This is a genomic window from Micromonospora sp. NPDC007208 (genome assembly GCF_042869175.1).
Lineage (GTDB): Bacteria > Actinomycetota > Actinomycetes > Mycobacteriales > Micromonosporaceae > Micromonospora > Micromonospora foliorum.
Window position 1 is genome coordinate 113,231 of record NZ_JBIAFG010000015.1, and the last position, 57,344, is coordinate 170,574.

Genomic DNA, 57,344 nt, shown 5'->3' on the forward strand with positions numbered 1-57,344 from the left:
CCGGATCAGCGGAGTGGACGACTCCCCGACGTCCAAGACGGTGGTGCCGCTGGTCGGGGCACGGGAATTGGTACACGCCGCCGGGCTCCTGACGAGCCGGCGAAAGAGCATCTGGGCGTGGACCCGGGTCCTGGGCGACGCGATGGACCTGGCCTCCCTCGGGGTGGCCATCGCCCACCGGAGCGGGCGCCGCCGGCGTCGCCTCGTCGGTGTCACCGGCGCCATCGTCGGAATCACGGTCGTGGACCTGCTGACCGCCGTCCAGGCGACCCGCGCGAAAAGGACCGGGGCGGTACGAGGCGTACGCGAAGGAGGACCCATGGAGCTGACAGCCACGACAACCATCCGCAAACCCCCGCCCAAGGTCTACGCGTTCTGGCGCGACCTGGACAACCTCCCGACCTTCATGGCGCACCTTGAGGAGATCCGCACCACCGGCGACCGTACAAGCCACTGGTCCGCCAGCGCTCCGTTCGGCAAGAACGTCGAGTGGGACGCGGAAATTGTCGACGAAACACCCGGCGAGAAGATCGCCTGGCGGTCGACCGGGAACGCCGACGTGCCGAACGCCGGTGCGGTCCGGTTCGTGCCGGCCCCGGACGGTGTGAGCACCGAGGTGCACGTCGTCATGTCCTACGACATCCCGGGCGGCGCGATCGGCAAGGCGGTCGCCAGGTATTTCGGCGAGGAGCCGCACCAGCAGCTCGACGACGACCTCCGCCGGTTCAAGCAGGTGCTGGAGACCGGTCAGGTGGTCCGATCCGACGGCGCCCCGTGGGGCAAGCGGGCCCGCAAGGAGTTCCCGCAGCGTCCGGCGCAACCGCTGTCGGATGCCGAGCTCGCGAAGGGGGCGGACGCGTGAGGGCGAACACCTGGGCCGGCCGCAACAAGGTCAAGGTCCGCGACGTGCCGGACCCGAAGATCCTGAACGACCGCGACGCCATCGTACGAATCACTTCCACCGCGATCTGCGGCTCGGACCTGCACCTGCTCGATGGGTACGTGCCCACCATGCAGGACGGTGACGTCATGGGCCACGAGTTCATGGGCGAGGTGATCGAGGTCGGCCGGGGCGTCGAGCCGGGTCGGCTGCGCGTCGGGGACCGGGTCGTCGTGCCGTTCCCCATCTCCTGCGGCGCGTGCGGCGCCTGCGCCGCCGAGCTGTACTCCTGCTGCGAGAATTCCAATCCCAACGCCGGGATCACGGAGAAGTTTTTCGGTCATCCGGTCCCCGGAATGTTCGGCTATTCGCATTTGACCGGCGGCTTCGCTGGCGGTCAGGCACAGTACGCGCGAGTGCCGTTCGCCGACGTCGGCCCGCTGAAGATCGAGTCCGACCTGACCGATGAGCAGGTGCTGTTCCTCTCCGACATCCTGCCCACCGGTTACATGGGTGCCGAAATGTGCGACATCCAGCCCACCGACGTGGTGGCGGTGTGGGGTGCCGGCCCGGTCGGTCAGTTCGCGATGGACAGCGCCCGCGTACTCGGCGCCGCGAAGGTCATCGCCATCGACAAGGAGCCGTACCGGCTGCAGATGGCCGAACGGGCGGGCCACACGCCGGTGAACTTCGAGGAGGTGGACGTGCGGTCCCGGCTGCTGGAGCTGACCGGTGGGCGGGGACCGGACAAGTGCATCGACGCGGTCGGCATGGAGGCCAGCCACGGCAGCGCGCACGTGCACGCCTACGACCGGGTCAAGCAGGCAGTCCGCTCGGAGACCGAGCGCCCGCACGCGCTGCGGCAGGCGATCCTGTCGTGCCGCAGCGGTGGCATCGTGTCGGTGATCGGCGTGTACGGCGGCTTCCTCGACAAGTTCCCGGCCGGGGCATGGATGAACCGGGCGCTGACCCTGCGCACCGGCCAGTGCCACGTGCAGCGCTACATGAAGCCGCTGCTGCAGCGCATCGAACGCGGGGAGATCGATTCGACCCGGGTCATCACCCACACCCTGCCGCTCGACCAGGCAGAACACGGCTTCGAGATCTTCAAGAACAAGGAAGACAAATGCGAGAAGATTGTCCTCAAACCCTGACGACCACCCACGCATCCGGCCACCGTGGCACGCCCGGTGGCCGGATGCGTTGTCTGTCCGCAGGCGCGGGTCTGCGGGCGGCCCTGCATGGGCAACCGAGCTGCCCAGCTGTTTGCCGCAGACGACCCTGGGTAGGCGCAGCCGGTGAGCGAGCCAGGCGCAGAGCTGGGCACCCGGTCGGACACCAGCCGCGCCGTGGCGTTCAGCGACGCCATCTTCGCGATCATCATCACGTTGCTGGTCCTGGACCTCCGGGTGCCGGACGTTCCTCCCGGCCGCCTCCTGTCCGGCCTACTCGACCAGTGGCCCTCGTACGTCGCGTATCTCGCGTCCTACTCGTATGTGGCAGTCGTCTGGCTCAACCACAAGGCGGCGTTCAACCGCATCCAGCAGGTCGATCGCGGCCTGCACTGGATGAACCTGTTCGTGCTGTTCAGCACGGCGCTGCTACCGTTTCCGACCATCGTCGTGTCGCATGCGCTGCAGGAACACAACGACAAGGACCAGCGTGTGGCCATCGCCTTCTACGCGCTGCTCGGCGCGTTGCTGTGCGCGACGTGGCTGGCGTTCTACCACTACCTCGCCCGCAACCCTGACCTGCTGAAGGACCAGGCCAAGGACGGCTTCTTTCCCGTCGAGCGGGTCCGGGCCTTCGCCGGGGTCGTCCTGTACGTCCTCGCCGGGCTGGTCGGCTATCTGGTGGCCCCCTTGGTCGGCCTGGTCATTTTCCTTCTCCTGCCCGTCTTCTACGCGGTCACCAGCGCCGGCCTGTACCAGTTGCGGGTGGCCCGCCGTATCACCCACCGCCCTCCCCCACCACGGTGAGGGCGGGCGAACCGCCGTTTCACCCCGGCGGCGGCGGGTACCCGCCGCAATCCGGTTCGAGAGGGGATCCGAGGTGAACTACAGCGAGTTCATTCAGTCTGTGGCGGCGCGACCCAAGGTTCCGTCGGGGCAGGCGGAACCGATCACCCGCGCCACACTCGAGACTGTGGCAAAACGGATCACCGGTGGCCAGGCAAGGGACCTCGCCTCCCAGCTCCCCGAGGAGCTGCGAGGCCTGGTGTCCAGGCCCACCGAAGATCCGGAGCGGTTCGGGTTCACCGAATTCCTCGATCGGGTGCAGTCCGGGGCAGGCGTGGATCGCCAGGTGGCCGCCGACGGAGCACGGGCCGTGCTGGACACCCTGCGTGAGGCTGCCAGCGCGAAGGAGTACGGGGACTTTGTCGACCAGTTGCCGCAGGAGTTCTGGCAGTTGACCGGGCCAGGGTCGGGACAGCTCCAGCCCCGCCGGATCGGCACCTAGGCCACACCCTCGCTGCGGTGGCGTTCAGACTTATCAGCAGGAGCCGAGGATCGGAGGCCACATACCGATGGCGGGCTCCATCCGGTCCGGACGTTAGGCGAGGCCCGAGGAGGGCGGGATGACCGAACCGGAGAGTCGGGACACGGGCGCACGGGAGTCGCCCGCGCAATCGCACGGCCTTCCTCAGCCGGCCGGCGGGCACAGCAGCAAGACGATGTCCGACCCCGACGTCGTCCTCCAGATTCCGCAGGTCAAGGTCGAACAGGTCTACGTCGAGGTCGACAATCTGGACGCCTCTGTTTCCCTGCGAGCCCGGCTGGGCAGCCTGCTCCAGCTCGACGTGGGCGTTCAGGCGCATCTCGGGACGGTGAAGATCGACATCAAGGGCGTCGAGGCCGAGGCGATGCTCGAGGTCCGGCTCGATGAACTCCGGGGCATTCTCGACAGTGCCCTCCGCACAATCGAGCGCAACCCACAGATCATCGAGTCGGTGGTGAAGACGGTGGACACGGCAGTGAACCAGGTCGGGCAGACAGCGCAGGAGGCGCTGGGGCCCCATGGGCCGCTGTCCCAGACGCTGCAGCAGGCCACCGGGCAACTCGGTCAACAACTTGGACAGGCCGCCCAGCAGCTCGGACAGAGCACCCAGCAACTGGCTCAGAGCACTGGGACGGCGGCAGGTGGTGGTGTGGATGGTCTTGGCAGCGTGCTGGGCAGGTCTCCGGCCCGAGCGGCGTGGCGACGGATGAAGAAGACCGTCCACGGCAGTCGGCCTCTGCGGCAGGTCACGACGCGGCTGGCAGGACCGCAGGGGCAACCGCCGCAGAGCTGATCGACGTCTGTCGTGGTGGTGGCATAGCAGCTCGCCAGGTCCCGCCACTGCATGCCTACGTCTGACCCGGCCCGGCGCTGGCCAGGAACCGCCGGTAGACCGCCTCGTAGCTGTACGCCATCCGGGTGGTCGAGAAGTTCTCCGCCACGTGCGCCACGCAGTCCGCCGGGTCGAGCTGCCGCACGGCGTGCAGCGCGTCCGGCAGCTCCTCGGACCGCTCGCAGACCAGCCCGGTCACCCCGGAGCGGACCAACTCCGGCACCGCGCCTCGGGCGAGCGCGACCACAGGCGTACCGGTCGCCATCGCCTCCACCATCACCATGCCGAACGGCTCCTCCCACCGAATGGGCATGATCAGGCACCGGGCATCCACCAGCATCCGCAGGGTGGCCTCCCGGTCGGCGTTGAAAACCACTGTGACGTCCTCGCCGAGCATCGGCTCGATCACCTCGTCGTAGTACTGGCGTTCGGCCGGCTCGTTGCACTTGCCCGCGAGCAGCAGCGGCAACCCGGCCGCCCGGCACGCGCGGATCGCCACGTCCGGGCCCTTGTCAGGACTGAACCGGGCCAGCCACAGCACCGGTCCGGTGCCGGGTTCGGCCTTGTGCGGGATGCTCCGGGGGTCCAATGCATTGTGCACCGTGCCGGTCCACGGCAGCCCCGGGTTCAGCCGACGCTGCCCGTGCGAGATGGCGACCAGGCCGACTCCCGGGTCGGTGTCGCTGAGCACGTCGCCGTGCTCGCCCACCGGATTGCCGTGCACGGTGGCCACCGTCGGCACGGCGCGGCGCCCGGCCACCAGCGGGCCGACCACGGTGTGGTCGTGGATCAGATCGAAGTCCGCCGCCCCGACCAGGTGTTTCACTCGGGCCAGATGTGCGAGCTCAGGCAGAGACTCGCCGAGCCGCGCGAATTGCACATCAGGCGTGGTGGAGACGAAACTACGGGCCGCGGTGCCGTGCTGGTCGCCCGCGCCGAACAGGGTCACCGCGTGACCGTGCAGCACGAGGGCGTCCACCAATCCGGCGACGACCTGCTCCACCCCGCCGTAGCCCGGGGGCGGCACGGGCAGCCAGGGTGGCACTACCATCGCGATGCGCAGTGGACGATCACGGGTGAGGGCACCTGCTTGGTTAACGACCATGAGTCCTCCGATCGGGGTCACCGGTACGCCTGGTCGACCGCTGGCTTCCCGCCAGACGGCACCACTAACCGGCCACTCAGTGTCACGGTAGCTGACTAATCAGTCACTCAGTGTCGATTCCTGTGCGTTAACCAGTCACTCACCGCTGCACAGTCGCGAGCGCCATGGTGCTGGCCGACCACACAGGATGGTCGCCCGCCCGTCGGAACTCCGCAGGCGCCGGGTCGCGGCCCGACGACGTCGTCGGTGACCGAGCGGGCACACCGGACGAGGTGCCGACCGGCGCTCGAATCCAACGTCACCACGACCACCAGTCGAACATCAACGTGCGATAGGAGGGAGTTGCCGGATAAGCGGGTTTCGTTGTGGTTCGACTCGTTTACGATCGTTGAGCGTCTTACGGAGCCAGGTCTCGGAGTGAGTCATGCCAAAGTCAGCGAGTACTGAGCCTGGTCAAGGTCGTCCGGTGGCGATCCTCGCTCCGGCGGAGTTCGGCGGCTACCCTGGGCCGCTGCGTCGCGCAGTGCCCGGCAACACCCTGCTCAGGCTGCTCGCCACGACCGACGCCAAGCAGATCGGCCTGCTCTACCTGATCTCGTCGTTCTTCTTCTTCATCGCCGCGGGCATCGAGGCGCTGCTCATGCGCGGCGAGTTGGCCCGCCCGGGGATGCAGTTCCTCTCTCAGGAGCAGTACAACCAGCTGTTCACCTCGCACGGCACGATCATGATGTTCCTGTTCGCCACGCCGCTCGCCTTCGCGTTCGGGAACTACCTCGTACCCCTGCAGATCGGCGCACCTGACGTCGCCTTCCCCAGGTTGAACGCGTTGGCCTACTGGCTGTACCTGTTCGGCGGCCTGATGGTGCTCGGTTCCTTCATCAGTCCGGCAGGTGCTGCAGACTTCGGATGGACGGCCTATCCGCCGCTGAGCCAGGTGGAGCACACACCGGGGGTGGGCGGCAACCTCTGGGCCATCGGGCTGGTGCTCTCGGGCGTCGGCACGATCCTCGGATCAGTCAACCTGATCACCACCACCCTGACCCTGCGCGCCCCGGGGATGACGATGTGGCGGATGCCGCTGTTCACCTGGGCCATGTTCATCACCGCGTTGATGGCGATCGTGGTGTTCCCGCTGCTGTCGGCGACGCTTCTCGCCCTGCTGTCCGACCGCGTGCTCGACAGCCACGTCTATGACGCCGCCAACGGTGGTCCGGTGCTCTACCAGCACCTGTTCTGGTACTTCGGCCATCCCGAGGTCTACATCGTGGCGCTGCCGTTCTTCGGCATCATCAGCGAGGTGCTGCCGGTCTTCTCGCGGAAACCGCTGTTCGGCTACAAGGGCATGGTCCTGGCACTGTGGGTGATCTTCTTCTACTCCCTGAACGTGTGGGCGCACCACATGTTCGCCACCGGCCAGGTCCTCCTGCCCTTCTTCTCAGCGACCACCTTCATCATCGCCGTGCCCACGGGGGTGAAGTTCTTCAACTGGATCGGCACCATGTGGAAGGGGCAACTGACCTTCGAGACCCCGATGCTGTTCGCCATCGGGTTCCTCGTCACGTTCCTCTTCGGCGGCCTCACCGGCGTGCTGCTGGCCAGCCCGCCGGTCGACTTCCACGTCCACGACAGCTACTTCGTCGTAGGGCACTTCCACTACGTCCTCTTCGGCACCATCGTCTTCGCCGCGTTCTCCGGCGTGTACTTCTGGTTCCCGAAGATGACCGGCCGACTGCTCGACGAACGAATTGGCAAGGTCCACTTCTGGACGATGTTCGTCGGTTTCCACACCACCTTCCTGGTCCACCACTGGCTGGGTAACCGCGGAATGCCCCGCCGCTACGCCGACTACCTACCGCAGGACGGCTTCACCACCCTGCACACCATCTCCACCATCGGGTCGTTCCTGCTCGGCGCGTCCACCCTGTTCTTCATCTACAACATCTGGAAATCCTGGCGCTTCGGCGCCGCGGTCACCGTCGACGACCCCTGGGGGTACGGAAACTCCCTGGAATGGGCGACGACCTGCCCGCCGCCGCTGCGGAACTTCGACCGCATGCCCCGGATCCGCTCCGAACGCCCCGCCTTTGACGCCAAGTACGGCGTTCTGGTCGCCGACCTCGGCCGTGACCTACCGCAACGCGCCGCCAAGCCCCCGCAGAGCGTCGGCGAGGAACTGCACCGCGAGAAGCACCTGCCGGAGGCGCCCGGTGGTGACGGTGCCCACCGCGGTCGGGCCGTGGCCAGCGACCAACAGACTCCACAGACCGGTGCCCGTCCCATCGAGGTACCCGAGCCGGAGCAGACCCGCCGCCCGAGCTTCGAGCGGACCACGGAAGCCGACGAGAACCCGCTGGACTCTCAACGCGGAGAGGAGGCCCCGCCGCCGTGGCGCCATCCGGGCGACGAGGGCGAGGCGGGGGCCCGCAACTGATCATCCGCGACCCACCGCCCATGGTCGTCCTTGGACTCAAGAAGGACCATGGGCGGGCGGCACGTACGACCCGCGGTCAGGGTTGGTACTGACTGCGGGTGCGGGGCAGCCACTGGGGATGGTGGTCGCGCAGGTAGCAGATGAGTCCCTCGCGCAGGTCGCAGCGCAGGTCCCAGGCGCTGGCGCCGTCGGCGGCCGAGGCCTGCACCTGGATGACCACTGCCTGCGGGGTGGAGTCGACCATCTGGAGCACCCACTGGCCGCGATCCCACAGCGGTGAGGACTCGACCAGCCGGCGCGCCTCCCGGCGCAGGTCGTCCAGGTCGGCGGTGAAGTCGACGTGAATCTGGATCTTGCCGACGACCCGGGACTCGTTCCGGGTCCAGTTCTGAAACGGCCGCTCGGTGAAGTACGTGGTCGGCAGGATGAGCATCCGCTCGTCCCAGAGGCGGATCACCACGTTGGTCAGCTTCACCTCCTCAACTCGACCCCATTCGCCGTCCACCACCAGCACGTCGCCGACGTGCAGACCGTCGGCGAAGGCGACCTGGACACCGGCGAACGCGTTGCCGAGCGCGGTACGGGCGGACAGGCCGATCAATGCGCCGACCACTCCCGCCGACGTCAGCACGGAGACACCGAAGAGGCGTACCGGCCGGAAGGTGATCAGGATCAGGCCGATCGCGACGATGGTGACCACGGCGACGGTGAGCCGCCGCACGGGGCGAATCTGCGTCCGGGCCCGCCGGACCCGCCGGCTGGCGACCGCGTCACCCGGCAGTCGACTGAACGCCACCGCCTCGGCGACGTGCAGCGCCCTGATCACTAACCACGCCCCGGATACGACCAGGCTCACCAGGACGAGGTGCCGCAGATGACGCTGCCACCCGACCGGACCCAACGGCAGCGCGTAGTACAGCGCCCCGACCAGCAGCACCGCTGCCGCCGGGCGGCGGCAGGCATGCCGCAGGGGCTCCAACAACCACCGGTAACGGCCACGGGCTACCCGGCGGACGACCACGCCACTGATCAGGTCCACGACCACCGCCGCCGCCAGAGCGGCCACTACGATCAACGCGGTACGCATCAGAGGCCGTTCACCGTAGTCCCGATGCCATCCCCCGGCTCCCTACCCAGTCCACACACCCAGCGTCCCATCCGATTCGGTGATGGCCGGCGAAGATGGGAGAAACGACCGCCGATCCGAAGTGTCCGTTTTAATCTCAAAAGGCCGTTTTCGGCCTTATTCTGGGCTTAAGCCGGTCACTGAACGCCGGGTCCGAGACGGGGGATTGAGACCTTGATGGAATCTGAGGGCGCGGACAAAGGCGCCATGGCAGGCGGCGGCTCGTTCGACTTCTTTGTTGTCAACATCTCCAGCGAGGCGCTGACGGGTAATGTCACCTGGACCGGTGGTAGCAGGTCCGAGAGCCTGGACGTCGACGGCTTGGCACCCGCCACCATGTCGCCGTTGCAGTCGTTCTCGCCGCAGTCCGGCGTGAACGACTACTGGCAGTGGTCGGAGAAGGGCGACAAATACAAACTCAACGTGTACGACAAAGACCGCTACGCGGCCGTGGTCATCAGCGACTACGGCATCGGCGTTCTGGTAACCAACACCAGCCCCGGCACCTGGTCCTGGTGAGGCGAAGTCCCGAGGCCTCCACGGCGCTGCCGTGCTGAACACCATCGAGCGAGACCGTATAACCGCTGGTGATATCACCGGTGGACGTGCGAGCGTGCCGCGAACGCAGTTGAGCGGAAGAGCGTCAGTCGCGGCGGAAGCTTGCGAGGGCTAGTCGTTGGAACGGCTCGGTCTCGTTCCGGGGCAGCGGAGCGGGGCCGGACCCCCGCCGGTGTGCCGGCCGGCCCAGCTCAGCTCAGCTCGACCGTACCCACGATCCGCGTGGGGGCGGCCGAGCCGCCGACGGGCTCGTTGGACACCCCGAACGTGCCCGCCTCGCCGACCGGGCCGATGACCGTGGTCGACGCCCTGTCCCCCTCGGCGAGCTGTCCCACCTTGCGGGGCTCGCTGCCCCGGATGAGCCAGAGCTCGTAGATCCGCCCGGCACCGGGCGCGGGCAGGTCGCGCAGCAGCACCACACCGTGGTCGCGGTCGCGGGAGACCACCACGGTGGCGGCACCGCCGGGCTGCAGCGACCGCTCGAAAACCCGGGCGTCCGGGGCGTCCAGGACGGCGGCGATCTGCCGGGCCTGCTCGCTGCTGGCCTGCTCGTCGCTGATCCGGTCGTTGCTGATGGTCCAGGTGACCGCGCTCGCGCCGCCGGCCACGAGGACGGCTGCGGCGGCGGCCACGGTGAGCTGCCGCCACCTGCCTGCCTGCCGTCCGCCGCTGGCACCCGCGGCGTTGACGCGCAGCTGCGGGGTCCGGGCCGCCTGGGCGAGGGTCCGCTCCCGCAACCCCGGCGGGGTGGCCTCGATGACGGTGTCGTCGGCGAGGCGCGCGACGGTCTCCCGCAACTCGGCCACCTCGACGCGACACGGTTCGCACTCGGCCAGGTGCCGCTCGAACGCAGCCCGCTCGACGTCGTCGACCGCGTCCAGGACGTACGCACCAGCGAGGGTGTGAACATCGGCGCTCATGCGCGTCCCTCCATCTCGATGCCCAGGCAGTCGCGCATCCGGATCAGCCCGTCGCGCATCCGCGTCTTCACCGTCGGCAGCGGTGTCTGCAACTTCTCGGCGACCTCTCGGTAGGTGTGACCGCCGTAGTAGGCCAGGGTCACCGACTCCCGCTGCACCGGCGTCAACCGGCCCAGGCACCGGCGGACCTGTTCCCGCTCCAACCGGGCGGTGACATCCTCCACCACCTCGTCGTACGGGACGTGCGTCTCGCTCGCGGCGACCTGCTGGGTGCGGTTGGTGTGGGCCTGTTCGGAGCGCACCCGGTCCACCGCGCGGCGGTGCGCCATGGTGAGGATCCACGCCGAGGCGGAGCCGCGGCCGGTGTCGAAGCGGCCGGCGGTGCGCCACACCTCGACCATCACCTCCTGCGTCACCTCCTCCGCCTGCGCCGGATCGCGGACGACCCGCCGGGCCAGGCCGAGGACCCTGCCCGCCATGGCGTCGTACAGCGTGGCGAACGCCGCCTCGTCACCCCGCGCCACCCGCGGCAGCAGCTCGTCGGCGTTCGGTGGGGTCGCGGTGTCCGGCGGCACCGATCGCAACCGCCGCGCCTGTTCCGGGTCACCGCTCATTCTCGGCATGTCCTCTCCTGTGCGGGCGACGGTTTCGGTGTGCCGCCGCGTTCTCGGTGCTTAGGCGGGATGAGCGTGGGCCAGGCGCGCGTAGACGATGACATTGTCGCGGTAGTGTTGGGTGGTGTCGTCGAACTCGCCGCCGCAGGTGATCAGGCGTAGCGCCGCGTGGTCGGTCGCCCCGTACACCTCGGCGGTGGGGAAGCGGTCCTTCGGGTGCTGCTCGACCTTGGTGACGGTGAACGTCGCGCTGCTGCCGTCCTGACGGTCGACGGTGATCCCGGCGCCGACGGGCAGCTTGCCCAGGTCGAAGAACGTTCCGCGGCGGCCCTTCCAGTCGACGTGCCCGGCCAGCACGGCCGGGCCGAGGGCGCCGGGCATCGGTGCCTTGGTGAACCAGCCCACGTCGGTGGCGCTGTCCGGAACCTGCATCGCGCCGTCCGCCTGCAGGCCGAGGGGGACGATCGCGGCGGTGGCCCTCAGCGACGGGATCGACACCCGCGTTGGCGGCGAGCCGGCCATCAGCGGTCCCGAGGTCAACTCCCCCGGCCTGGTCGCCGGGACCGGCGACGCGCTGGCGGCGGGTGCCGCGGCGGACGCGTCGGGTGGGGGTGGGCCGCCGCCCCGGTTGGCGACCGCGACACCGATCGTCAGGGCCGCCGTCACGGTGAGGATGCCGGCCGCCGCCAGGAGCGCGTGTCGCCCCCGGCGGCGGCCGGCCGGCAGTGGCGCGTCGCCGGTGTCCATCACGGATCGCCGTCGGCTCAGCGCTCGCCGGCGAGCCGGCGTCGCGCGACGACCGCACCGGCGGCGCCGAGCAGCGCGAGGCCACCCACGGCGTAGATCATCATCGGCGATCCGCCGGAGGTGCTGCCGTCGCCGGTGGCGACACCCCCTGCGGGTACGGAGCCAGCGGCCGCGCCGCTGACCATGCCGCACGTCGCGGGGTCGGTGGCCTCGGCGGGGATGCCGTTGACGCCAACGGACTTGGCGAACGTCGACTCGCCGAGCGCTTCCATGTCGTACTTGCCGTTCTTGTTGGCGTCGATGCCGTGCTGCACGAGGTGCAGGTCCTTCAGGTGGGCGATCGTGCCCGTGGGCAGGTCCGCGGCGGGGATGGTGCGCTCGTAACTGAGGTTGCCCTTCGCGTCGGCCGTCGGCATCCGGTCCACCGCCAGGCCGCTGGCCTTGGTCGTGTCACCGGTGGTGGTCAACGAGATGAAGATGTCCCCGTACATCTTCAGGCCCTCTTCGGTGCTGACGTAACCGTTGCCGTTGGCGTCGGCGGACTTGTCCGGGCAGTGGAAGTCCATGCCGTTCGCGGCGCCGTGCACGTGCTGGGCGTGCGGCGAGTTCGGCGTCATGCCCTTCGACCGGATCATGACCTTCAGGTCGCCGCCGCTGGTCGCGGTCAACGTCGCGGTACCGGTCGCGCCGGTCTCGTTGAGGTCCTGCAACTGGACCTGCACGCTCTCGTCGGCGTGCGCGACGCCCGGAAAGGCGAGGACCAGCGCGGCCGCGGGCACGGCAAGCAGGGCTCGGGGCAATCTCACAACAAGTCTCCGTCTCCGCCGGGTACGGCGTTGATGCTCAGGTGCTGTCGTGAGGGATTCGTCGCCTCCCGTCCACCGGATTGGTCCCGGCCCCGATTCTTTTCCCGGAGCCGGACGGCGACCCGTCGGCAGGGTCAGGTGATGGTGACGGTGGTGCTGTGCCAGCCGGTCGCACCGTCCGGGAAGGGCGCGGCCCGTTGGTCGGTCTGGGTGGCGCCGGTGGCGTCGGTGGCCCGTACCCGCAGGGTGTGGCTGCCGGCGGTGGCGTCCCAGCGGTAGGTCCACTGCCGCCACAGGTCCGGTGAGGGGCCGTCGGCGAGGCGGGCCTGCCGCCACGGCCCGTCGTCGATCTGCACCTCCACGGCGGTGATCCCCCGACGTTGCGCCCACGCGACACCGGCGATCATCACGGGGCCGGCCCGCTGTTTGGCGAAGGGTTTCGGGGTGTCGATGCGCGACGCGGTCTTGACGGGTGCCTCGGCGGCCCACCCGCGTCGCACCCAGTAGGGGTCGAACGCGTCGAAGGTGGTCACCTCCAGGGAGGTGAGCCACTTGCACGCGCCGACGTACCCGTACAGGCCGGGGACGAGCATGCGGACGGGAAAGCCGTGCTCCAGGGGCAGGGCTTCGCCGTTCATGGCCACCACCAGGAGCGCGTCGCGGCCGTCGAGGACCGCCTCGAGCGGGGTGCCGATGGTCATGCCCTCCACGGAACGGCTGACGAGTTGGTTCTGCCCGGCGCGGATGCCCGCCTCGCGTAGCAGCGGCGCCAGGGGGATCCCCGTCCAGCGGGCGGTGCCGACGTAGGGGCCGCCGACCTCGTTGGAGACGCAGTTGAGGGTGATGTCGCGCTCCACCACACCGCGGGCGAGGAGCTCGTCGAATGTCCAGGTACGGGGCCGGTCGACCGCGCCGTCCAGGGTCAGCCGCCAGGTTTCCACGTCGACCTGCGGAACGGTGAGGGCGGTGTCGACCCGGTAGAAGTCCCGGTTGGGGGTGAGGAACGCCGAGACCCCGTCCACGCCGGCGGAGACGCCACCGGGTAGCGGCGGCGCGGGTTGCGCTGGCGGCGGTATCCGAACGGCGGCGCGGGAACGGGCGCCGACGGCGCTGCGACGACCGACGGCCTGGCCGATGGCTGCCGTGGCGCCGGCGGTGAGCGCTGTTCCCGCCGCCGTGGCCAGAAACTGGCGGCGGTTGAGCAGCCGCGGCCGACCCTGTCCCGGGCCCGGGACCGTCCGAGCGGCACGCGCCACCAGAAGCATCGCGGCCATCCCGATGCCGGCGCCCGCCAGCACCGGCAGGACGTCCACCGGCGTCGCCGTCGGGCGGGACAGGACGGCGGCGACACCGACACCGGCGAACGCGGCGAGGCCGGCCAGACCGTAACGGCGTCGTCGTAACGTCGCCGCGCCGAGCAGGACCGCGCTCAGGGCCAACAGGGTGTAGACGCCGGCGAGGAGGGCGACCTTGTCGTTGGTGCCGAAGGTGCGGATGGCGAACGCCTTGACCGGTTGCGGTGCCAGGTCGACAGCGACACTGCCGACCGCCAGCACCGGATCGGCGGCCGGATTGACCAGCGCCGCGACGAGATGCGCCACGCCGAGGGCAACCCCGGCGCTCAGCACCCCGACGACGAGGCCGCGGGCGACGGTCACGCTCCGGGACGGCCCCGGCCGGCGAGTCGCCGGCCGGGGCTCGTTGGTGGTGGACACCATCAGCTCTTGGGCATCAGGACGCTGTCAACGATGTACACGGTGGCGTTGGCCGTCGAGACGTTCCCGCAGACCACCATCGAGGTGCCGTTGACGGTGAACGACGTGCCACCACCGGTCACCGTGACGTCGTCACCCTGCAACGTCTTGTGGGTCCCGACTAGGGTGTCCGGGGACAACTGGGTCGGCACCACGTGGTAGGTAAGGACCTTCTGCAGCATGGCGTCGTCGGCCAGGACCTTGTCCAGGTCGGCCTTCGGAATCTTGGCGAACGCGTCGTTGGTGGGCGCGAACACCGTCACGCCCTGCGCGCCGTTGAGCGAGTCCACCAGGTTGGCCTTCTTCACCGCCGTCACCAACGTCGACAACAGCGGATTACCGGACGCGGCGGTGGCCACCGGCACCTTCGCCATCGCCTCGAAACTTCCCGGGTTGGACGGATCAGTCGGCACCGCCGTGCACCCCGAGCCGAACTGACCCGACATCATCATCGACGGCGACGCCGAGACCATCGGCGTGCTGGCCGACGTGCTCGGCGCGCCGCTCGCCGTGTCCTCGCTGTCGGTACCGCCGCAGGCGGACAGGGCCAGCACGGCGATCACGCCGACCGTGGCAAACAGGCGCCGCTTCATACGAACTCCTCAGATGCTTGTACTCGATTGCTGCTGTCATGAGGCATTCGAGGCCGACCCGCAGACGGATGGGTACAAGATCTGAGTTCTTCTACTGCCGGGCAGGTCGACCGAACCCGGTCGGCCTGCCCCGACGTCGGGTCTACCCCTGGGAAGGACTCTCGCCCGCTGTGGCGGCGCGCATCTCCTTGACCACGTACGTGGCGACCTTCTCGACGACGCGGATGCCCTCCTTCTGGCTCACGTGATGGTCGGAGAGCACGGCGATCAGCCAGTCATGACGGGCCTCGACGATCCGTCCGATGCTGTTGACGAGCCAGCGGCCGCCGTCGACGTCAACGGTGTCCCAGCCGTTCTTGACGTACACGGAACGATTGCCCGGCTCCCGCGCGGCGGTGACGCCCCATCGTTGCTCGGGGATCACCTTCTGCATCAGGTCCATGACGAAAGCACGGTCCTGCGGGGTCAGCGGTCCCGTCGGCGACGTCAGCGCGGTCAGCAGGCGCAGCTGGTCGGCGGCTGTGGTCGTGGTGACTCCCCAGTGCGAGTTGGGTTTGGTCTCCCGCAGACCGAGTGCGCGGTTCGCGGCGGTGAGGCCGCGCGAGCCATCGATCCGCTGCCACAGGGCAACCGCCGCGTCGTTGTCACTGGACACGATCATGGCCTCGGCCAACCGTCGGGTGTCACCACCCAGGGCCTTGCCCGGCGGTCGCTGGCGCAGCAGAAGGGCCGCGAGGATGTTGACCTTGACGATGCTGGCGGTCTCGAACCGTCTGCCGCCGACCGTCACCGCAGCCGTTCCCTGTCGATCCAGTGCCGCGACCGCCACACGGCCGCCGTACCGCTCCAGGTAGGCCTCGATGCGCGTTCTCGCCTGGCCGATCCGGTCGACGGCCGGCGTCGTGGGAATCGGCTGGGCAGGGGACGAACTGCGCGACGGGCCGGCTCCGTCGCCGGAGCGACCGTGCGTGGCACCGAAGGCGGCCGTCGCGACGCCGGCGAGAGACATGGTGACCGCGGAGACGACCCAGCGGCGGGGCAGCGGCCGACCTCTCCCCTCAGCCAAGACGGGCCACCGCCTTGGCCGCGATCGAGTCCACCGCAACCTGGCTGCCCGAGTCGGGCAGCCTGACCGTCGAGACCGTCTCGCCTCGTCTCAACAGCACGACGTACGTGACGGTATCCGGGAGTTCGGCATGCGCGATGCGTCCTCGAATGAGCATGCCGACGCCCTCCAGATAATGTGGATCGACGACGTCGAACGAGACCTGCGATCCCAGCACCAGGTAGCTCGCACACCGCAGGAGGACCTGACGGACGTCGTCGACATTCCGCTCGGCCCATCCAGGTTCGTACGTCTCCACCACGTGGTGGGCTGCCGACGAGCCGTCGGACGGCCGGTAGGAGCGCTGCACGGCAGACCGCCGATGCGACTTGGCCGGGTAGTCGCTGCTCTGGTAGTTGGGGCAGCTGTCCTGCTCCCACGGCCAGGGCGGCAGACCGGTTCGAGCCTCGTCCTCATGCCAGTCCGAACCCAGATCACCCGCCCCCAGCAGCATGCTCGGATCGGCCCGTTCCGCGGTTGCGGTGTGTCGCTCATCGGGGCCGACGTCGGGCTCCGACCGATGACAGCCCGCGGCCAACACCGCCAACGCCGACAGGACCGCCGGCACGACAGCGACCGAGCCTCGGCCTCTGCCGCGGCTCCGGCCTCGGCGCCTCCTGCTGCTCGATACGGACACCGAAAACCTCCCCAAACGCAGACAGTTGCCACCGACACCACCGGGATCCGCCGCACCCCGGCCGCCGACGGGACCGGTCAATGGCGTTCCTCGGCGAACAGCTCGGAACGGGTCTCGCCGAGCAACTCGCGCAGGCGGTTGAGCGAACGCATGCTCTGGCTCTTGACGACGGCGGTGGAGACGCCCACAACCTCGGCAGTCGTCTCCACGCTCAGGTCGTCCCAGTACCGCAGGACGATGATCGCCCGATCCCGCAACGGCAGGGTGGCGACCGCGTCCAGCAACGTCATGCGCAGCTCGGCCGGATGTTCCTCGCCCCGATCCGGCGGCGCCGACATCGCCAACTCGCGGCTGGAGCGACGCCGCTGCTGATCGATCATGCAGCGCAGCAGTACCTTGCGGGCGTACGCGTGGGGGTCGTCGGCCCGGCGGACCCGCCTCCAGTTGGCGTACACCTTGGCCAGCGTCGTCTGGGTGAGGTCCTGGGCGAGATGCCAGTCGCGGCACATCAGGAACGCGGCGTCGCGCAGGCGGCGAGCGGCCGCCTGCGCGAACTCCACGAAGTCTTCGTCAGCCATTCGACCGGGCCAGCGTCGGGAACCTCTTGGCACCGCTGATGACGAACTCGGCCGGCATTTTTGTCCCCCAGCTCGGGTTGGCGGCGATCGAGGTCGCCTCCTTCACGGAGAGAACGGGCGCTGCCGGCGACGTCCCCTTGCCCTCCCAGACCAGACAGGTGGAGATCATCAGATCGACCTGGAGGCCACCGCCGTGGTGCACGGTGACCACCTTGTTCCGCACGCAGTCGTCGGGTACTTCGGTCAGCTCCACCGTCCCCGTGGGCGGGTCGCCGCCGAGGTTGTCCTGGTAGATGGAGAGCCGCACCATGCCCGGTCCATCGCCTCGATCCAGGAAGAGCTGGACGTACGGCATGCCGGGACCCGCCCCGCCGCTCTGCAGGTTCGCGAAACCGCTGGTGTCCCCCTTGGGCAAAAGGCGGCCCAGCAGATCCAGAGCGCCCTGCGGTGTGGTGGTCAAAAGCTCGCCGTCCGGCTCCGGCCTCATCCTCACGGTGTCGATCACCGTGGTCGGCGGCACCGGCCGATAGGGGTCTCCTCGCGGATCCTCATCGGCGCCCCCCTCGAACCGGCCCGGGGCGGCACCATCTGGGACCTCAGCCGGCGACGGCGTGGTGGCGACCGGCCCACCCGGGCCGCCGACGTTCGGCCCGGCGGGCTGAGCGGCGTCATCCGCACCGACGCCGAACGGCCCGGCGGCCAAGCCGATCACGAGCAGCACCGCCAACGCCGACCCGCCGGCGCCGAGCTGCGCCAGACGGCGCTGGCGGCGCAGCCGGCGGCCCTGCACCACCGACTGCTGGACCAGGTCACCCAACGGCGGCGCGGGGTGTCGGGCCAGGTCGTCCCTGAAACGCCCACGGACGTCACCCATGTCCCGTACCCCCTCCTCGGCCCGACCGCCCGCAGTGGCGATCCGTCACCTGACTGACGGGTCGGCCGGCCGATTTGGTTACCGATTTCGGGCGCGAATTTTCAGCCGCTCCCGACCGCTACCGCCGCCGTTTCAGCACGTGTGCGGCCAGATCCGTAGCGTCACGCTTCTCGGTCAGAGCGCTACCCCGGAGGGGCGGACAGCCGGGGTCGGACACCGCCTCGAAGCCCACGCGCCGGCTTACCGTCACCGCCGGCAGTGTGCTGTTCGGAATCGCGGATGACGCGAGTCGGTTGGAGCACAACCCGTACGGCATCCTAGGAGGTTAGGTTGTTGGAAGCCGCTTGTCAGACAGCGCCAGAGGTGAACTTTGCGCGAACGAATGAGTGCCGAGTGGATGTTCGGGGCAACCACCCATCAAGACACAGAGGACGACAGGCGAGGTGTGTGATGACCGAACCCGCAGCCACCGGCGGTCTCGTTGACCCGGAGATCGCCCTGCAACGTCAGGTCGAGACACTGAAACAACGCTTCCCGGACGCCGACGACGCTGAGCTTTCCGCCCGCGTCCACGAAACGCACGCGCGGCTCAAGGACGAGGCGACGGTCGATTCGCATCTTGTCGCCCTGACCGAGAAGCAGGTGACGGAGGATCTGCGCAGCGGCGGCGGGACCGTTCACATCCGCAGCGACGACACCGCCTGAGTAGGCACGCGAAGGCGTCGGCCGCCTCCGTAGGTGCAGAGGGCTGCGGCATCGGTGCCGGTCAGTTGGCGGCATGTCGCAGCCCTCGACGTTCCCCGCAACGGGTCGCTGTGGTGGTGGACACGAAGCCGTTGCTTACCCGCCTTTCCGCTCGGGTGCGACGTAGCGTTGAGGGCTGCCCCGGGCGGGTCCGCATGCCGCACGCCTGGTTGACGCCGATCCGTGAGGTGAAGATGGTGAACACCCGGTGCCCGTGACGAGTGATCTGCAGGTGGTCGCGCTACCTCCGGTGGCTACCGCACCGGTGACCCCGGCGGTGTTCCGATCCCGCTCGGCCCCGGCCCGCCGCACGCTTGTCGACATTCTCGACGACTCCGTACGCGCGCACCCGGAGGCTCCTGCCCTCGACAACGGCGCTACGGCGCTGACGTACCGCGACCTGGCCGACGAGGTCGAGGCCGTACGGAGGTCGCTCTCCGGGCACGGCATCGGTCTCGGCGACCGGGTTGGCGTCCGGATCTCCTCCGGTACGGCCGAGCTGTACCTGGCGATCCTCGGCGTTCTCGCGGCGGGCGCGGCCTACGTGCCGGTCGACGCGGACGATCCGGAGGAACGCGCCGAGCTCGTCTTCGCCGAGGCGGGAGTCGTGGCGGTCCTCGGTGACGGGCTGACGGTGTCGTTGCGCCGTACCCCCGCGGGTCGGAGCGGCCGGCCCGGCCCGGACGACGACGCCTGGATCATCTTCACCTCCGGCTCGACGGGCACCCCGAAGGGGGTTGCGGTCAGCCACGGGGCGGCGGCCGCTTTCGTGGACGCCGAGGCGCGGTTGTTCCTCGCCGACGAGGCCAGCGAGGCGATCGGCCCGCAGGATCGGGTCCTGGCCGGGCTGTCGGTGGCGTTCGACGCGTCCTGCGAGGAGATGTGGCTGGCGTGGCGGCACGGGGCGTGTCTGGTGCCGGCCGCACGGTCGCTCGTCCGCAGCGGCGTCGACCTCGGTCCGTGGTTGGCCGAGCAGCGCATCTCGGTGGTGTCGACGGTGCCGACGCTCGCCGCGTTGTGGCCGGTCGAGGCGCTGGAGGAGGTCCGGCTGCTGATCTTCGGTGGGGAGGCCTGCCCACCGGAACTCGCACAGCGCCTGGCCGTCGAGGGCCGGGAGGTCTGGAACACGTACGGACCGACCGAGGCGACAGTGGTCGCCTGCGCCGCACGGATGACCGGCGAGGGACCGGTACGCATCGGGCTGCCGCTGGCCGGCTGGGAGCTCGCCGTGGTCGACGGCTCCGGCACTCCGGTGGCGATGGGCCAGACCGGCGAGCTGGTGATCGGTGGGGTGGGGCTCGCCCGCTACCTGGATCCGGGCAGGGACGCCGAGAAGTTCGCGGCGCTGCCCGCGCTCGGTTGGCAACGGGCGTACCGCAGCGGGGACATCGTCCGGGCGGAGCCCGAAGGGCTCCTGTTTGTCGGCCGCGGTGACGAGCAGGTGAAGCTCGGCGGACGCCGGATCGAGCTGGGTGAGATCGACGCCGCGCTGCAGGCGCTGCCCGGCGTCGCCGGTGCCGCCGCGGCGGTGCAGCGCACCGCCGCGGGCAACCAACTGCTGGTGGGGTACGTGGTTCCGCACGACGGCGTCACCTTCGATGCCGCGACGGCGGCGCTGCGGATCCGTGAGCAGCTGCCGGCCGCGCTCGTGCCGCTGCTGGCCGTGGTGGACGCGCTGCCGACCCGGACGTCCGGCAAGGTGGATCGGGCCGCGCTGCCCTGGCCGCTGGCCACCGCTGAGAACGCCGCGGGTGAGCTGACCGCGACGGAGGAATGGCTCGCGGGCGGTTGGGCGGAGATCCTCGGTGTACGCCCCACCGAGGCGGACGCCGACTTCTTCACCCACGGCGGCGGCAGCCTGAACGCGGCGCAACTGGTGGCATGGATCAGGCGCCGGCACCCGCGCGTCTCGGTGGCCGATATCTATCTCCACCCGAAACTGTCGCGGCTCGCGGCCGTGCTCGACGCGCTCGACACCACGGCGGCGACGCGACGAGAGGTCCGGCCGACGCCGCGGCGCGCCGGGCTGATCCAGGCCGCGCTGATGGTGCCGATGCTCGCGCTGGTCGGGCTGCGCTGGCTGACCGTCCTGGCCGCCCTCGGCAACGTCCTCGTCCTGCTCGCGCCGGCGCCCTGGGCACCTGTCGTGTCCTGGTGGTGGGTGGCTCTGGGCTGGCTTCTGCTGTTCAGTCCGCTGGGCCGGATCGCCCTGGCCGCCGCTGGAGCGCGACTGCTGCTCCGCGGTGTACGCCCCGGCAGCTACCCACGCGGTGGCGGCGTGCACCTGCGGCTGTGGGCCGCCGAACGCCTCGCCGAGCTGACCGGTGCCACCAGCGTCGCCGGAGCATCCTGGATGATCACTTACGCCAGGGCTCTCGGCGCACAGATCGGGGCCGACGTCGACCTGCACTCCGCGCCGCCGGTGACCGGCCTGCTGAAGCTCGGCCGCGGCGCGGCGATCGAGCCGGAGGTCGATCTGTCCGGCCACTGGGTCGACGGCGATGTCGTCCGCATCGGCAGGGTTCGCGTCGGTGCCGACGCCCGGGTCGGATCCCGCAGCACCCTGATGCCGGGCGCTCGGATCGGCAAGGGCGCCCGCGTCGCCGCGGGCTCGACGGTGGTCGGCGCCGTACCGGCCAACCAACGGTGGGCCGGCTCACCCGCCGCAGCCGCTGGCAAGGACTCGGACGGGTGGCCCGGGCAGCGTCCCCCTCGGTCCCGGACGGGGGCACGCCTCTGGCCACTCGCGTACGGGATGACCGCCCAGGTGCTGGGGCTGGTTCCGGTCGTGGCCGCCCTGCCGGCGCTCGCCCTGCTCGGCTGGACGCTCACCGTCCGACCGGCGGTCGGCGCCGTGTTGGCCGCCGTCGCGGTGGCAACCGTTGCCTACGTGGTGGGCTATGCGCTGCTGGTGCTCGGGGCCGTCCGGACGCTGAGCATCGGCCTTCGCGCCGGGTACCACCCTGTGCAGGGGCGGGTGGCGTGGCAGGTGTGGACGACCGAGCGGCTGATGGGGATGGCCCGGGTCGGGCTGTTCCCGCTCTACGCCAGTCTTTTCACGCCGGTGTGGTTGCGGTTGCTGGGCGCGAAGGTGGGGCGCGGGGTGGAGGCGTCCACCGTGCTCGCACTGCCGGCGATGACAACTGTCGCCGACGGGGCCTTCCTGGCCGACGACACCATGGTCGCGACATACGAGCTGAGCCACGGGTGGCTGCGGGTAGCCCCGGCCCGCATCGGTAAGCAGGCGTTCCTCGGCAATTCGGGAATGGCGGCACCCGGGCGTTCGGTGCCGAAGCGCGGGCTGGTCGGGGTGTTGTCGTCGGCGCCGTTCAAGGCGAAGAAGGGTTCGTCGTGGCTCGGCGCCCCGCCGATGCCGCTGCGCCGGACCGTCGAAGCCGCCGACACCAGCCGCACCTTCGACCCGCCGCTCCGGCTGAAGCTGGCACGGGCCGCGATCGAGCTGTGCCGGATCGTGCCGGTGATGTGCGCCGGCGCACTGGCGGTCGGCGTCCTGGCCGTACTCGCGTTCGTCTGGCGGGCTGCCGGGTGGTGGGCGGCAGCTCTCGCCGCCGGGCCGGTGCTGCTGGGCGCGGCGATCATCGCCGCCGCCATCGCGACGGCCGCGAAGTGGCTGCTGGTCGGGCGCTTCCGGGTAGCCGAGCGGGCGCTGTGGACCTCGTTCGTGTGGCGCAACGAGCTGGCGGACACGTTCGTCGAGGTCCTTGCCGCGCCGTGGTTGGTCCGCTTCGCTACCGGCACGCCACTGCTGACGGCGTGGCTGCGCACGCTCGGTGCGAAGATCGGCCGAGGCGTCTGGCTGGAGACCTACTGGCTGCCCGAGTACGACCTGGTGCGCCTCGGCGACGGCGCGACGGTGAACCGCGGTTGTGTGGTGCAGACCCACCTGTTCCATGATCGTGTGATGAGCATGGACGTGGTGACACTGGGCGCGGGAGCCGCGCTGGGTCCGCACGGCATCGTCCTACCGGGCGCGAGCATCGGGGCGCGGACCACCGTCGGGCCCGGTTCGCTGGTGACCCGCGGCGACGCCGTGCCGTGCGACAGCCGGTGGTTGGGTAACCCGATCACCACCTGGGCGGCGCCAGCGGCGCGGTCGGCGTGAATCCGAAGGCGTCGACGTCGGGCGGCGCAACGCCCGGCGCCGGTCGCTCCAGCGACTCCTACCTGCCCGAGCACGGCAACGGCGGCTACCGGGTGCTGCACTACGACCTCGAGCTCGACTACCGGGTCGTGTCGAACCGTCTCGGTGGCCGGGCGGATATCACCGCGGTGGCCGGACAGTCGCTGTCGCGGTTCACCCTCGATCTCGGTCGGCTCCGGGTCCAGGACGTCCGGGTGGACGGGCACCCGGCGAAGTACCTGCACCGGCCGAACAAGCTGCAGATCAAACCCGAGCGGCCGATCGCCGCCGGGGACACCTTCCGGGTGGAGATCCGGTACGCGGGAAAGCCGGTGCCCATTTCCGGCCGGTGGGGCGAACTTGGGTGGGAGGAACTCACCGACGGGGTGCTCGTGGCCAGCCAGCCGAACGGGTCGCCGTCCTGGTTTCCGTGCGATGACCAGCCCGGTGCCAAGGCCACCTTCCGGGTGACAGTGACGACCCCCTCCCCGTACACCGTCTTGGTGACCGGCGATCCCGTGCTCCAGCGGCGAGGCGCGGGCAGCACGACCTGGGTGTACGAGCGGCGCGAGCCCACCTCGCCGTACCTGATGAGCGTCCAGATCGGACGTTACGAGGTGGTGGACCTTGCTGTCGGTGAGGTGGTGCAGCGCGCTGCGATCCCGCCCGCGCTGCGCCGGAACGTAGCCCACGACTTCGGTCGGCACGGTGAGATCATGTCGGCGCTGCAGCGGCTCTTCGGGCCGTACCCGTTCCGGGAGTACGTCGTGGTGGTCGCCGACGACGACCTCGACGATCCCGTCGAAGCGCAGGGCATGGCCGTCTTCGGGCGGAACCACGTCGACGGACGGCGCACGCACGAGCGGCTTGTCGTGCACGAACTGGCCCACCAGTGGTTCGGCAACAGCCTCACGGTGGCGGACTGGCGGCATATCTGGCTCAACGAAGGCTTCGCCACGTACGCCGAGTGGCTGTGGTCCGGTGTCTGCGGCGACCTACCGACGGACGCCCTGGCCGCGCGGTGGTACGCGTGGATCGCGGATCGCCCCCGGAGCGTCATCGTCGCGGATCCAGGCGTCGACCGGATGTTCGACCCGCTGGTCTACAAGCGCGGTGCGCTCACGGTGCACGCCCTGCGGAAGCGGGTCGGCGACGAGTCGTTCTTCGCGCTCCTGCGAGCCTGGGTCGCCGAGCACCGGCACTCGACGGTGACGAGCGAGCAGTTCCGGCTGCACGCCCAGCGCTTCGCCCGCGCACCCCTGGACGATCTGTTCGATGCCTGGCTCGACAGCCCGACGCTGCCTCCGCTACCTCGCTGACCACGCCGGGGCGCGACCATCTCGCGGAGCCGAATGCCGGTCCCGGCACGACCGACGCAGCCGTCGGCGGCTGGTCCGCCGTGCCGGCACCGGCACCTGGGAGGTCAGGGCCGGAGCCACCAGGGGCTGGTGTAGGCCACGCCGAAGTCGTTACACGGGTGACCGGCCGGGCCGGGGGTGCCGTTGGCCAGGGACGGGTCGGAGATCCGGAGCACCACCCAGTCGCCGTCGGTGACGTTGAGCGGCACAGTGAAGTCGGTGACCTGACCGTTGACGGTGTCGATGACGTCGACGACGGTCGGCGCCGAGGTGCCCGGACGGAGGACCTGGATCCGTAAGGGCTTACCGTCCCAGGCCGAGCCGCGGTCCAGGTCCAGCAGGAACCGGACGTCGCCGGAGGTCACGTTCAGCACCCCACCCATGCGTACGCCGTTGGCGGTGGCGTCCACACGTAGCCCCGAGACACGGGTGGCGAAGGAACGGCGGGCGGCCATCGCCTCGAACACCGCGGCGCGGGTGTTCTCGGCCACCCACAGGCCGCTGCGACCCTTACCCTCGTGGAAGCCCCAGGTGGTGCCGTGCTCGTCGGTGACGCCGGTGAGCGCCGGCCGCCAACCGGCGTTCAGGCACGCCACCAGCGGTGACGCCATGCCCGACGACCAGCCCTCGAAAAGGAAGTCGTCGGTCCGGTTGAACATCTCCAGCCCCACGAGCTGATCGCGGGCGGAGGCGTTGAAGGAGAAGTTGTTGAACCGGCCCGCCTCCCGACCGGGGTGGTTGAAGCTCGCCAGGCCTCCGGGCCGGCCGGCGAGCCAGTTGTACAGGCTGCCGGGGCTGCCGGCCCGCAACAGGTCGGCGAAGTCGGAGGTGTTCCAGACGTTGATGTGCCCCTGCAGAGGATGCGACCACTCGAACCCACGGATCGCGGTGAACTGGCCCGGGTCGTTGGCCGCGTTTGCCAGGTCGCCGGTCGTGCGCCACTCGGACGAGCTGAGCCCGTCGATGGAGAAGAGCGTGGCGTGATCGGTCAGCGCGGCGACGTCCAGGCCGGCCTCGCGCATCGAGGCGAACGCGGCCTCGGCGCTGCCGTCACCGTCCGACATGACCGTGTGGTTGTGCATGTCGGTGTGGACCAGCATCGTGCCCTGGGTGATCAGGGAAGTCCGACTGGCGCCGACCGCCGCGGTCGGGGCGCCGGCCATCGTCGTGTTGGCCGCCCGGGCCGCACTCGGTAGCGCGGCCAACATCAGCGTCCCGCCGGCACCGGCCAGAAGCGCCCGTCGGCCGAAGCCCGCGGGGACCTCGACCTGGCCGTACGGCACCTCGTCGTCGGATCCATGATCGTGGTGGCAGTGGTGTGGGTGATGTCCAGTCATGAATACATAGATGTTGATGGAGCTGGCTGAGACGTCACACCGAGTCGTCGGTCAGGCGAACAGTGCGGTACGCCTCATGCGGCAACAGCCTCGCCACCCACCGTTCACCGCGCAGCCGCCCGGCCACCACGTGCCAGGCGTCTACTGACGAGCGGGGGACAACGACCGGGAGGTGCGCCGTGGCGCTGCCGCTCACCGAAGCCCTACTGCTGTCAGCATGGCTTGTCGCGCTCGCCGCCAGCGCTGTCGCCATGTACTTGGGTGCCACGTACCGGCTGTCTGCTCGACCGGCCACCGCTCTGCGCACCTCGCGGACGGCCGCCGGAATCGCCGGCCTGATGCTGGGCGGCCTGGCGATCTCGGCACTGCTCACCCTTTTGCGCTAGGTCGGTGTGCGCTCGAATGGTGCTCGGCGTGACCAGCCAGACCGGTCTTGCGGCGGCAGCCTCTTCGCAGAATCTCGGCTGGCGCAGCGGATGCAGGTTCTGCCGTACAAAATCCCGGTGTGCAGGTGGCACGACGGTGGCTAGCGTACGCAGATGAGCACTGTCCCGATGGCCGGACTGCGGCTGCGGTTCTTCACCGACCCGGGCGAGTTCCTGGTCGCCGCGGGTGACTACCTGCGCGCCGACCCGGTCGTCAGCACTGTCGTGACCACCGTCGCGCACCGGCTGATGTCCCAGCGGGCCGATGGAATCTCGCAGCACGAGGGCAACTGGTGGCTGGCGGTCAGCGACGATTCCGGTGCCGTGGTCGGTGCCGCGATGCGCTCGGCGCCGTACGCCCCCTACCCGCCTTTTCTGCTGCCCATGCCCGACGAGGCGGCCGTTGCGCTGGCCCACGCGTTGCACGAACGCGAGGAGGAGGTACTCGCGGTCAACGGGGCCCTGCCTGCCGTTGAACTGTGCGCCGCCGAGTTGGCCCGGCTCGGCGGAGGTCGAGTCCAGGTCACCCAGCACACACGGCTGCACGAGCTCGCCGAGTTGGCGTGGCCGCCACCTGTGCCCGGCGGCCTGGTGGTCGCGACCGCGGATGACGTGGGGCTGGTCACGGAGTGGTTCGCCGCGTTCATGGGCGACGCCGACGAACAGGCGGGCCGACCACGCGGTACCAGTGCCCACGAAGTGCCCGACCACGCCGAGATGCTGCGCCGACTGCAAGCCGGACGGCTGTGGCTCTGGGTTGACGAGACAGGAAAGCCGGTGCACCTCACCGGCGCCAACCCACCGTCGTTCGGAGTGGCCCGCGTAGGCCCGGTGTACACACCGCCGGCCCAGCGCGGGCGTGGTTGGGCCAGCAACGCGGTCGCCGAGGTTTCCCGCCGAATCCAGGCCGAGGGCGCTCGGGTCTGCCTGTTCACCGACCAGGCCAACCCGACCTCGAACAAGATCTACGCCGCTCTCGGCTACCAGCCGGTCGTCGACATGGCCAACCTGGTCATCGGGAATTGAAGGGCCTTGCCAGGCTTTGCGGCGTCACCGTAACGTCACTCGCGGGCATCGATTCTTAGCGTTGCGTGGTCGAGTCACGGAACGGAGCCCCGGCCCGCCCCAGCCGATGCCCACTTCGGAAGGACAAGCATGGTGACGAAGCGTCCGCGTACCCATCGCACGGCAATCGGAGTGGCGCTGGCCATGGCGCTGACCGCCCTCCTGACCGCCCTCACGGCGAGTCCAGCCGCAGCGGCCCCCGTCTTCGCCGACGGTTTCGAGAACCCCGCCATCCCCAACGACTTCACGGAGTTCGCCGCCGGCCAGCAGTTCGGCGCATGGACCGTCACCGCCGGCACCGTCGGCCTGACCCGGGACTGGCAGGCCGCGGAAGGCAACCAGTCACTCGACCTCAACGGGTTCAGCCCAGGTGCGGTCGCTCGTACGCTGCCCACGAAGCTGCTCACCACCTATCGAGTGAGCTACGCCCTCGCCGGCAACCCCGACAACGGTCCTCTCGTCGTGACGGGCAAGGTCACGGCCAACGGCCACACCGTCGACAGCTTCTCCTTCGACACTGCCGGCCACACGCCATCGGCCATGGGATACGTGTACAGAACCTTCTATTTCACGAACATCCTGTCCGCCGCTACGGTTCTGCAGTTCGCCAGCACCACGGCGGATGCCTTCGGTCCGGTTATCGACGACGTACGGGTCGAGAGCTGCCTGCTCGTCATCTGCCCCGCCGGCACAGCCGCTGCGGTCCGAATCAGCTAGCACCGGGCAGTCTGGTCGAGCACGTCCACAGAGCGCCTGACCTCGTCATCGACGGGTCAGGCGCTTTGTTGATCTTGTTGGTCCAAACGGTCCCGAACCTTGTCCGTAACAGCTCCGAAACTACCGGTTGAAAAACGTGGAACTTTCTGCCAGCCTGAGAGCCATCGATAAGCGTGAACGTTAACACCATCCCTTCAGCACTGGAGGCGCCTCACACGAGCGTCAGGCCCACCCACCTGCGAGGTTCCCACGTCCACCACCTAGAGCCAGCGCCCGCAACCACCACCCAGCGGGCGATCGGACCCACTCATCGCAGCGCTCTATTCGCTGGTCAGGTAGCTCAAGTCGCCTCACACCCGGGCGGACGCCCGAGGTGAGTCCCGGCCTGCCCGGGTGGACTGGGCACCGTGGCCGCTGCCATCTGAGCCGGGTCCTCACTCGAACAGTGACAGAGCCCCTCCCATCCCACCACCGGAGGATCCCATGACTTCCCGGACCCGTTCCACCGGGCGCACCCGACTACGTACCCTCACTTTTTCCGGAACAGCCGCGATAATTCTGGCCTTGGCCGTGTCGCTGCTGCCGAACCTGGCCCAGGCCGCCGAAACGACCCTCGGCGCGGCCGCGGCCCAGTCTGGCCGCTACTTCGGTGCCGCAGTCGCCGCGAACAAGCTCGGCGACAGCGCGTACACGACGATCCTGAACCGCGAGTTCAACAGCGTCACTCCCGAGAACGAAATGAAGATCGACGCGACCGAGCCGCAGCAGAACAACTTCACCTTCAGCAACGCGGACCGGATCGTGAACCACGCCATATCCCGGGGCTGGCGGGTCCGGGGCCACACCCTGGCCTGGCACTCACAGCAGCCGGGCTGGATGCAGGGCATGGAGGGCACCGCCCTGCGCAACGCGATGCTGAACCACGTCACTCGGGTGGCCACCAACTACCGGGGCAAGATCTACTCGTGGGATGTGGTGAACGAGGCGTTCGAGGACGGCAACAGCGGCGCCCGTCGTAACTCGAACCTGCAGCGCACCGGCAACGACTGGATCGAGGCGGCGTTCCGCGCCGCCGACGCGGCGGACCCGAACGCGAAGCTCTGCTACAACGACTACAACACCGACAACTGGACCTGGGCCAAGACGCAGGCCGTGTACAACATGGTGCGCGACTTCAAGCAGCGCGGGGTGCCGATCGACTGCGTCGGGTTCCAGTCCCACTTCAACGCGAACTCAGCGTACAACAGCAATTACCGTACGACGCTGTCCAGCTTCGCCGCCCTCGGGGTGGACGTGCAGATCACCGAGCTGGACATCGAGGGCTCCGGCACGACGCAGGCCAACACCTTCCGCAACGTGGTCAACGACTGCCTGGCCGTGGCTCGCTGCAACGGGATCACGGTGTGGGGGGTGCGGGACTGCGACTCCTGGCGGTCCAGCGGCACCCCGCTGCTCTTCGAGTGCAACGGCAACAAGAAGGCCGCCTACACGGCCACCCTCGAGGCGCTGAACAGCGCCGGCCCCGGGACCACTCCCACGCCCACCACGCCGGGGCCCACCCCGACCGTCCCACCGGGCTCCGCCGGCGAGATCGTCGGCACACAGTCCGGGCGGTGCATCGACGTACCCAACGCCTCGACCACCAACGGCACCCGGGTCCAGCTCTACGACTGCAACAAACAGACAAACCAGGCATGGGCCTACACCGCAACCAAACAACTCCAGGTGTACGGCACCATGTGCCTCGACGCGGCCGGAACCGGCAACGGCGCAGCAGTACAGATCTACAGCTGCCACAGCCAGACCAACCAACAGTGGAACCTCAACTCCAACGGCACCATCAGCAACGCCCAGTCCGGACGATGCCTGGACGCCTGGAGCACCGCCAACGGAGCCCAAATCCAGCTCTACGACTGCCACGGACAAACCAACCAGCAATTCCGGCTCGCCTCCCCCGCACGATGATCATGATCGGCTCCCTGCACGACCCGCGAGAGGACGCGCAGACCTACAAGCTGCTGGGCGAGATCCACGACGCCTGAACTGGCCGTACTGAAACGGGCGGGCTCGGCATCACGCCGGGCCCGCCCGGACCACCCAGACCCTCAGCTCCCCTACACCGACCCACTCGAACGCGGCGACGCCCGCCTGCCGGCCGCGCTGGTGAGGGCTACCCGAGCAGGTCGCGGGTGCGTGCCGCGATGCGGATGGTGGTGCCTGCTGGTCCGCTGTCGACGAGGAGGTAGTCGGCCATGCGCCCGACCACCCACAGGCCCATTCCTCCAGCTTCGGACAGGGGCGGCCGCTCGGCGCGCGGAACGTAGTGAGCAGTGTTGAAGCCGCGCCCCCGGTCAGTGACCTCACAGGTGAGCTGACCGTTCAGGAGCAGGCGTAGGTCGCCTCTGCCGCCCCCGTGCCGAATGACATTGATCATCAGTTCGTTGACCGCGGTGACCCAGTTCTCGGTCTCGTCGTGATCAAGGCCGCACCGGCGACTGACGGCCTCAACCTCGTGTCGCACGCGGGCGAGGTCTGCGAGGGTGAACGACGACGAGAACAGCGGCTGTCCGGCGGTGGGAGCATGCTGATCGAGCGGTGGGTTCGCCACTACTACTCCTCCCTGTCGAGCCTGGAGCCGGTGACCTCACCGATGGGACGGGCGAGGATGGCTCTCCGGAACGTGTTCGCCGGACGACCAATGCGTCGATGTGACATGGGAAGGTACCCCACGTCGAAGGCGCGACACTGTTGATCTCGCCGCTGGCATGCTAGCGGTGGCGTGCCGGCGTCTAGGCTTCCTGGGTGGCCGATGCCGAGCTGATGACGAATGAGGAGCGGCTGCGCCGTATCGGGGCGATCACCGATGCCGCCCTGTCGGGGCTCAACGTCGCCGAGTTGCTCGACGAGCTGCTCGAACGGATCCGGGACCTACTCAAGGTCGATACCGCCACCATCCTGCTGCTGGACGACCACACCGGCGAACTCGTCGCGACAGCGGCCAAGGGCCTGGAGGAGGAGGTGCGCCGCGGTTTCCGCGTCCGGGTCGGACGCGGCTTCGCCGGGCGAGTGGCGGCGACACGGGCGCCGGTCACGATCTACGATGTTACGCCCGACGACGTGGTCAATCCCATCCTGCTCGCCACGGGCATACGTGCCCTGCTGGGCGTGCCCATGCTCGTCAACGGCAACCTCGTCGGCGTACTACACGTCGGCTCCCTGGCCCTGCGGCGGTTCGGCCCCGACGACGTGCAGCTGTTGCAGCTTGTTGCCGATCGTGCCAGCCTCGCAGGTCAGGCCCGAGCTCAGGTTCTCGACCGGCAGGCAGCGCTGGCCCTGCAACACAGCCTGCTACCAGGCCGGCTACCCGACGTCCCCGGCCTGGAACTGGCCGCTCGGTACGCACCCGGTCACGACCTGGGCATCGGCGGCGACTGGTACGACGTGTTCTCGTTGCCCTCGGGCTGGCTGGGTGCCGTCATCGGCGACGTCTCCGGCCACGGGCTGCCATCCGCCGTCGTCATGGGACGCATCCGCAGCGCGCTACGCGCCTACGCACTCGACTCCGACGATCCCGCCCAGGCGCTGACCTCCCTCGACCGCAAGATTCACCACTTCGAAGCGGGCACCCTCACCACCGCCGTCTACGCCCTGATCGCGCCCGACCGCGCGACGGTGCACCTCTCCTCCGCGGGCCACCTTCCACCGCTGCTGGCTGTCCCCGGCCAACCCACCAAGCTCGTCAACCTGACGGTGGACCGGCCACTCGGCGTGGGCCGACCACCGGCCAACCGCCGCACCACCGTGCTGGACCTACCGCCGGGTGCGGCACTCGTCTTCTACACCGACGGACTGGTCGAACGCCGCAGCGAAGTGATCGACACCGGCATCGAACGCCTCGCCGACGCCGTACGGTCCGGGCCAGCCGAGACGTTGTGCGACCACATCATGGCCACCACCGCGGAGGAACACCCCAACGACGACATCGCCCTGCTGGTCATCCGCCGTCAACCAGCAACGGAATAGGCCGCTCAGGCAGCTGAATCAGATCTACTACCAGAACGGCTGCCGGTCGCTCCCTTGCTCAGGGCGCTCTCCGCTGATCGGCGGCCGTAGGACACGGTCGTCCCGACCAGCAACACTGCTCCCGCGAAGAAGTAGGTGTTGATTGCGACACCGGCCCAGAACTCGCCCGTGGAGATATCCGACACCCCCATGAAGCCGCCGCGACGGAGACCGGTGACCATCAGAAGGTTCTCCACCATTCCCGGAACACCTCGGATGACGAGCAGCATGCTGCCGGACAACAGTGGCGTCAGAAGTAACCATCGGGGAAGACGTCGAGCCCCCGGGCCGACTGTGGCTAGAACGACGGCTGCCCCGATGGCCGACATCGAGATGAGCACCACGTTGAAGACCACGTAGGCCCTCATGCCCCACGGTCCATCACCTGTTGGATCGTCCCCGGGGACGAACACCAGGATCACGTGGGACACCACAAAGAAGATCAACCAAGCGAAGGCGCCGTACGCCCAGCGACGACCTCGACAAGTGGGCATACCAGCACCCTCGCCAAACCAACACCTCAACACCTCCCTCCCTGAGTGGGTCTCACTCCCCCAGAAGAGCGAGGTTCGGGAGTGTCAATGCACCACCATCACCAGCGGTGGCACGACGATGACCACGAGCGGCTTCCACCAGCCCATGCGGAGGTGGGCGCCGAAGGGCCGGGAGTTGTCGACGGCCGGCCGGGAATGCACCGGCGTCAGCGGGCGCGAGCTTCCCGCGTCAGCACGGCTCGGGCGTTCCGCCCTCTCCCAGGGTCCCTCGGATCGTGGGGCGTTCATCGGGTTACAGCCAGTCGTGTTCGCGGGCGTAGCGGGCCGCTTCGTGGCGGGTCCGGGTCTGGGTCTTGCGCATCGCGTTGGAGAGGTAGTTGCGGACGGTGCCCGGGGCGAGATGGAGCCGAGCGGCGATGTCGGCGACCGAGTAGCCCTCGCCGGTGACCCGCAGGACGTCGGCTTCACGGTCGGTGAGGGGGCAGTCCTCGGTGACGGCGAGCGCGGACACGTCCGGGTCGACCCAGCGTTTCCCCGAATGCAGGGTGGCGATGACCGAGGTGATGTGGGCCGGCTCGGCGGACTTGCTGACGAAGCCCTGTACGCCGAGCTTCAACGCCTTGCGCAGCACGCCGGGGCGGGCGTGCCGAGTCAGCATCAGGATCACCTGCTCCGGTCGCTCGCGGCGGATCTCGGCGACCGCGCCCAGGCCGTCCACGCCCGGCATCTCCAGGTCGATGACCAGCACGTCGGGCTGGTGCCGCAGGGTGGCGGCGATCGCCGTCCGGCCGTCCTGGGCCTCGGCGAGAACGGTGATGTCGCCCTCCATCGGCAGCAGCGCGGCCAGGGCCGTGCGCAGCAGCGCCTCGTCGTCGGCGAGCACGATGGTGGTCATGGGCCGTCCTTCCCCGTGCCGGTGGGGGCCGCGTCGGCGCGAGCGAGTGGGAAGACCGCTGCGGTCAGGAACCGCTCGTCCTTCTGTTCCACGGTCAGCTCACCGCCGTCGTCCGCCACCCGTTGTCTGAGTGCCGCCAGTCCCCTGAGCTCGGGCAGCGCGGTGGCGGTCACGCCGTCGTTGACGATGGTGATGCCCGACGCGGCGATCGTGATCTGCACCTGGGTGGCCTGCGCGTGTCGCAGGATGTTGGTGGTCGTCTCCCGCAGCACCTGCCCGAGCAGTTCGCTGGCGGGGGCAACGACCTCGGCCTCCCGGGTCACCCGGACCCGGATGCCGGCGGCCTCGAACAGGTTCTTCGCGTTCTCGATCTCCGCGGTGAGGTTGAGCCGTCGTTGCGCGTAGGCGAGTTCCTTGGTCTGCGCGATGGTGTCGCTGACCAGCGCGTACGTCTCCCGCAGCTCCTTCTCCGCCCGAGCGGTGTCGCGGAGCAGCAGTCGCTGGGCCAGGGCGATCTTCAGCTTGACCACGTGCAGGGTGTGGCCCTGGATGTCGTGCAGGTCGCTGGCGAAGCGCACGCGCTCCCGGACCACGGCCAGTTCCGCCTCGCGTTCCCGGGTCTGTTCGAGCTCCCGGATCAGGTCGTAGAACCGCTCGCCCACCACCGTGAAGACCGTCACGACGATGGTGAGGACGGTCGGGATGAGGACGTAGGTGACCAGGACGTGACCGATGTCGTCCCGCTGCACCAGCAGCCGCGCCGTGCCGACGGCGGCGACGTAGGTGAACAGCCCGGCCATGGTCAGAGCCCGATGCCGTCGCACCTCGCGCAGGGCGAGCGAGCCGACGGCGCAGACACCCCAGTAGGCGTTGGGGCTGCCGCTGACCAGGACCCCGAGCGGCCAGACCGCTGCCGCCACGACCAGGCAGGGCAGTGCGACCCTGGCGAGGTCGTTGGCCGTCCACCGTTCGAAGGCCACCAGGGCCGCCACGGCCCCCGGTGCCAGGACGACGAGGTGCCACCAGGTACGGGCGTCGGTGTAGAGCAGGACCACCGCGGCGAACACCACCGGAGGCAGTGACGTGGCGAGGTTGAGCCGGCGCAGCCTTCCCTGCGTCGACTCGGTGAAGCGCGGCGATCTTGCGGTCACCACTTCAGTATCCGGCAGCCAGGGGTCACGACCAGTGACACTGCGTCACATGTGGTGGTGACATGGTGCCACTGACGGGTCGGCCGCGCCCGCGCTGTCATGGGTGCATGTCCACCACACCCGTCATCGAAGTCGAACGGCTGAACCTCACCTACGGCGACTTCCACGCCGTGAAGGACCTCTCCTTCGAGGTACGGCCCGGAGAGCTCTACGCACTGCTGGGCACCAACGGAGCCGGGAAGACCTCGACCCTGGAAGTTGTCGAGGGACACCGGAGGCCGACCTCGGGCACGGTACGCGTCTTCGGGCACAGCCCCGCCGACCGGCGAGCGGTACGTCCCCGGATGGGGGTAATGCTCCAGGAGAGCGGATTCTCCCCGGACCTCACCGTCCGTGAGTCCGTCGGTCTGGTCGGCCGGCTCACCCGGCGCACCGACGACGTCGACCGGGTGCTCGACCTGGTCGACCTCACCGGCCGAGCCCGCCGCAAGGTGTCGCAGCTGTCCGGCGGGGAGAAGCGGCGGCTGGACTTCGCCACCGCCGTCTACGGCAACCCGGAGCTGATCTTCCTGGACGAGCCGACCACCGGCCTCGACATTCAGTCCCGCGACGCGGTCTGGGCAACGGTGGACCGGCTGCGGGAGAACGGCGCGACCATCGTGCTCACCACGCACTACCTGGAGGAGGCGCAACAGCGCGCGGACCGGATCGGGCTGATGCACGAGGGCGCCTTCCACCGGGAAGGAACCGTCTCCGAGCTGACCCGCACCCTGCCCGCGGTCATCCGCTTCTCCCTCCCGGCATCGGCGCCGGTGCTGCCGGTGCAGGCCACCGTCGACGCGGACGGGAAGGTCACGTTCGAGACCTTCGAGCTGCAGAAGGACCTGCACCTCCTACTCGGCTGGGCGCAAGCCCACGCCGTGGAGCTGCGGGACCTGGCGGCGGGGCCGACCCGGCTCGACGACGTCTTCCGCGCCATCAACAGTTGATTCGTACTTCCCCGAGAGGCAGCATCACCGTGATTGCCATCGCGTCCAGCGAACTGATCCAGATTTTCCGCAACCGGCTGGTTCTGATCACCAGCCTCATCATCCCGGTCGCGGTCTGTGTGTTCTTCGTCCGTCAGCACGAGATCTACGCCGCCATCGGGAGCCTCGGCTACATCGCCGCGGTCGTCATGTTCACCGTGGCCGCGTTCGGGCTCTACGCCACGGCGGTGACCACCCTGGCCTCCCGGCGACAGAACCTCTTCCTCAAGCGGCTGCGCTCCACCGCCGAAGGCGACGCCGGCATCCTCGCCGGCCTACTGCTGCCCGTACTCCTTCTCGCCGTGGTGCAGGTGACCGCGATCCTGACCGCCCTGGCCGTGGTCGCGGGCGGCCCGGCCAACCTCGCCCTGCTGGTGGTGGCGGTCCTCACGACCGTGGCCATGATGATCGGCCTGGCGCTGGCCACTGCCGGGCTGACGAACTCCCCCGAACACGCCCAGGTCACCACCCTGCCCGTTACCCTCGGCGTGATCGCCACGGCCAGCTGGGTGGGCATCTCCGGCACCGAGAACCTGGCCTGGCTCAAGCGGCTGCTGCCCGGCGGCGCGGCCACCGAACTGACCATGAACGCCTGGAACGGCGGCGTGGCCGTGACCGACTCCCTGCTCCTGCTCGCGCCCACGCTCGGCTGGGTCGTCATCGCCGTCGCCCTCGCCACCCGACTCTTCCGCTGGGAGCCCCGCCGATGACCACCGAGCCCCGGTTGGACGCCCCGACCCTGGTGGAAGATCTCCTACTGCTTCTGTTCCAACCCAGGTCCGGGACCATCGCGGGCGAGAACACCCTCTTCTATGTCCTCGGCGGAGCGGTGCTCGCGGACCTCGCCCTCGGCGGTCACCTGGCCACGGCGGACCGGGGGCGGTTCAGGAGCGTCGCGGGTCACCCACCGTCGGATGACCTCCTGCGCCCGGCATGGGACTACCTCGCCGAGAAACCGCGGGGGGTGCAGACGGCGCTGGCGGCGATCGGTCCCGCCCTGCGCAAGCCGGTGTTGGAGCGGCTCATCGCGCGAGGCGACATCGACCAGGAGCCCCGTAAGGTGCTCGGCCTGTTCCGGACGACGGCCCTGCGGGAGGGCAGGACCGAACGACGGGCCCGCCTGCTCGCCGACGTTCGGCAGGTTCTGGTGGACGGTACGGAGCCACAGGCCCGTGTCGCCGCGCTCGCGGCGCTGCTCTCGGCGAGCGGAACGCTCCCGCAGTTCGACCGCGAGATCCCGTGGACGTCGTCGGTGATCAGCCGAGCCAAGGAACTTGAGCGGGGTGACTGGGGTGCCGACGCGGCGGCGGCAGCGGTGACCCGCACCGTGACGGCCACGGTCGTCAACAGCGCCATCGTGGCCATCACCGTGCTTCCTCGAAGCTAGGGCGCGGGACCTCTCCGGTGGGCTGGTGAGCCGCTCACAGTCTGGAATTGGGCGGGTGCGGCCGTTCGGGCGGTTTCCCCTTGGCGTGGATGGCGTCGGAAGCGGCGATGCCGGCGAGGACGACGACGGCGGTCACGCCCACGGCCAGCGGTGGCAGCAGGATCATGAACGGTACGGCGACGGCGAGCGCCAGAGCGCCGACGATCCGAGAGTGGGACACCCGGTCGAACACGGCATGTTCCACCAGGGCTCGCCCGATCAGGAACAGCATCGGTCCGCCGAGGACGACGAGAATCCAGGCCGGGTTGGTGTGCCCGAACGGGTGTTCGATCACGATTTCGTATCCGACGGCGACGGCGACGATGCCGGCCACCATGAGTACGTGCGCGAGGAAAGCCTCCCGGATGAGGTGCGCGGGCGCAGCGGCCGCTCTGATCGCCTCGGGTAACAGCTGGCCCGCCCTGAAGAGGTAGACGCGGAACAGCAGCACGGTCGTGATGAATGAGACCGCGAACGCCGCCGCGGCTCCGCCGTGCTGGAAGGACGTGTCGCTGTAGGCCGAGCCCGTCGTCAGAATCAGTTCGCCGAGAGCGATGATGAAGAATTGTCGGTAGCGCTCAGACAGGTACTCGGCCAGGACGGGCCACTGGCGTTGGGTGGGACGGGACCACGGCGCGGGATAGAACAGCAGCAGTGCCGCGCAGTCGATGGCGATCGCGAGCGTCCACAACAGTCCTCGGGCCAGATCCGTCACGATCGCGCCAGCGATCCACGGCACGGCCGACAACGTGAACCAGAAGAACACCCCGGCCGCCCGGCGCTGAGCTTCGTGGCCGCGCAGTATCGGCACGATGACCAGCCCACGAACGATGTGGACGGCGACGTACGCGCCAGCGAAGGCCAAACTTCTGTCGCCGAACGCGTGCGGCACCGCGACTGCCATCACCAGCGCGCCGAGCATCGCGGTGTAGACCAGCAACTGCAGCTGCGGTCTCTGTGGATCGTAGAGGTCGGTGACCCACGCCGTGACGAACCACAGCACCATGAAGGCCAGCAGCAACAGCAGCGTCTCGCCGGCCTCGATGAGGACGACCCGCCGCGCGGTGAGTTCCTCGACCAGCCGCTGTGAGACGCGATTCAGAGCAAAGACGAAAACCAGGTCGAAGAAGAGCTCCAGAAGGCTCGGCCGCTGCGGTTGCCCCGGTTTTCGAAGCAGCGCTGCTGCCCTTGTCGACATGGGCCGCCCGTTTCTGCCGGCTTCGCCTATCGGGGTATTGGTATCACGCCGGGCAGGTCGTCGAGTCGATACCCGAAGAATGCCGGCGGCCCACACACCTCTCGGTAGTCGTCGCGATCCTCATTCCTCCGATGGTCGGTCCGTCACCTCGCACCGACCCACCGCTCAGGGTTGTTTCTCCCTTCGTGGGGTACGCCGTTGCGCCACGCAGGCGCCGTCGGATCAGCCGAGCGGGTCGGTGTGAGTCGCGTACACGCCGGGGGGCCGGTGCCGGATGGATCAGCGAGACGCGGGCGGGCGCGCTGGGGTTGACGGCCTCGTGGAACTGCGGGTGCACGGGGTGTCCGCCATCGGCCCGGATGACCTGCTGGATCGACCACACGTGCAGCAGGTGGCGGGCGATCACCGGGGTGGCTTCTACCGACCCCGGCCGGGTAACCACGAGGGCGGCGAGGCGGGCGGAGTGACGCTGGAGGCGTACCGCTGGAACAATCTGCCCGCCGGCAACGCGTTGCGAACGCTGTCGATGGTGATCCTGTTGCCCTTCATGCTGATCAACCTCGCCATCTGGATGCGTCCAGCCGGAGCCGGCGACCCGGTGATCAAGGCCTTGTGCCGGTTGTTGGCACTCACGCTGACCGGGATGTACGTGCTGAGCATGGTGGGGATCGCGCTGGATGTGATCGCGTGGAAGTGCATGTCCTCGCCCGAGTGCCTGGCCGGACGCAGTTGGCTCTCCTGGCTCGGGGGCCGTCCCGCCGGACTGCGCCTGGCGGTTCTCGCGCTCGCGCCGGCAGCGGCCATCAGCCTGGTGTGGGGGCTCAGCGCCCGCCCGGCACTCCCATTTCACGTCTTCCCTGCGGCCGGCCAGCCCCTTGCGGAGCACCGACTCACCGCCGTCGGCCGGTGGGACAACGAGCCGCTGGTCGGTCGACTGCGCTCGATTCACGTCGCGGCGGCGTTTGCCACGCTGGACCTCAGCCTGCTCGGTGCACGGGCCGCACAGGGTTTGTCGCTCGGCACCGTCGCGCTGGCGGCAGCCGCCGGACTGTTGCTGGTCACCTGTGCGGCCTTGCTCTGCACTCCGCCCCTGAGCACGCCCACGGAAGGGCGGCTCGACCGGTTGGTCAGCGTCCTGCGCGCGATCGCCCTCGGTCTGACCGTGGTGGTCTGGATCCACGTTCTGACCAGTTCGGCCGCCTGGCCGGAGAGGAACGGACTGCCCGGCTACAACCTGACCGTCGTCGGGTTGTTCATCGGTCAGGCCGTGTTGCTGGCTGCCCTGGGTGCGGTGCTGTTCTGGCACCGGGACCGACGGTCGGACGCCGCGCCCTCGCTCGGGTTCGGCGCCCTGGCGGCCTCCGTCGCCGCGATCAGTCTGGCGCTCACGTTCTCCGCCGAACTGGCCTATCGGGTGTCCGACGTCCTCAACAGGGGTGCACCGACCGCGGAGGCGCTGATCACCAGCCCTCCGCGTGCCTGCATCTGGGTGATTCTCGGCTTCTCGCTGGCGGTGCTGGTGACGCTGGCCGTCGCCGGCGTGGTGTCGCTGACGTCACGACCGGAACGGAGACGCGCCGCGGCGTCGATAGTTGCCCGCGACTTCCCCGACGCGCCGCACGATGCCGGGCCACGGCTGCGGCAGGTGCGCAAGGCCATCGCCCACGCCCGGTTCACCGAGCGGCTGGTGCCACTCGCGGTGCTCTACGCCTGCCTGGCCGGAGTCGGCATGACGATGGTCGCGCTCGGCCTGCTGCCGACGCCTCCCGGCGAACTGGTCCAGCGCTACGTGGGTCTGCCGGCCAGCTTCGTCAACTTCAGCATCGGCGTCGGCAGCTATCTGATCGCCGCCATCATCATCGGCCTGATCGTCGGTGGGATCTTCGCCTATCGCACCCCTGGATTCCGCCGCTACGTCGGCGTGCTGTGGGACCTGGGCACCTTCTGGCCCAGAGCCGCCCACCCCTTCGCGCCACCGTGCTACGCCGAACGGGCCGTCCCCGAACTGACCTGCCGGATCACCCACCTCGTCGACTCCGGCAGTGCGGTGGTGCTCACCGGACACAGCCACGGCTCCGTCCTGCTCGCCGCGACGGTGCTCCAACTGCCACCACGGGTCACCGACCGGATCGCCCTGCTGACCCACGGCTCGCCCCTTCGACGGTTGTACGCCCGGCTCTTTCCCGCGTACGTCAGCGACGCGGTGATTCACGAGGTCGCCGACCGGGTCGACTGGCGGTGGGTGAATCTGTGGCGGGACACCGACCCCATCGGCGGCCGAGTCTTTCCCCCGCAACGCCCCGACGAGGCACCCGCCGGATCCGAGCGAGAGGCGACGGTGGACCGACGGCTTCGCGACCCACGCGGCGTGACGGCTCCGGCCGGCGACATCTTTCCGCCACCGATCAAGGGACACCGGCCCTACGAATCCGATGCGGCGTTCGGCGAGGCGGTGCGTGACCTCGCCGGCCACCTCGGCTGAGCGGGCGCTCGCGCGCAGTTCCTCCGCGCCGTTCACCGGATCCGCCGCCCGCGGCACCGATCCCAGCGGTGTGCGGCCAGGAGTGGCGGACAGCCGACACCGGAGCACGATGTAGCCGACTGTGACCATGAGTTCACCGCGTGCACACTCCTCTCCGACATGTTCCCGTCGAGTGGAGGAACAGATGCGTCTCCGATCGTTCGTCACCGCGGCACTGGCCGCCGTCCTGGCCGCCGGCGCACTCGCGCCGGTGGCACCGGCCACGGCGGCCACCGCCGACCGCTGGGGCTTCGCGTACGTCAAGGACCCCACCGTGCCGGTCTGGACGGTGTTGGACACCAGCCGGCAGTGGGGCAGCTGGAAGACCGCCTTCCCGGCCGCCTGGGCCGACGGCGTCAAGCTCGCACCCGGCCGGTTCCAGGTCCGCTTCCCGCAGGTGGGTGCCAGCTCACGGGGTGTGCCGCACGTAACCCCGGTGAACCGGACCGGTCACTACTGCGAGGTGGTTCGCTGGTTCCAGTCCGGCGCCGACGAGATCGTCGACGTGCAGTGCCACAAGCCCGGCGGCACGCGCGAGGACACCCCGTTCACCGTGCTCTGGACGACCAGTTCGGGCGTGCTGCCGGCCGGTACGTCCCACGCGTACGTGCAGTGGAGCGGTGGCGTGGTGGCGCAGTCGTACAACTCCACGGGCGTCGTGAACGCGGTCGGGCCGGTGGGCGTCGGGCAGTATCTGGTGCGGCTGCCCGGGGTGGGGCTGGCCGGAGTGCTCGCCGGCAATGTGCAGGTCACCGCCGTGCAGCCAAACGCCGGCCCTCGCCGCTGCAAGGTCTACTCCTGGAGCGCGGTCGGCAGCGACGTGCAGGTCTACGTCTTCTGCTACGACCAGGCCGGCGCGTTCACCAACACCGACTTCGTCCTCTCGTACCACCGTCGGCGGCCGGTGATCGGCTCGCTCGGCCCGCCGTCGTACTTCGGTTACCTGGGTACCGCCGTCGGCGGGCCGACCAACGACAACTCGGTGCTCGGTGTCGGCGCGAACACGGTGGCGCCGCTGGCGCCCGCCGGCCGCTACCTGGCGACCTTCCCGCAGGTCGGCATCAAGGAGACGCACGCCCAAGTGGTGGCGCAGGGCGCCGGCAGCAACTACTGCCACCTCACCCAGTCCTGGACGTACACCACCAACGCCGACGTCGACGTCATCTGCTTCGACAACACCGGCGCAGTCACCCCACACCGCTTCCTGGCCACCTTCACCTCTCGACTCTGACGCCGCACCGCACCGCGCCGGTGGTGGAGTTCCCATTGCCGGCGCGGTAGAGGCGCAGCACCAGTGGCGGATTCCGACAGCCTCGGCCCGCAGGTGGCAGGCATCAACGCCTGTCATCCCGGTCGACCGCCAGGGGGGCGCCTCACGCCGACGTATTCAGCCGACCCTGCCGGACCGATCGCCGAATCAGAACGAGGTCGACGGCCACGGCCCCGAACAGCGCAGCATTGGTGACCAACGAGATGATCAAGGGCTGGAACAGGAGCAGCACGGGGCTCAGCAGGCCGAGAATCGCCAGGCCGACCAGCCCGGGCCACGGCAGACGGTGGAACACCAACAGGTGGTACACGATCCGACCGATCAGGAAAAGCACGGCTCCACCGACCATGAGCATCACCCAGGCACCCTGTGGATCACTCAGCGGGTCGGTGACGAGCACTTCGTTGCCAACCGCGGTGAGCAGCGTTCCCCCGATCACCATCGCGTGGCACAGTGCGACGGAGACCGCCATCCGTGGGCGATTCTGATCGAGGATGCTGCCGATTCGCAGATCACCGGGAATCAGATAACCGCGCCAGAGCAGCACCACGTTGAGGAACGCCAGTCCGAAGGCGAGTGTGCGCAACGCAGTGATTTCCGCACTGGCGTAGGCGAGACCACTGACCAGGATCGCCTCGCCCAGGGCGATGATGAACACCTGCTGGTACCGCTCCGACAGGTGCTCGCCGACATTGCGGAGGCTCTCGTCCGGCACTCGGCCCAGCCCCGGAGTTGGCCAGCCGAGCCAGGCTATTCCGTAGTCGATGGCCAGGGCGACCAGCCACAGCACCACCCGCTCGTCCTCCGGCCGGAAAGCACCGACCAGCCAGGGCACCCCGGAGATCGCGAACCAGATCATGATCAGCAGCGATCGCTGTTGCAGCGGATGCCCGCGAAGCAGCGTCAGCAACACCGCGCCCCGGAGCAAGTGCACGAGGACGTACGCCCCGGCGAAGATGAATCCGTGCGCACCGAACGCGTTCGGTATCGCGGCCACCATCACCAGGCCGATGAACATGATGCTGAGAATGAGTCCCTTGATGATCAACTGGTTGGGGTTGTACCAGTCGGTCGCCCAGGCGGTCGCGATCCAGATCCAGTAGACGCCCGCGAACAGGATCAAGGTCTCGAACGCGTTGCCCCAGGTCAGGTCATGGAAGAGCCGCCGCGACAGCAGGGTCAGCCCGAGGATGAAGGACAGGTCGAAGAAAAGCTCGAGGGCCGACGCCTGGCGTGGGTGCTCACGCTTACGCAGCAGCCCCGCCACCCGGTTGCCTGCCACTGTGCGTCCGCCTCACCCGTTTCGTCGCACTCTTCGTATCACGGGATCGGGATGGGGCGGGACGTTACGACTCGCTCACCCTCGGCGCGCTCCCCACCGGCGACGTCCGAAGGGCCCCGCGTCGCCCCGCGCCTACCGGCCTTCGCGCTCCCCCAACTTCCCGGGATCTGTAAACAACCCTTGATATTAAACTTCACGAACGTCAATATGTGGAGGACGCGGGTCGTCGACGCTTGGGGAGTGAGCCATGAGAAGCCGTCGGATTTTCGCAGTGGTAGCCGGGGCGGCGATGGCCGTCACGGCCGCCGTCGCCTTCGTCCCCAGCAGCATGGCCGCCGTGTCCTCGGCCAACGCCGTCCCGATGGTCGCCTGCACCGCCCCGGCCTGGGCCGAGGGCAGCACCTACCAGGCGGGCGCCCAGGTCACCTATGGTGGCCGGCTCTACCAGGCACTGGTCACCCACACCGCGCACCCCGGCGCGGGCTGGAACCCCGCCGCGACCCCGTCGCTGTGGCGTGACCTGGGCGCGTGCTCGGGAACCACGCCGCCTCCCACCACGCCACCACCGACGACCCCGCCTCCGACCACGCCACCACCGACCACACCTCCCCCCACCACGCCACCGCCCACCGGTGGGACCTGCGCGGTGAAGTCGCGGCCCGCCGGCAAGGTGTTGCAGGGCTACTGGGAGAACTGGGACGGCGCCTCCAACGGCGTACACCCCGGCCTCGGCTGGATCCCGATCACCGACAGCCGGCTCACCCAGCACGGCTACAACGTGATCAACGCGGCGTTCCCGGTGATCCGCTCGGACGGCACGGTCCTCTGGGAAAACGGCATGGACGCTGGTGTGAAGGTGGCCACCCCGGCCGAGATGTGCCAGGCCAAAGCGGCCGGCGCCACCATCCTGATGTCGATCGGCGGGGCCGCCGCGGGCATCGACCTGAGCTCCACCGCGGTCGCCGACCGGTTCATCGCGACGATCGTGCCGATCCTGACGACCTACCACTTCGACGGCATCGACATCGACATCGAGACCGGCCTGACCGGCAGCGGCAACATCAACACCCTGTCCACGTCGCAGGCCAACCTGATCCGGATCATCGACGGCGTGCTCGCCCGGATGCCGTCGAACTTCGGCCTGACCATGGCGCCGGAGACGGCCTACGTCACCGGCGGCAGCGTGGTCTACGGCTCGATCTGGGGCTCGTACCTGCCGATCATCAAGAAGTACGTGGACAACGGCCGGCTCTGGTGGCTGAACATGCAGTACTACAACGGCAGCATGTACGGCTGCGCCGGCGACTCGTATCCGGCCGGCACCGTGCAGGGCTTCACGGTGCAGACGCAGTGCCTGAACAACGGCCTGACCATCCAGGGCACCACCATCCGCGTGCCGTACGACAAGCAGGTCCCGGGCCTGCCGGCGCAGAACGGGGCGGGCGGCGGCTACCTGTCGACGTCGCTTGTCACGCAGGCCTGGAACTCCGTGCCCGGCCTCAAGGGCCTGATGACCTGGTCGGCGAACTGGGACGGGTCGAAGGGGTGGACCTTCGGCGACAACGTGAAGCGCCTGCAGGGCCGCTGACGGGTGACGGCGCCGGGCCCACCGCCAGCCGGTCTTCCGGCAGGCGGGGGCCCGGCGCTTCGCGTGGTCGGCACCGGGATCGCACTCGGTCGTCGGCGGCGCGCTGGGCGCAGCGCTGACGGTGACCCGGGCCGGGCAGCTGAGCCTCATGAATACGGAAGGGCAGTGGCTCGTCAGTCGAGTCCAGGTGTCCCATGACCACCACACCGAAGACAAGATCGACTTCAAGAGGCGTGGATCAGCGACGGTCGGCGGGGCGACGGGTCAGCGCGAGCCCGAGGGCGATCATGCCAAGGCCGAGGAACAGGTGCAGCCAGTTGTCGGCGTTGTTGAGCGGCACGAAGTTGGCCCCGCTCTGGTGGTCGACGACCAGCCCGTAGAGCCAGAGCACCAGGTAGATGGCACCGCCGGCGACGAGGTAGGTGCGGGCGCCGGAGACGGTACGGGCCAGGGCGAGGCCGGCGACGCCGAAGGCTAGGTGGACGAGGTTGTGCAGGATCGACACCTGGAACAGTCCGAGCAGCTTGGCTCCGGACTCGTGCCCGGCGAACTGCAGGGTGTCGTAGTTACTGGTGATGCCGGGGATGAAACTGAGCGGCAACTGAAACACGGGTAAGGACGGCCGCTCGCCAGGCATGGCGAGCGGCCGTCCGGGTCAGAGGCCCGCGGCGTGCGCGGCCGCGGTGCCGCCGACCACAGGTAGGACGATGTTGCTGCTCTTCAGTGCCACCTGCAGGTTCGCGGCGGTGGTGTCCGCCTGGCTGGAGTACTGCGGGTAGCTGGCCACGATGATCACACCGATCCGGTGGCCGGGCTTGAAGACATAGTCCTCCGGCAGCAGCGGGAAGCTGAAGTTGTACGACTCCCCCGGCACCAGCGGCACGGCGACGCGGATCGACTGCCGGTTCTGGGCGTCCATGATGCCCTTGGTGACCAGCTCGTAGTCGGCCGTGGCCACCCGCTTCGCCGTCTGCTTGTAGCAGCCGTCGTCGGTCGGGCTGGTCTCGCCCCAGCAGTCCTCAGTGGTCAGGGTGATGATTCCCTCGCCGGAGGCTCGGTGCGCGACCCGCTCGTCGGTGCCGTAGTCGACCAGGATCGCACCGAGGTTGGTGTCGGTCTGGTCGGCGGAGGCCCGCAGTTGCACGGTCGGGGTGCCGGAGATGTGCAGCGGCGCGGAGAGGGGCGCAGAGAGGAAGGCCAGCCGGTTGGGCTGCACCACGTCCGGGTTGAGGATCATGGTGTTCTGGCTCTGCGTGCGGCTGTCCTGGAACGCCCCGGTCGCCGGCTTCGCGGTGGGCACCAGCCCGAGACCGCCCGCGCCGGTGGTGCCGGGCTGGAGGAACACCTCCGTGTCGGCCTTGCCGGGGATCGGCCAGTCGGCGTGGGTCTCCCACACGTCGGCGGACCGCTCCAGGTCCACCCGCGGCTCGTCCATGATGCCGTTGGCGACGCCCTGCAGCCAGAAGTCGAACCACCGGTGCAGCGTCGACACCCACACCGCGCGGCGCGAGTCGAACGGGTCGACGTGGCCCTCCTGCGACAGCCACAGCTTGCGCGGCACGTTGTTCTCCGCCAGGGCGTACCAGAACTTGCTGAAGTGGTCCGGCCGGACGTTGTCGTCATTGAGGCCGTGGTAGAGCAGCACGCTGGCGGTGACGTTGGGGACCTTCTTGACGTAGCTGCGCTCGTTCCAGAAGGCCGTGTAGTCGCCGTGTTCGTCGCCGTCGGCGGCGCCTATCGCGTCGCGCACCGGCTTGCAGTAGTCCCGGCGCTCGGGGTTGGTGACCGTGTTGGCCAGCGACGCCACGTAACTGTTGCCACGGGTGACCACGCCGTTGCTGCGCACGTAGTCGTAGTACTCGGTCGGTCCGCTGATGGGCACGACCGTGGTCAGGCCCTGCACACCGGTCACCGCCGTGGCCATGGCCAGCGAGCCGTCGTACGACTTGCCGATCATCCCCGTCTTGCCGTTGTGCCAGTCCGCCTTGACGATCTCACCGGCGGCGTTACGAGCGGTGGCCCGGCCGTTGAGCCAGTTGACGGCCTGCTTGGCGCTCAGGTTGTCCTGGTTGGCGTTGGTGGTCGGGCAGCCGGTGGAGTTGTTGGTGCCGACCATGTCCAGCAGGATGACCGCGTAGCCGCGTGGCACGAAGTAGTTGTCGTAGAACAGCGGCCACTTGTCCAGCAGCCCGTCGCCGTCGAGGTCCGCCTTGCACTCGGACTCGTTGCCTCGGCAGACCGTCGAGTAGTACGGGCTGGCGTCCATCACCACGGGGGCCTTGAGCCCATGCGCGGTGGCCGCCGGCCGCATCAGGTCGAACGCGATGATGTCGCGCAGACCGTCCTTGTCGCTGTCGAAGGTGGAGTCGATGAAGAGGCGCTCCCGAATGGCGTCGGCGTAGCCGAACACCGGCTGGGTGACGCCGTCCTGGACGACGATCGACGGCGGGCTGTCCGCCGCCACCGCCTGCGGCGCCGCGCCGAGGGCGGCGAGCACCGTCGCGGACAGTACGGCCACGCCAGTGCGCCAGCGCGTTCCCACTGTAGGCATGCAGTCTCCTTGATGTGTCCGAGGCTGCGTACGCTACGAGCCGGTGGCCTGTGCCACCACCTGCACGTGTAGGAACTTCGTCGGGTGTGGTTCGACGCGGGCCGCACCGGGGCGACGGGACTACGGCGGGCCGGCCAGCACCAACTCCCGTAGCCACCGGTCGAGGGTCGGGGCGTCCAGGCCACCCGGCCAGCCGCGGAGCAGGGCGCCACCCTTGGCCACCAGCACCACGGTCGGCGGCTCCCGCACCGCGTACGAACGCCAGACCGTCTGCTGGCCGTCCAGGACGACCGGATACTCCACCCGGTGCGCGCGCAGGTAGTCCTGGACCTCGTCGCCCTGGTCCGCGCCGGCCACACCGACGAAGACCACCCGGTCGCGATAGCTGCGGGCCAGGTCACTGAGGGCGGCCTGGCGGCTGGCGCAGGTGGTGCACCAGGAGCTGAAGAAGGTGAGCACGACGGGACGCTGCGCCCACAGCTCGGCGGCGGCCAACGGTGTGCCGTCGGTCAACGCGCCGGTGAACGCCGGGGCGGCCGGGGCGGTGCCGGGCGCCGGGCGCAACGCCAGGTCGGCGGGGACCGGCCCGGGCAGCGTCGCCGCCCCTCCGGCGGGCGCCGGCGCGGGCTCGGGGTCGGGCGTGCTGCATCCGCCCAGCAGCACCGCCGCGAGCACCAGCGGCAGCAGTGCCCGCCTCATGACGGCACCACCGCCACCAGCGCCGGGCCCTCGCTGCTGTCCGGCGTCAGGTCGAGCGCCGGCCGGCCGTCCACCTCCAGCCGATAGGAGACCCGCTGCGGCACCCGCACCGGAACGGCGAACTCGCAGTAGGTGGGCAGGCGCTCGACCCCCAGGTCCTCGGCGACGGCGGCCACCGCGGTCCCCGCCGGCAGTTGCCCGCTGACCAGCGCCGCCCCGTCCGGGTCGAGCACGCGGAACGGCGCCCGGTTGTGAAAGTGCTGGTACGGACCGGTGCCGGCGCAGTCCACGCCCGCGGCCCGGATGTTGATGTCGCGAACCAGGACCCGGACAGTCGTCGGGGAGACCGCCTCCTGGGCACCGCCGCCGGCGCCGCAACCGGTCACGCCGGCCAGCAGCAGGGGCAGCAGCGTCACGATGCCTCGCCGCACGTCATCCTCCTCTCGCCCGCCGGCCGGGTCCGCGGCGGCAGGCCGCCGCGGACCCGGCAGGATCGGGGTCAACCTCGGGCGCCGGTCAGGACTTCTCGACCCGGCACTGCTTGGTCACCGTCTTCGTCGGGTCGCTCTCCGAGGTCGCGGTGAGCTTCACGAAACCGGTGGCCGCGGCCGCGGCGGTGGCACCCACCGACACCGTGACCGTGGTGGCCTTGCCGAACTGCGCGGTGGCCAGCTGGTTGGGCAGCCAGGCCCGCCAACCCTTGCCGGCCACCTCCGCCGACAGGCGGTAGACGTCCGACTTCAGGTACGCGCTGACGTTCTCCGGGTGCTGCTGCCCGCCGGCCGAGTACGAACCGGTGTTGGTCAGCTCGAACGAGCAGGTCACCCCGCGGTTGGTCGGCTTGCCGCCACCGGTCACCTCGCCCTTGCCCAGCAGCACGTCGTGACTGCTCGGCCCGCCGGTGCCGTCCAGCGAACGCACCGCCACCGTGTAGGAGAGCGAGCCGGCCGAGTCCCGCTTGAGGTCGATGACGTAGAAGTGCAGCCGGTTGGCCTCGTCGACGTACTCGTACTGGCTGCCGGTGTCCGCGCCGGCGTGGAACAGCGCGTCGGAGAGCTGCCGGTAGTCACCCATGGTGATCTTCTGCGGGGTGCCGTCCGGCCGGTAGAAGTCGATCATGTCGATGTCCTGCGGGTTGGCGTCCACCACCCACTGGAACGGCGCGCTGTCGGCGTTCTTCGTCTTGCTCAGCAACACGCCACTGTCCGGGGTGAAGGAGTCCGCGCCCATCCGGTCGACGACCTCGACGGTGTAGTTGTTGAAGCTGCCACCGTCGCACAACGGGTCGGTGCTGACCCCACACGTCGGCGACAGGTCCTTGTTCAGCGCGATGTTCACGCCGCTCAGGCCCTTCGGGCCGGCGTCGACCGCCCGGGACGTGACCTGCGCGACCACCATGCCCGAGGAGGCCAGCGCCTCCCGCGACAGCCGCAGCACGTGCTCCTCACCGAGCAGGCCGATCTTGAGTTTGTCCCGCACGGTGTGCAGCGAGCCCATCGAGCCGCCGTTGGTCGGCGGGATCTGCCAGCGGGTGTGCGGACCGCCCGGGCCGTTGAACGACCCGCGCGACATCATGCTCCAGATCCCGGTGTACGCCCTGCGCAGCGGGTCGCCGTACGGGTTGTTGTAGTTGTCGCCGATGCCTAGCAGATGGGTCAACTCGTGGGCGTAGACGCCCATGCCGGAACTCTCCCCCTGCGTCGAGGAGCCGCCGCCGGCGTTCGGCCACAGTGTCGCCGCCGCCTTCCACGAGGTCCAGTCCACGTAGCGGGTCTTCGCCCAGTTCGGCAGGTTGGGGTCCGGTGGGCCCCAGGCGTCCGGCACGTCCTCCTTGTTCTGGAAGATCATCTGCCCGAACTCCTGCCAGGTCGACGACTCGTCCTGGCCGGCGCTGAGGATGAACACCAGCTCGTACTGGTTGGCGACCTCCTCGCCGACGGCCGCCCGCCAGGCGCCCAGGCCGTCGGTGCGGATGTTCTTGCCGCACACGTCCCCGCTCGGACAGGCGCCCGGGTTGAACCCGTTGTCCAGCCCGTACTGGTAGGACTTCGCCGGCATCTGGTACGGCCCGAACCCGGTGAGGTCGACGCCGTAGCGGCCGTTGGAGTCCTGCATCCAGTACTCGTGCAGGGTGTGGCCCTTGTTGAGGGTGTTCGGGGTGTTCAGGAAGTCCTGGTAGAACTTCGGGACGTCCGCCCGGGGAATGTTGGTCGCGACGGACTGGGGGTTGCCGAAGACCGTCGAGCGGGCCCGCTGGGAGACCGCGAACGTCTCGTCAGGATAGTCGAGCGCCACCAGGGCGATCTTGAAGTTGCGGACCGAACCCGACACGCTCGGGTCGGCCCAGTTCCTGCCGGGCACGGCCTTGTAGTCGTTCCAGGTCATGGTGTCCGGGTTCTGCCAGGCCTGCGGATCGAGGACCTGGAACGGCGCGGTGCCGCCGGCCGGGTTGGCCGGGGCCGCGGCGGCCTGCGCCGCCCCGGTCGCCACGAGCGTGGTCACCACGGCCGCGGCCAGCACGGCCCGTCTCAGCCGGGTTCGGTGGGGGGTAGCACGGTGCACGGAACCACCTCTCGTCGGGGAAACGCGGCGCTGGCGTCCCGGTGGGGGGTATGGCGGAACACCTGTCAGCAGGCCGCGCAGCGAATCTAGGAGTACGGGCGGGTGCCGGTCACCGTGCAGATGTCGGCAGGTGGGCCGGCGACTTCCGACACCTGAAGGACCGACGCCACCGGCGGATCAGCCAGCGCCGGCCCCGGAAGCCGGTTCGGCCGTCGCCGCGAGGGCCCGCAGCACGTCCCGACGCACCCGGTCGGCGGCAGTCCCGGACAGGGGTCCGCGCGGTGGGCGGCACCGCCCGCCGAACCGCCCGGCGCACTCCATCGCGAGCTTGACGGCCTGCACGGCTTCGGGCCGGGAGGCCCAGCCGAGTATCGGGTGCAGCTCGGCATAGAGCGGCAGCGCCCGACCCAGGTCCCGGGCGACACACAGCTCGTACAGACGCACGGCCTGGCGGGCCAGCGCGTTGGGCAGGGTGGCGACCCATCCCGTGGCGCCGCACAGCACCAGTTCGAGCACCACGTCGTCTGCGCCGACCAGCACGTCGACGTGCGGGCAGAGATCCCGCAGGCGGTGCAACCTGCGTACGTCGCCGCTGACCTCCTTGACCGCGACGATCCCGTCTATCTCGGCGACGGTCGCCAGCAGGTCCGGCGTGAGGTCCAACCGGGTGTCGTACGGCTCGTTGTGGGCGACCACCGGCAGGCCGACCGCCGCCACCTCCCGGTAGTGGGCGACCACGTCCGCGGCGCGGGCGGCGGGCCCGTCGGGTGGCCGCGCGAGCACGCCGTGGGCACCGGCCTCGGCGGCCTGCTCCGCCCAGCGGCGGGCCTGCCTGCTGCCGTAGCCGCCGACGCCGGGCACCACCGCGCAGCCCGACGGCGCGGCCTCCACCGTCGCCTTGACCACGGCGGCCCGCTCGTCGTCGGAGAGGGCCTGGTACTCCCCCATCGACGCGCACGGCGCGACCCCGTCGCACCCCTCGGCGGCGAGCCAACGGACGTGTTCCTGGAGCCGGTCGAAGTCGACCGACAGGTCGGCGCGAAACGGCGTGGCGATGGCGACCAGCACGCCCCGCCAGGGCCTACCAGCTCCCACTCGGCAATCCCCTCCCCACCCGCACCGTGCGCGGCGTCACTGGTGCGGTTCGTACCGGAACCCTAGGAACGTCTGCCGCCACCGGTCTTCGGACAGATGCCGGAACAGACGCCGTGTCGCACCTCTTTTTTGTCGTGACTTCGACAGTGGACCTTGCGCGATGACCCACCGGCACCGGAGGGTAAGGACTGGCGGTCGCGCGATCCCTGTCACGCAGCGCAACCATGGGAGTTACATGCACGGTGAGCTCCAGCGAATCGTCGACGCCGTCGCCGCCCGGGTGGGGCGACCCGCCCTCATCGAGGATCGCCGACAGCGGGTGGTCGCCTACAGCGAGCACGACGGCCCGATGGACGACGTCCGCCGGACGTCGATCCTGCGCCGGCAGACGACGCCGGAGGTGATCGCCTGGTTCCGAGACAAGGGCGTGCTCACGGCGCACGCGCCGGTCCGCACCCCCGCGTGCGCCGAGTTGGACCTGCTGGCGAGGGTCTGCGTGCCGATCCGGCACGACGACCTGCTGCTCGGGTTCGTCTGGTTCATCGACGCGGACGGCTCGATGACCGACGCCGACATCGCCACCGCGACCGGCCCCTTCACCGACCTGTCGCTGGCCCTGTACCGGGAGAACCTGCTCGGTGAGCTCGCCTCGCAGCGGGAGACCGAGGCCACCCGCACGTTACTGGTGGAGAGCCGGCAGGCGCGCGAGCACGCGGCGCGGGCGCTGCTGGAGGAGGGCGTGGTGGTCGCCGACGGGTCGACAGTCGCGCTCGTCGCCCAGCTCGTGCCGGCCGCCGGGCGGCAACCCGACGAGGTGTCCCGCATCGCCCTGGAACAGGCCCTGGTCACCACCCGCCGGTGGATCGGGGTACGGGAGACGCTGCACCTGGTCTGGCACGACCACGGCGTGCTGCTGGTCTGTGGCGACCGGGTCGCCGGCCGGCCCTCGCCGGAAGCGTCCGCCGGGCACCTCGACGAGGCGCTGGGCACCGCGACCCGGGGCCTGGCCTCGGTGGAGCGGACCGTGACCGGGATCGGCCAGCCGCGCGCCCGGTTGTCCCACGCAATCGAGTCCTACCAGGAGGCCGCGCAGGCTGCCCGGGTCGGTACGCAACTGCCCGCGCTGGGCCGGGTGGTCTCCTGGGCCGGCCTGGGCATCTACCGGGTGCTGTCCCAACTGGACAGCCAGCACCTCGACGTGGCGGGCGTCCATCCCGGGCTGGAGCGGCTGCTGCGCGACGACGCCCACCAGGTGCTGCTGGAGACCCTGGAGGCCTACCTGGACCTGGCGGGCAACGCGCATGCCACCGCCGAGAAGCTTCGACTGCACCGGACCACCCTCTACTACCGGCTGCAACGGGTGGAACAGCTCGCCGGGACCGACCTCAAGGATGGCAACGAACGGCTGTGCCTGCACCTGGCCATGAAGCTCGGTCGGCTCACCGGCCACTACCGCACGTCGTGACGCCGCCGTCCAGACCGGCCGTTGTCGCTGCCTGCACGCCCAGCGGCAGCACGTCGGTGGGCGAGACAGACCGATTGGACGAGCAGCGGAGTGGGTAGATACCGGACATGGCGAAGAATGATGATGCGATTCTGATTGGTGGTCCGCGCGACGGAAGCCGGTACGTGGCCAACGATGCTGGGCTGGTGGAGTTGGAGATCGATGGGCTGATCCACCGCTACATCCACACGAGCCAGCACCGCCAGGTCGATGGTGCCGAGTTCCGGGTCTACAACTACGACGGGGAGGTCTCTCCACAGGGCGCGCAGTCCGGGGTTGAGGACGCTCAGGACCGGGCCGCCTCGCCCCTCGCCGACGCGGACAAATCCGAAACCGAGTCGCGAAACTGACGAACGGGGATTCGGTTCCCCCGCTGTTTCGGCTGGTGGCCGCCCTTCGTCGGCTGGCCACCAGCCGACACCACCGCCGCATCGGCCATGATCTTGACGACCAAGGCCGGCCGGAACCGCCGACCAACCCGCCCCGCGCCGAGGCGCCGCTACTGGCCAGGTCCGCGACGGCTCGCTTCAATGGTTGAGATGTGCTGCTCAGCCCATGCTCGGACCGCTGCCAGCGGGGCGTCCAGAGAAAGACCCAGGCTCGTGAGCGCGTAGTAGACGCGGGGCGGCACGCTCGCCTCGACCCGGCGAGTGACCAGGCCGTCGCGACAGAGGCTTTGCAGTGTCTGCGACAACATCTTGTTCGACACTCCAGGGGCGCGGCGGCGCAGTTCCGCGAACCCGAGCTCTGCCGGATGATGCTCCGCCAGCACCTTGATCAGCATCGACGTCCATTTGTCGCCGATCCGGTCCAGCAGCTGCCGAGTCGGACATTCCGGGCTGAAAAGATCCCCGGTTACCCCGGGCTCACCAGGTGGCGCGAAAGTGCCGTCTTGCCAAGCCATCACGCGTCTCCCATGTTAAGCAGGTAACCAATGGTAACCAGCAGGAGACCAGACATGGAATTGTGCAGGATCCGGACCAACAGCACCGAGTTGAACGTCGCCCTGGACGGCGCGGGGCCGCCAGTGCTGCTCATGCACGGCTGGCCGCACACCTGGCAGGTCTGGCGCGAGGTACTGCCGTTGCTCGGCGGGCGGCGCCGCGTCATCGCACCGGACCTGCGAGGGCTCGGCGGCAGCGCTCGCGCGGCGGACGGCTTCGACGCGGTGACCGGCGCCGGCGACATGCTCGGCCTGCTCGACGCGCTGGGCGTCGAGCAGGCCGAGGTCGTCGCCTTGGACGCGGGCGTGCCCGCCGCCTTCCTGCTCGGCGCCCTGCACCCGGCCCGGGTGCGCCGCCTGGTGCTGATGGAGGCGACACTGCCCGGCCTGCCCGGCGGCTTCCCGACACCGCCGTGGTGGTTCGGCTTCCACTCGGCCCCTGGACTCGCCGAGACGGTGCTCGAAGGCCACGAGGCCGAATACCTCGACTGGTTCCTCACGGCCGGCACCTTCGAGCGTCGGGGTGTGCCCTCGGAAATCCGAGACGCGTTCGTCAGCGCTTACACCGGCCGTGAGGCGCTGCGCTGCGGCTTCGGCTACTACCGCGCCGCCGAACGGAACGCGGCAGCGATCTCCGCGGCCGGCCGGCTGACCCCGCCCACCCTGGCCGTCGGCGGCAACACCGTCGGCGACCTGCTCTACCGGCAGCTCACCCCCATCGCCGACGACCTGACCGGTGAGCTGATTGCCAACAGCGGCCATCTCGTACCACTGGATCGCCCGGACGCCGTCGCGCAGTTGCTCGGCATCGACTCCGCTACGTCGCGTTAGCGAAGCGGCGGCAGCATCGAGTTGACCGGGAGGTGCCCCCGGCCGGGTCAGTCAGTTCCCGGCGCTGGTGAAGTTCAGGACGTCGATCCGGCTGCCGCCCTGGTGCGGTGCGAAGACGCTGGCGATGTTGTTGGACTTCAGCAGGCGGTGGTCGAGCAGCGGATCGGAGGTGAAGGTCGCCGCGGACCGGTAACGCACGGCCCAGTCAGACCAGACCGAGGCTCGGGACGCGGTCGCGACCTGCAACACGCCCGTGTTCGAGGCGGCGCTGACCACGAACAGGTTGTCCCGGGAGTCGACGCCGATGTCGCCGCGGCTGACGCCCGCCTGGTAGCCGAGGATCCGCTGGCGCCACTGGCCGGTCGCCGCCTCGCGCCAGTAGTGGACGAGCACGGCGCTGGCGCGGGCGTTGGTGAAGACGGCGTCACTGGGCGCCGACGGCGGTAGGTGGGAGGCCAGGACGTGTACGTTGCCCGCCGAGTCGACGGTCTGCGATTCCTGGTTCATCAGGCCACGGTTCTGCCCGATCGCCCAGAACCGGGCAGCGGCGTTGGTCGTCGAGATCGGGCTGGAGTCAGCGGTGCCGACCAGCGCGCCCGAACCACTGCGCCACGTTCGACCCCGGTCCGTGCTGTACGCGTAGTAGAGGTCGTGGTTGGTGCTCGCGTCGAAGGTCTCCCGGACGGTCCAGGTCATGTGCAGCACGCCCTGCCCGTCGTACTGGAACCCGAACAGATAGGCATTGTTGCCGAGCGTGGTGCCATTCATGATCTTGCCAACGAAGTTCCACACACCGGCCCGGTATTCGAACAGGACCTGGTTGCCGTTCCCACTCTCTCCCGTACGGATCGTCAGTTGCAGATTGCCGTCGGGCATGGTGGTGAACTGCGGATAGGTCATGACGGCCATGTCGCGTCCGGCGAGGCTGTTCTGCACGGCCCCGAAGATGCCCGGTGACCAGGTGGCGGTGTCCGGCGAGGTGGCGATGCCGGCCACCGACTTGCGGTAGCGGAAACGCTGGGAGTGCATGTCGAACGACAGGTGGATGCTTCCGTCCGCGTGCGAGAGCCCGATGCTGATCACATTGTGTGAATCGGTGGTGGTGGTGCGGTAGTCCGTCAGGCGGATGGTCTGCCACGCGCCGTTCGTCGGACGCCGGGAGACGTTGACGTAGCCCTGGTCGTCCCAGAACGCCGCGTACTGCCATCGGCTGTGCGAGACGATGCCGTCCTGCTGGAATGACTCGCCGTTCATCAGGCCGGTGTAGCTTTCCGCGGTGCGGCCCTGGGTGGTCAGCGTGGTCGTGGTCGGCGTATTCACCGTCGGGGACGCCGCCGAGGCCGGCGAGCCGGAGGTGACGACCAGCAGGAGCCCGACCAGCGCCGCGCTCGCCCTGTAACGTTTCAAGACCATCATCAAAGATCCTCTCGTGGTGACCACATGCTCAACTGCAGCTTATAGATATCGGTAAATGGAACAGGAATATGGGGTTGACCGCCGTTCTCAGTTGCGGAGATTGCCCCGGGTGAGGCGATCAGGAGGTGCAGAACGACGCCGGCTCGGTGAGGCCGAGGTCCTCGCAGTTCCATCCCGGTCCCTGATCGTGGTACCGCCAGCCCGTGCCGGCTGTGTAATGGAACAGGTAGATGACGGCGCCGGCGGCCGGACGTTCCACATCGGCCGCCGCCCAGGTCTCGACGCACTCCACCTGCCTGGAGGCGAAGGCCCAGCCTGCCGGCAGCTCGACCAGGGTCCCGAGGGTCGTCGTCGACGGACAGTCGGGACTCCGGGGCCCGTCACTGGTGCGGGTGGACCCTGGTGGCGTCGGAGGGTCGGGCTGGTGGCTGGCGCCCACGGCGACCGTAGCGCCGACGGCGACCACCACCGCCGTGGCCGCGGCGCCGGTGGTGAGCGCTATCCGCCGTTGCGACTGCCGCGACTTGCGCAGGGACCGCTCGTACATGTCGGCGGTGCCGCCGTGCTCGCTCAGATCGGACATGGCCTGACGCAGCGGCCCGAGGTTGTCGGTCATCAGGCCTCCTCCATGACGGCCGAGAGCAGCTCGGGCGCCATCTCCCGCATGCGGGCCAGCGCCTTGCTGGTCTGACTCTTGATCGTGCCGACCGAGCATTGCAGGAGAGCCGCGGTCTCGGCCTCGCTGCGGTCCTCGAAGAAGCGCGCCACCAGCACGGCCCGTTGCCGCTGGGTGAGTTGGGCGAGCGCCTGGTGCAGGGCAAGCTTGAGGTCGGTACGGCGAGCATGGTCACTGCCCGGCTGAACCACGTCGGCCAGTTCCCCGGGCAGGGACTCGGCTACCCTGCGGCGCCGCCACCAGCTCACATGCTGGTGGTACATGGCGGTGCGGGTGTACGCCTCGAAGTGCCCGGGGTCATCCAGC

53 protein-coding genes (2 of these 53 running past the window's edge) are annotated in these 57,344 nt (G+C 69.4%); 24 read left to right on the forward strand and 29 right to left on the reverse strand.

Annotated features, from left to right (window positions below; all coding sequences use genetic code 11):
• The 5 genes from ACFYL6_RS25595 to ACFYL6_RS25615 all read left to right on the forward strand — a co-directional run.
• A protein-coding gene (locus tag ACFYL6_RS25595) for an SRPBCC family protein (protein ID WP_387174931.1) crosses the window boundary here: on the forward strand, positions 1-862 show its 3' portion. Its footprint begins 128 nt before the window's first position; the window shows 862 of its 990 coding nt (coding positions 129-990); its start codon lies off the left edge, out of view; its stop codon occupies positions 860-862.
• A complete protein-coding gene (locus tag ACFYL6_RS25600; protein WP_387175081.1) occupies positions 859-2,034 on the forward strand; it encodes a zinc-dependent alcohol dehydrogenase in 1,176 nt (391 codons plus the stop codon). The genes ACFYL6_RS25595 and ACFYL6_RS25600 overlap by 4 nt, the downstream gene beginning before the upstream one ends.
• A gap of 144 nt (positions 2,035-2,178) precedes the next feature.
• The gene (locus ACFYL6_RS25605; protein WP_387174933.1) at positions 2,179-2,859 is read left to right on the forward strand and encodes a TMEM175 family protein; all 681 of its coding nucleotides are present in this window, start codon (positions 2,179-2,181) and stop codon (positions 2,857-2,859) included.
• A 100-nt stretch (positions 2,860-2,959) separates the two neighbouring features.
• The gene (locus tag ACFYL6_RS25610; RefSeq protein WP_387175082.1) at positions 2,960-3,340 is read left to right on the forward strand and encodes a DUF2267 domain-containing protein; all 381 of its coding nucleotides are present in this window, start codon (positions 2,960-2,962) and stop codon (positions 3,338-3,340) included.
• A 118-nt stretch (positions 3,341-3,458) separates the two neighbouring features.
• Positions 3,459-4,172, forward strand: a complete 714-nt coding sequence (locus ACFYL6_RS25615; protein WP_387174935.1) for a hypothetical protein — start codon at positions 3,459-3,461, stop codon at positions 4,170-4,172.
• Between the two features lie 55 nt (positions 4,173-4,227).
• Here the strand turns inward: ACFYL6_RS25615 and ACFYL6_RS25620 are convergent, their stop codons facing one another.
• On the reverse strand, positions 4,228-5,316 hold the full coding sequence (locus ACFYL6_RS25620; protein ID WP_387174937.1) for a glycosyltransferase family 4 protein: 1,089 nt from the start codon (positions 5,314-5,316) through the stop codon (positions 4,228-4,230).
• A gap of 424 nt (positions 5,317-5,740) precedes the next feature.
• Between ACFYL6_RS25620 and ctaD the strand changes: the two genes are divergently transcribed.
• Positions 5,741-7,747 (forward strand): cytochrome c oxidase subunit I, encoded by a 2,007-nt coding sequence (ctaD, locus tag ACFYL6_RS25625; RefSeq protein WP_387174940.1) that lies wholly within the window; start codon positions 5,741-5,743, stop codon positions 7,745-7,747.
• A 76-nt stretch (positions 7,748-7,823) separates the two neighbouring features.
• Here the strand turns inward: ctaD and ACFYL6_RS25630 are convergent, their stop codons facing one another.
• Positions 7,824-8,834: a mechanosensitive ion channel family protein gene (locus ACFYL6_RS25630; protein WP_387174942.1), complete on the reverse strand. Its 1,011-nt coding sequence runs from the start codon at positions 8,832-8,834 to the stop codon at positions 7,824-7,826.
• 216 nt (positions 8,835-9,050) lie between these two features.
• Here ACFYL6_RS25630 and ACFYL6_RS25635 point away from each other — a divergent pair, with 216 nt between their 5' ends.
• Complete coding sequence (locus ACFYL6_RS25635) at positions 9,051-9,392, forward strand: hypothetical protein (protein ID WP_387174944.1); 342 nt, start codon at positions 9,051-9,053, stop codon at positions 9,390-9,392.
• Between the two features lie 230 nt (positions 9,393-9,622).
• Here the strand turns inward: ACFYL6_RS25635 and ACFYL6_RS25640 are convergent, their stop codons facing one another.
• The 10 genes from ACFYL6_RS25640 to ACFYL6_RS25685 form a co-directional block, all read right to left on the reverse strand.
• The gene (locus ACFYL6_RS25640; protein WP_387174946.1) at positions 9,623-10,351 is read right to left on the reverse strand and encodes an anti-sigma factor domain-containing protein; all 729 of its coding nucleotides are present in this window, start codon (positions 10,349-10,351) and stop codon (positions 9,623-9,625) included.
• Entirely contained in the window at positions 10,348-10,965 is a 618-nt protein-coding gene (locus ACFYL6_RS25645; protein ID WP_387175084.1) for a sigma-70 family RNA polymerase sigma factor, read from the reverse strand. Before ACFYL6_RS25645 ends, ACFYL6_RS25640 begins: the two co-directional genes overlap by 4 nt.
• Positions 10,966-11,025: 60 nt before the next feature.
• A complete protein-coding gene (locus ACFYL6_RS25650; protein WP_387174947.1) occupies positions 11,026-11,712 on the reverse strand; it encodes a class F sortase in 687 nt (228 codons plus the stop codon).
• Between the two features lie 17 nt (positions 11,713-11,729).
• Positions 11,730-12,518: a hypothetical protein gene (locus ACFYL6_RS25655; RefSeq protein WP_387174950.1), complete on the reverse strand. Its 789-nt coding sequence runs from the start codon at positions 12,516-12,518 to the stop codon at positions 11,730-11,732.
• Positions 12,519-12,652: 134 nt separating this feature from the next.
• Entirely contained in the window at positions 12,653-14,176 is a 1,524-nt protein-coding gene (locus ACFYL6_RS25660; protein WP_387174952.1) for a molybdopterin-dependent oxidoreductase, read from the reverse strand.
• Between the two features lie 59 nt (positions 14,177-14,235).
• Positions 14,236-14,865 carry a fasciclin domain-containing protein gene (locus ACFYL6_RS25665; protein ID WP_387174954.1) on the reverse strand — a complete coding sequence of 210 codons (630 nt, stop codon included), beginning with the start codon at positions 14,863-14,865 and terminating at the stop codon, positions 14,236-14,238.
• A gap of 142 nt (positions 14,866-15,007) precedes the next feature.
• On the reverse strand, positions 15,008-15,931 hold the full coding sequence (locus tag ACFYL6_RS25670; RefSeq protein WP_387174956.1) for a serine hydrolase: 924 nt from the start codon (positions 15,929-15,931) through the stop codon (positions 15,008-15,010).
• Positions 15,924-16,538, reverse strand: coding sequence for a hypothetical protein (locus ACFYL6_RS25675; protein WP_387174957.1), 615 nt, complete (start codon positions 16,536-16,538; stop codon positions 15,924-15,926). The genes ACFYL6_RS25670 and ACFYL6_RS25675 overlap by 8 nt, the downstream gene beginning before the upstream one ends.
• Before the next feature lie 146 nt (positions 16,539-16,684).
• The gene (locus ACFYL6_RS25680; RefSeq protein WP_387174959.1) at positions 16,685-17,185 is read right to left on the reverse strand and encodes a SigE family RNA polymerase sigma factor; all 501 of its coding nucleotides are present in this window, start codon (positions 17,183-17,185) and stop codon (positions 16,685-16,687) included.
• Positions 17,178-18,059 (reverse strand): hypothetical protein, encoded by an 882-nt coding sequence (locus tag ACFYL6_RS25685; RefSeq protein ID WP_387174960.1) that lies wholly within the window; start codon positions 18,057-18,059, stop codon positions 17,178-17,180. The genes ACFYL6_RS25680 and ACFYL6_RS25685 overlap by 8 nt, the downstream gene beginning before the upstream one ends.
• A 450-nt stretch (positions 18,060-18,509) precedes the next feature.
• Between ACFYL6_RS25685 and ACFYL6_RS25690 the strand changes: the two genes are divergently transcribed.
• The 3 genes from ACFYL6_RS25690 to ACFYL6_RS25700 all read left to right on the forward strand — a co-directional run bounded on the left by ACFYL6_RS25690 (position 18,510) and on the right by ACFYL6_RS25700 (position 24,263).
• Positions 18,510-18,764, forward strand: a complete 255-nt coding sequence (locus ACFYL6_RS25690) for a three-helix bundle dimerization domain-containing protein (protein ID WP_387174962.1) — start codon at positions 18,510-18,512, stop codon at positions 18,762-18,764.
• Between the two features lie 247 nt (positions 18,765-19,011).
• On the forward strand, positions 19,012-22,926 hold the full coding sequence (locus tag ACFYL6_RS25695) for a Pls/PosA family non-ribosomal peptide synthetase (RefSeq protein ID WP_387174964.1): 3,915 nt from the start codon (positions 19,012-19,014) through the stop codon (positions 22,924-22,926).
• On the forward strand, positions 22,923-24,263 hold the full coding sequence (locus tag ACFYL6_RS25700; protein WP_387174966.1) for a M1 family metallopeptidase: 1,341 nt from the start codon (positions 22,923-22,925) through the stop codon (positions 24,261-24,263). The genes ACFYL6_RS25695 and ACFYL6_RS25700 overlap by 4 nt, the downstream gene beginning before the upstream one ends.
• Before the next feature lie 104 nt (positions 24,264-24,367).
• Here ACFYL6_RS25700 and ACFYL6_RS25705 read toward each other — a convergent pair whose 3' ends face one another.
• Positions 24,368-25,639 (reverse strand): CehA/McbA family metallohydrolase, encoded by a 1,272-nt coding sequence (locus ACFYL6_RS25705; protein WP_387174968.1) that lies wholly within the window; start codon positions 25,637-25,639, stop codon positions 24,368-24,370.
• 179 nt (positions 25,640-25,818) lie between these two features.
• Here ACFYL6_RS25705 and ACFYL6_RS25710 point away from each other — a divergent pair, with 179 nt between their 5' ends.
• From ACFYL6_RS25710 to ACFYL6_RS25725, 4 genes are all read left to right on the forward strand, one after another.
• Positions 25,819-26,025 carry a hypothetical protein gene (locus ACFYL6_RS25710; protein ID WP_387174970.1) on the forward strand — a complete coding sequence of 69 codons (207 nt, stop codon included), beginning with the start codon at positions 25,819-25,821 and terminating at the stop codon, positions 26,023-26,025.
• Positions 26,026-26,178: 153 nt separating this feature from the next.
• Entirely contained in the window at positions 26,179-27,090 is a 912-nt protein-coding gene (locus tag ACFYL6_RS25715) for a GNAT family N-acetyltransferase (protein WP_387174972.1), read from the forward strand.
• A gap of 129 nt (positions 27,091-27,219) precedes the next feature.
• Positions 27,220-27,846 carry a DUF642 domain-containing protein gene (locus ACFYL6_RS25720; protein WP_387174973.1) on the forward strand — a complete coding sequence of 209 codons (627 nt, stop codon included), beginning with the start codon at positions 27,220-27,222 and terminating at the stop codon, positions 27,844-27,846.
• A 570-nt stretch (positions 27,847-28,416) separates the two neighbouring features.
• Positions 28,417-29,811: an endo-1,4-beta-xylanase gene (locus tag ACFYL6_RS25725; RefSeq protein WP_387175086.1), complete on the forward strand. Its 1,395-nt coding sequence runs from the start codon at positions 28,417-28,419 to the stop codon at positions 29,809-29,811.
• A gap of 205 nt (positions 29,812-30,016) precedes the next feature.
• Here the strand turns inward: ACFYL6_RS25725 and ACFYL6_RS25730 are convergent, their stop codons facing one another.
• The gene (locus tag ACFYL6_RS25730; RefSeq protein ID WP_387174975.1) at positions 30,017-30,454 is read right to left on the reverse strand and encodes an ATP-binding protein; all 438 of its coding nucleotides are present in this window, start codon (positions 30,452-30,454) and stop codon (positions 30,017-30,019) included.
• A 194-nt stretch (positions 30,455-30,648) separates the two neighbouring features.
• Here ACFYL6_RS25730 and ACFYL6_RS25735 point away from each other — a divergent pair, with 194 nt between their 5' ends.
• Positions 30,649-31,869, forward strand: coding sequence for a PP2C family protein-serine/threonine phosphatase (locus ACFYL6_RS25735; RefSeq protein WP_387174977.1), 1,221 nt, complete (start codon positions 30,649-30,651; stop codon positions 31,867-31,869).
• Positions 31,870-31,874: 5 nt separating this feature from the next.
• Here the strand turns inward: ACFYL6_RS25735 and ACFYL6_RS25740 are convergent, their stop codons facing one another.
• The 3 genes from ACFYL6_RS25740 to ACFYL6_RS25750 form a co-directional block, all read right to left on the reverse strand.
• Positions 31,875-32,330: a hypothetical protein gene (locus ACFYL6_RS25740; RefSeq protein ID WP_387174978.1), complete on the reverse strand. Its 456-nt coding sequence runs from the start codon at positions 32,328-32,330 to the stop codon at positions 31,875-31,877.
• Between the two features lie 364 nt (positions 32,331-32,694).
• Entirely contained in the window at positions 32,695-33,297 is a 603-nt protein-coding gene (locus ACFYL6_RS25745; protein WP_387174980.1) for a DNA-binding response regulator, read from the reverse strand.
• The gene (locus ACFYL6_RS25750) at positions 33,294-34,448 is read right to left on the reverse strand and encodes a sensor histidine kinase (RefSeq protein ID WP_387174982.1); all 1,155 of its coding nucleotides are present in this window, start codon (positions 34,446-34,448) and stop codon (positions 33,294-33,296) included. The genes ACFYL6_RS25745 and ACFYL6_RS25750 overlap by 4 nt, the downstream gene beginning before the upstream one ends.
• 107 nt (positions 34,449-34,555) lie before the next feature.
• Between ACFYL6_RS25750 and ACFYL6_RS25755 the strand changes: the two genes are divergently transcribed.
• Genes ACFYL6_RS25755 through ACFYL6_RS25765 form a run of 3 tightly spaced genes read left to right on the forward strand, consistent with a single transcriptional unit; the run spans position 34,556 to position 36,863 of the window.
• On the forward strand, positions 34,556-35,437 hold the full coding sequence (locus ACFYL6_RS25755) for an ABC transporter ATP-binding protein (protein WP_387174984.1): 882 nt from the start codon (positions 34,556-34,558) through the stop codon (positions 35,435-35,437).
• Between the two features lie 29 nt (positions 35,438-35,466).
• Positions 35,467-36,186, forward strand: coding sequence for an ABC transporter permease (locus tag ACFYL6_RS25760; RefSeq protein WP_387174986.1), 720 nt, complete (start codon positions 35,467-35,469; stop codon positions 36,184-36,186).
• Entirely contained in the window at positions 36,183-36,863 is a 681-nt protein-coding gene (locus ACFYL6_RS25765; protein WP_387174987.1) for a GPP34 family phosphoprotein, read from the forward strand. The genes ACFYL6_RS25760 and ACFYL6_RS25765 overlap by 4 nt, the downstream gene beginning before the upstream one ends.
• Before the next feature lie 34 nt (positions 36,864-36,897).
• Here the strand turns inward: ACFYL6_RS25765 and ACFYL6_RS25770 are convergent, their stop codons facing one another.
• Positions 36,898-38,100, reverse strand: coding sequence for a low temperature requirement protein A (locus ACFYL6_RS25770; RefSeq protein ID WP_387174989.1), 1,203 nt, complete (start codon positions 38,098-38,100; stop codon positions 36,898-36,900).
• A gap of 319 nt (positions 38,101-38,419) precedes the next feature.
• Between ACFYL6_RS25770 and ACFYL6_RS25775 the strand changes: the two genes are divergently transcribed.
• Positions 38,420-40,582, forward strand: coding sequence for a hypothetical protein (locus tag ACFYL6_RS25775; protein ID WP_387174992.1), 2,163 nt, complete (start codon positions 38,420-38,422; stop codon positions 40,580-40,582).
• A 184-nt stretch (positions 40,583-40,766) separates the two neighbouring features.
• Entirely contained in the window at positions 40,767-41,852 is a 1,086-nt protein-coding gene (locus tag ACFYL6_RS25780; protein ID WP_387174994.1) for a hypothetical protein, read from the forward strand.
• Positions 41,853-41,994: 142 nt separating this feature from the next.
• Here the strand turns inward: ACFYL6_RS25780 and ACFYL6_RS25785 are convergent, their stop codons facing one another.
• The gene (locus tag ACFYL6_RS25785) at positions 41,995-43,173 is read right to left on the reverse strand and encodes a low temperature requirement protein A (RefSeq protein WP_387174996.1); all 1,179 of its coding nucleotides are present in this window, start codon (positions 43,171-43,173) and stop codon (positions 41,995-41,997) included.
• Between the two features lie 247 nt (positions 43,174-43,420).
• Between ACFYL6_RS25785 and ACFYL6_RS25790 the strand changes: the two genes are divergently transcribed.
• The gene (locus ACFYL6_RS25790) at positions 43,421-44,761 is read left to right on the forward strand and encodes a carbohydrate-binding protein (protein WP_387174998.1); all 1,341 of its coding nucleotides are present in this window, start codon (positions 43,421-43,423) and stop codon (positions 44,759-44,761) included.
• 238 nt (positions 44,762-44,999) lie between these two features.
• Here ACFYL6_RS25790 and ACFYL6_RS25795 read toward each other — a convergent pair whose 3' ends face one another.
• The 6 genes from ACFYL6_RS25795 to ACFYL6_RS25820 all read right to left on the reverse strand — a co-directional run bounded on the left by ACFYL6_RS25795 (position 45,000) and on the right by ACFYL6_RS25820 (position 51,668).
• Positions 45,000-45,398 carry a DUF4383 domain-containing protein gene (locus ACFYL6_RS25795; protein ID WP_387175000.1) on the reverse strand — a complete coding sequence of 133 codons (399 nt, stop codon included), beginning with the start codon at positions 45,396-45,398 and terminating at the stop codon, positions 45,000-45,002.
• Between the two features lie 18 nt (positions 45,399-45,416).
• Positions 45,417-47,312 carry a CocE/NonD family hydrolase gene (locus ACFYL6_RS25800; protein ID WP_387175001.1) on the reverse strand — a complete coding sequence of 632 codons (1,896 nt, stop codon included), beginning with the start codon at positions 47,310-47,312 and terminating at the stop codon, positions 45,417-45,419.
• A gap of 120 nt (positions 47,313-47,432) precedes the next feature.
• A complete protein-coding gene (locus ACFYL6_RS25805; RefSeq protein ID WP_387175003.1) occupies positions 47,433-48,011 on the reverse strand; it encodes a TlpA family protein disulfide reductase in 579 nt (192 codons plus the stop codon).
• Positions 48,008-48,442, reverse strand: a complete 435-nt coding sequence (locus tag ACFYL6_RS25810) for a hypothetical protein (RefSeq protein ID WP_387175005.1) — start codon at positions 48,440-48,442, stop codon at positions 48,008-48,010. The genes ACFYL6_RS25805 and ACFYL6_RS25810 overlap by 4 nt, the downstream gene beginning before the upstream one ends.
• 85 nt (positions 48,443-48,527) lie before the next feature.
• A complete protein-coding gene (locus tag ACFYL6_RS25815) occupies positions 48,528-50,573 on the reverse strand; it encodes a M6 family metalloprotease domain-containing protein (RefSeq protein ID WP_387175007.1) in 2,046 nt (681 codons plus the stop codon).
• A 177-nt stretch (positions 50,574-50,750) separates the two neighbouring features.
• Positions 50,751-51,668: a dihydrodipicolinate synthase family protein gene (locus ACFYL6_RS25820; RefSeq protein ID WP_387175009.1), complete on the reverse strand. Its 918-nt coding sequence runs from the start codon at positions 51,666-51,668 to the stop codon at positions 50,751-50,753.
• A gap of 235 nt (positions 51,669-51,903) precedes the next feature.
• Between ACFYL6_RS25820 and ACFYL6_RS25825 the strand changes: the two genes are divergently transcribed.
• On the forward strand, positions 51,904-53,133 hold the full coding sequence (locus ACFYL6_RS25825; RefSeq protein ID WP_387175010.1) for a PucR family transcriptional regulator: 1,230 nt from the start codon (positions 51,904-51,906) through the stop codon (positions 53,131-53,133).
• A 164-nt stretch (positions 53,134-53,297) separates the two neighbouring features.
• A complete protein-coding gene (locus tag ACFYL6_RS25830; RefSeq protein WP_387175012.1) occupies positions 53,298-53,522 on the forward strand; it encodes a hypothetical protein in 225 nt (74 codons plus the stop codon).
• Between the two features lie 149 nt (positions 53,523-53,671).
• Here ACFYL6_RS25830 and ACFYL6_RS25835 read toward each other — a convergent pair whose 3' ends face one another.
• On the reverse strand, positions 53,672-54,076 hold the full coding sequence (locus tag ACFYL6_RS25835) for a winged helix-turn-helix transcriptional regulator (RefSeq protein WP_387175014.1): 405 nt from the start codon (positions 54,074-54,076) through the stop codon (positions 53,672-53,674).
• Positions 54,077-54,130: 54 nt separating this feature from the next.
• Here ACFYL6_RS25835 and ACFYL6_RS25840 point away from each other — a divergent pair, with 54 nt between their 5' ends.
• Positions 54,131-54,946 (forward strand): alpha/beta fold hydrolase, encoded by an 816-nt coding sequence (locus tag ACFYL6_RS25840; RefSeq protein ID WP_387175015.1) that lies wholly within the window; start codon positions 54,131-54,133, stop codon positions 54,944-54,946.
• A gap of 51 nt (positions 54,947-54,997) precedes the next feature.
• Here ACFYL6_RS25840 and ACFYL6_RS25845 read toward each other — a convergent pair whose 3' ends face one another.
• The 3 genes from ACFYL6_RS25845 to ACFYL6_RS25855 form a co-directional block, all read right to left on the reverse strand.
• Entirely contained in the window at positions 54,998-56,353 is a 1,356-nt protein-coding gene (locus tag ACFYL6_RS25845; RefSeq protein ID WP_387175017.1) for a BNR repeat-containing protein, read from the reverse strand.
• Positions 56,354-56,480: 127 nt separating this feature from the next.
• The gene (locus tag ACFYL6_RS25850) at positions 56,481-56,978 is read right to left on the reverse strand and encodes a hypothetical protein (RefSeq protein ID WP_387175019.1); all 498 of its coding nucleotides are present in this window, start codon (positions 56,976-56,978) and stop codon (positions 56,481-56,483) included.
• Positions 56,978-57,344: the 3' portion of a SigE family RNA polymerase sigma factor gene (locus ACFYL6_RS25855; protein WP_387175021.1), read on the reverse strand. The gene runs 152 nt beyond the window's last position; only the last 367 of its 519 coding nucleotides appear in the window; its start codon lies off the right edge, out of view — the gene reads right to left on this strand; the stop codon is at positions 56,978-56,980. The genes ACFYL6_RS25850 and ACFYL6_RS25855 overlap by 1 nt, the downstream gene beginning before the upstream one ends.

What these genes read in the sequence shown, in the direction of transcription:
- ACFYL6_RS25800 (WP_387175001.1), bottom strand. Translation starts at nt 47,312, where the DNA reads ATGCCTACAGTGGGAACGCGCTGGCGCACTGGCGTGGCCGTACTGTCC.
- ACFYL6_RS25765 (WP_387174987.1), top strand. Translation starts at nt 36,183, where the DNA reads ATGACCACCGAGCCCCGGTTGGACGCCCCGACCCTGGTGGAAGATCTC.
- ACFYL6_RS25715 (WP_387174972.1), top strand. Translation starts at nt 26,179, where the DNA reads ATGAGCACTGTCCCGATGGCCGGACTGCGGCTGCGGTTCTTCACCGAC.
- ACFYL6_RS25745 (WP_387174980.1), bottom strand. Translation starts at nt 33,297, where the DNA reads ATGACCACCATCGTGCTCGCCGACGACGAGGCGCTGCTGCGCACGGCC.
- ACFYL6_RS25630 (WP_387174942.1), bottom strand. Translation starts at nt 8,834, where the DNA reads ATGCGTACCGCGTTGATCGTAGTGGCCGCTCTGGCGGCGGCGGTGGTC.
- ACFYL6_RS25755 (WP_387174984.1), top strand. Translation starts at nt 34,556, where the DNA reads ATGTCCACCACACCCGTCATCGAAGTCGAACGGCTGAACCTCACCTAC.
- ACFYL6_RS25780 (WP_387174994.1), top strand. Translation starts at nt 40,767, where the DNA reads ATGCGTCTCCGATCGTTCGTCACCGCGGCACTGGCCGCCGTCCTGGCC.
- ACFYL6_RS25615 (WP_387174935.1), top strand. Translation starts at nt 3,459, where the DNA reads ATGACCGAACCGGAGAGTCGGGACACGGGCGCACGGGAGTCGCCCGCG.
- ACFYL6_RS25805 (WP_387175003.1), bottom strand. Translation starts at nt 48,011, where the DNA reads ATGAGGCGGGCACTGCTGCCGCTGGTGCTCGCGGCGGTGCTGCTGGGC.
- ctaD (WP_387174940.1), top strand. Translation starts at nt 5,741, where the DNA reads ATGCCAAAGTCAGCGAGTACTGAGCCTGGTCAAGGTCGTCCGGTGGCG.
- ACFYL6_RS25665 (WP_387174954.1), bottom strand. Translation starts at nt 14,865, where the DNA reads ATGAAGCGGCGCCTGTTTGCCACGGTCGGCGTGATCGCCGTGCTGGCC.
- ACFYL6_RS25720 (WP_387174973.1), top strand. Translation starts at nt 27,220, where the DNA reads ATGGTGACGAAGCGTCCGCGTACCCATCGCACGGCAATCGGAGTGGCG.
- ACFYL6_RS25690 (WP_387174962.1), top strand. Translation starts at nt 18,510, where the DNA reads ATGACCGAACCCGCAGCCACCGGCGGTCTCGTTGACCCGGAGATCGCC.
- ACFYL6_RS25850 (WP_387175019.1), bottom strand. Translation starts at nt 56,978, where the DNA reads ATGACCGACAACCTCGGGCCGCTGCGTCAGGCCATGTCCGATCTGAGC.
- ACFYL6_RS25825 (WP_387175010.1), top strand. Translation starts at nt 51,904, where the DNA reads ATGCACGGTGAGCTCCAGCGAATCGTCGACGCCGTCGCCGCCCGGGTG.
- ACFYL6_RS25795 (WP_387175000.1), bottom strand. Translation starts at nt 45,398, where the DNA reads ATGCCTGGCGAGCGGCCGTCCTTACCCGTGTTTCAGTTGCCGCTCAGT.
- ACFYL6_RS25835 (WP_387175014.1), bottom strand. Translation starts at nt 54,076, where the DNA reads ATGGCTTGGCAAGACGGCACTTTCGCGCCACCTGGTGAGCCCGGGGTA.
- ACFYL6_RS25790 (WP_387174998.1), top strand. Translation starts at nt 43,421, where the DNA reads ATGAGAAGCCGTCGGATTTTCGCAGTGGTAGCCGGGGCGGCGATGGCC.
- ACFYL6_RS25640 (WP_387174946.1), bottom strand. Translation starts at nt 10,351, where the DNA reads ATGAGCGCCGATGTTCACACCCTCGCTGGTGCGTACGTCCTGGACGCG.
- ACFYL6_RS25770 (WP_387174989.1), bottom strand. Translation starts at nt 38,100, where the DNA reads ATGTCGACAAGGGCAGCAGCGCTGCTTCGAAAACCGGGGCAACCGCAG.
- ACFYL6_RS25685 (WP_387174960.1), bottom strand. Translation starts at nt 18,059, where the DNA reads ATGGGTGACGTCCGTGGGCGTTTCAGGGACGACCTGGCCCGACACCCC.
- ACFYL6_RS25705 (WP_387174968.1), bottom strand. Translation starts at nt 25,639, where the DNA reads ATGACTGGACATCACCCACACCACTGCCACCACGATCATGGATCCGAC.
- ACFYL6_RS25650 (WP_387174947.1), bottom strand. Translation starts at nt 11,712, where the DNA reads ATGGACACCGGCGACGCGCCACTGCCGGCCGGCCGCCGCCGGGGGCGA.
- ACFYL6_RS25840 (WP_387175015.1), top strand. Translation starts at nt 54,131, where the DNA reads ATGGAATTGTGCAGGATCCGGACCAACAGCACCGAGTTGAACGTCGCC.
- ACFYL6_RS25635 (WP_387174944.1), top strand. Translation starts at nt 9,051, where the DNA reads ATGGAATCTGAGGGCGCGGACAAAGGCGCCATGGCAGGCGGCGGCTCG.
- ACFYL6_RS25620 (WP_387174937.1), bottom strand. Translation starts at nt 5,316, where the DNA reads ATGGTCGTTAACCAAGCAGGTGCCCTCACCCGTGATCGTCCACTGCGC.
- ACFYL6_RS25680 (WP_387174959.1), bottom strand. Translation starts at nt 17,185, where the DNA reads ATGGCTGACGAAGACTTCGTGGAGTTCGCGCAGGCGGCCGCTCGCCGC.
- ACFYL6_RS25645 (WP_387175084.1), bottom strand. Translation starts at nt 10,965, where the DNA reads ATGAGCGGTGACCCGGAACAGGCGCGGCGGTTGCGATCGGTGCCGCCG.